Genomic DNA, 44,417 nt, shown 5'->3' with positions numbered 1-44,417 from the left:
TGCCCGCGCATCCCACCTTATCCCCGCGCCTGTCGGCGCGCCCCCTTGAGCAAACCGCTCTGCGGTTTGCCCGCGCATCCCACCTTATCCCCGCGCCTGTCGGCGCGCCCCCTTGAGCAAACCGCTCTGCGGTTTGCCCGCGCATCCCGCCTTATCCCCGCGCCTGTCGGCGCGCCCCCTTGAACAACAAGGGGGCTCCTGGGCTGTTGGATTGCGGGGAAGGCCCCCTTGCAGGTCCGGTAGTGCCGGCCGCTGGCCGGCAACCTCGGCCGTGTCGGGTTCAGGGAATGCCGGCCAGCGGCCGGCACTACCGGGCACTCAGTGCTCGTGCGCTGCCGGGGCGGCCGCGCCGCCTTCAAGCTGGTCGAGGAAGTCGACCGCGCGGCGCAGGTGCGGGATCACGATCGAGCCACCGACCACCAGGCCGACCGAGAAGGTCTCGAAGAACTCCTCGCGGGTCACTCCGGCGTCCTTGCACTGGGCCACGTGGTAGCTGATGCAGTCGTCGCAGCGCAGCACCATCGAGGCCACCAGGCCCAGCAGTTCCTTGGTCTTCACGTCCAGCGCGCCGGCCTGGTAGGTCTGCGTATCCAGCGCGAAGAAGCGCCGCACCACCTGGTTCGGCTCGCCCAGGATGCGCTCGTTCATGCGCTTGCGGAACTCGGTGAACTCGGCGATGCGGTCCTTGCTGCCGTCGTCGGCCGTGCTCATGCCTGGCCCTGCCCGGCCAGCAGCGGCTCAAGCTTGCCTTCACGGTGCAGGGCCATCATGTCGTCGTAGCCGCCAACATGGACGTCGCCGACGAAGATCTGCGGCACACTGGTGCGGCGGGTCAGCGCCATCATCTTCTCGCGCTCGGCCGGGTCCAGGTCGATGCGGACCTCGGTCCACTGCTGGCCCTTGCTCTTGAGGAAGTTCTTGGCGGCCACGCAGTACGGGCAGACGGCGGTGGAATAGATGGTGATGGCGGGGGCACCGCCGGCGGTCTGGGCTGTCACGGGAAACTCCACGATGGATCGACGGTCTACATATGGTACCGGTGCGCTGGAATTTCCACGCCACCGCCGCAACACTGTGGATTAACGAATGGTTGCCCCCTGCCCTGCCACGCTTGGCGCGCCCTGCCCGAGGACCTTCTGCTTGCGAGCCCTGCTGCTGACTACCGCCGTCACCCTGGCCCTGGCCATGCCGCTGGCCCAGGCCCAGGAGAAGCTGCCCGACATCGGCTCCTCGGCCGGCGAGCTGCTGACCCCGGCGCGCCAGGCCGAGTACGGCGCGATGATGCTGCGCGAGCTGCGCAACTACGGCTACCTGCTGGACGACCCGCTGGTGAACGACTGGCTGCAGACCATGGGCACCCGGCTTGGCTCCAACAGCGACCAGCCACGCCAGCCCTACACCTTCTTCGTGATGAAGGACCGCCAGATCAACGCCTTCGCGACCCTTGGCGGCTACATCGGGGTCAATGCCGGCCTGGTGCTGACCGCCGAACGCGAGGATGAGGTGGCCGCGGTGCTGTCCCACGAAATCGCCCATGTCACCCAGCAGCACGTGCTGCGCGGGGTCGAGCGCGCCCAGCGCGACCAGATTCCGATCCTGCTGGGCATGCTGGCTGCAGTGGTGGCTGCCCAGGCCAGCAACAGCACCTCCTCGGGCAACGCGACCATGGCCGCGATCAGCTCGGGCATGGGCCTGATGCAGCAGCGGCAGATCAACTACACCCGCTCCAACGAGTCGGAGGCCGACCGCCTCGGCATCCGTACCCTGTCGCGCAGCGGCTATGACGTGGACGCGATGGCCGGCTTCTTCGAGCGCATGTCGGCGGCGATGCGCGGCAACGAGGGCGGCTACAGCGTGCCCGAGTTCCTGCGCACCCACCCGGTCAACATCACCCGCATCAGCGAGGCCAAGGCCCGCGCCGAGCAGATGAAGAAGGACACGGTGCTGCTGACCACCAGCACCCCCAGCGGCGAACGCAAGGAACGGGTGAATCCGGCCGATCCGGGGCTGGCCGAACCGCTGCTGCGCGGAAACAACCCCTTGCTGCCCAGCAGCGTGCTGCGCATTCCGGTCGGCCAGCTGGCCCGTGGCGCCAGCGGCGACTTCGAGTGGGCACGCGAGCGCCTGCGGGTGCTCAGTGCCGATTCCACCGCCGAGCTGGAGCGCGAATACGCGGATATGGCCAAGCGGCAGAAGGACGGCCTCAACGACGCCCAGCGCTACGGCCAGGCCCTGGCTGTCATGCGCGGCGGCCGCAGCGGTGCCACGCAGGCCCGGCAGACCCTGGCCAGCCTGCTGCAGACCCGCCCGGACAACCTGTGGCTGGCGCTGGGGCTGGGCGAGGCCGAATCGCGTGCCGGGCTGGGCGCGCAGGCCAATACCCGTTTCGAGCAGCTGCTGCGCGAGCACCCCAACAGCCGGCCGGTGGCCCTGACCTATGCCGAGATCCTGAACGAACAAGGCACCCGAGAGGCGGGCCAGCGCGCGCAGGCCATGCTGCGGCCCCTGCTGTCGCAAAGTGGTAACGATCCGGTCTTCCAGCAGCGATACGCCCGCGCCAGCGAGCTGGCCGGTGACAGCGTGCGCGCCAGCGAGGCCTATGCCGAGGCCGCCTTCCTCAGCGGCCGCCCGGAGCAGTCGCTGATGCAGCTGCAGGCGCTCAAGCGCAACCCGGCGCTGGACTACGTGGGCCGGGCACGGGTGGATGCGCGCATCGAGGCAATCACCCCCACCGTGCTGGAGCTGCGCCGCCAGGGCGTGCAGGACCCGGACCTGGACCGCCGCTGAGCGCTGCATGACCGGTCGATGGCAATCCCGACCGGTTCCGGCCAGGTAGTCACAAACATGTCATCAAACCGTAGTCTACTGGCACCACTCCAGTAACCGAGCCCTACGGTGTCCTCGTGCAGAAACGCATCCTGATCGTCGATGACGAGCCCGCGATCCGTGAAATGGTCGCCTTCGCCCTGCGCAAGGGCGATTACGAACCGGTCCACGCCGGCGACGCCCGTGAGGCCCAGACCGCGATCGCCGACCGCGTTCCCGACCTGATCCTGCTGGACTGGATGCTGCCCGGCACCAGCGGCCTGGATCTGGCCCGCCGCTGGCGCAAGGAAACGCTGACCCGCGAAGTGCCGATCATCATGCTGACCGCCCGCGGTGAAGAGAACGACCGCGTCGGTGGCCTGGAAGCCGGTGTCGACGACTACGTGGTCAAGCCGTTCTCGGCGCGCGAACTGCTGGCCCGCATCCGTGCGGTCATGCGCCGCGCCCGCGAGGACGACGAGGATGGCAGCGTGGCGGTCGGCCCGATCCGCATCGACGGCGCCGCCCATCGCGTGTTCGCCAACGACCAGCCGGTGCCGATCGGCCCGACCGAATACCGCCTGCTGCACTTCTTCATGACCCACCCCGAGCGCGTCTACACCCGCGCCCAGCTGCTGGACCATGTGTGGGGCGGCAGCGTGTACGTGGAGGAGCGCACCATCGACGTGCACATCCGCCGCCTGCGCAAGACGCTGGAACCGTTCAACGCCGAGAACATGGTGCAGACCGTTCGCGGCGCCGGCTACCGCTTCTCCACCGCCACCTGAGTCTCGTCGTGSCGGCGCCGCGCCCCCGCGGGTGCCGGCGCCGGCAACTCTGCTATAACCCTCGGTTCACCCCAGTGAACCGCCGCACCTCAACGACGAGATCGCAATGCCCCGCCACATCCGCTCTGCCTGGTTGAAGACCCTGGCCACCGTTGCCGCGGTACTGCTGTTCTCCGGACTGGTGGGGTGGTTCACGGGCCACCTGTGGTTGTGCATCGCACTGGGCGCGCTGGCCACCCTGGCCTGGCATTACTGGCGGCTGCGCAGCGTGCTGCGCCGGCTGACCGCGCGCCAGCGCTGGGACACCGCCGAGGAAGGCACCGGCGTCTGGAACGAGCTGGATCGCCTGCTGTACCGCAACCAGGTGGAAATGCGCGTGCGCAAGCGCCGCCTGCTCGACATGCTGCGCAGCTACCGCGCCGCCGCCGCCGCGTTGCCCGATGCCGTGGTGGTGCTGGACCGCAACAGCCAGCGCGTGCAGTGGTTCAACGAAGCGGCCACCGCCCTGCTCGGCCTGCATCATCCGGGCGACCTCGGAGAAGCCCTGGTCGAACGCCTGCAGCCGATGCCGCTGGCGCACTGGCTGGCCGGCGGCCGCAATGCCGAGCCGATCCTGGACGTGCCCTCGCCGGTCGACCCGGCGATCCGCCTGAACCTTCGCCTGATTCCGTATTCGTCGGACTACTGGCTGCTGATCGCCCGCGACGTCAGCAAGCTGCTGCGCCTGGAACAGGTGCGCCGCGACTTCGTCGCCAACGTTTCACACGAACTGCGCACACCGCTCACCGTGGTCCACGGCTACCTGGACATGATGGACCCGGAGGATTTCCCGGGCACCGGACCGATGCTGGAAGAAATGCGCAAGCAGAGCCAGCGCATGGCCCAGCTGGTGGAAGACCTGCTGACCCTGTCGCGGCTGGAATCGCAGGAGCACAGCGAGGAAGAGACCGTGGCCATGCAGCCGATGCTGGCCACGCTGCGCCGCGAGGCCGAGGCGCACAGCCAGGGCCGCCACCAGATCAGCATCGACGATCTGGCCGGCGTTGACCTGCAGGGTTCCACCAAGGAGCTGCACAGCGCCTTCTCCAACCTGGTGACCAACGCGGTGCGCTATACACCGGCCGGTGGCCGCATCGCGGTGGAATTCCGCCGCGAAGGCGACGGCGCGGTACTGGCGGTGCGCGATTCCGGTTACGGCATCCCCGCCACCCACCTGCCGCGCCTGACCGAACGCTTCTACCGTGTCTCCAGCAGCCGTTCCCGCGAAAGCGGCGGTACCGGCCTGGGCCTGTCCATCGTCAAGCACATCCTCGGCCTGCACCACGCGCGGCTGGAGATTGAAAGCGAGGTCGGCAAGGGCTCGGTGTTTTCCTGCCATTTCGATGCCGACCACGTGCGCCCGCGCGAGTCCGCCCCCCTGACTTCCATCGAAGAATGACGCCATGAGCAGCCTCGGATCCCTCCCCCTCCCCGTGAGCCCGGACAACGATCCGTTGCGCGACCCGGCGCTCTACATCAACCGCGAACTGTCGCAGCTGGATTTCAACTTCCGCGTGCTGGCCCAGGCGATGGATCCGCAGGTGCCGCTGCTGGAGCGCCTGCGCTTCATGTGCATTTCCTGCACCAACCTGGACGAGTTCTTCGAGATCCGCGCCGCGGCCGTCCGCCACGCGCAGGAGTTCGGCCTGCCGCCGGCGCCGGACGGCATGAGCCCGCACGCCATCCTCAACGCCATCCATGACCGCGCTGCGGAGCTGGTGGACCAGCAGTACCGCTGCTGGAACGAGACGCTGCGCCCGGCACTGATGGAGGCCGGCATCGGCGTGCTCGGCCGGCATTCGTGGACCCACCGCCAGAAGCGCTGGCTGCGCGCGTACTTCCGCAACGAGATCATGCCGGTGCTTTCGCCGCTGGGCCTGGACCCGGTGCATCCATTCCCGAAGATCCTCAACAAGTCGCTGAACATCGTGGTGGTGCTGAAGGGCACCGACGCGTTCGGCCGCGCCGGCCACCTGGCCATCGTGCGTGCGCCGCGCTCGCTGCCGCGCATCATCCAGCTGCCGGAGAAGCTAGGCGGATCGCAGAACTTCGTGTTCCTGTCGTCGGTGCTGTCCACCTTCGTCGATGAGCTGTTCCCGGGCATGGAAGTCCAGGGTGCCTACCAGTTCCGCGTCACCCGCAATTCCGAGCTGGTGGTGGACGAGGAGGAAGTGGAGAACCTGGCGCTGGCACTGCGCGACGAACTGGTCGATCGCGGCTACCGGCCGGCGGTACGGCTGGAAATCGCGCAGGACATGCCGCGCGAGATCGTACGCACCCTGCTGCAGAATTTCGGCCTGACCGAGAACGCGGTGTACCGCATCGACGGCCCGGTCAACCTCAACCGCATCATCCAGCTGTACGACCTGATCGCACAGCCGGACCTGAAGTACCCGCCGATGACCCCGCGCACGCTGCGCGACAGCGACGGCATCTTCGAGACGGTCGCGCGCCAGGACCTGCTGCTGCACCACCCGTTCGATGCCTTCACCGCGGTGCTGGACCTGATCCGCCAAGCGGCGATCGACCCCAACGTGCTGGCGATCAAGCAGACCCTGTACCGCACCGGCAAGGATTCGCTGATCGTCGACGCGCTGATCCAGGCCGCGCGCAACGGCAAGGACGTGACCGTGGTGGTCGAACTGCGCGCCCGCTTCGACGAAGAAGCCAACCTCGGCCTGGCCGATCGCCTGCAGGAGGCCGGCGTGCAGGTGGTGTACGGCGTGGTGGGCTACAAGACCCACGCCAAGATGCTGCTGATCGTGCGCCGCGAGGGCCGCAAGCTGCGCCGCTACGTGCACCTGGGCACCGGCAACTACCACAGCGGCACCGCACGTGCGTACACCGACATCAGCCTGATCACCGCCGATGCGGACATCGGCAACGACGTGCACCTGCTGTTCCAGCAGCTGTCCGGGCTGGCGTCGAAGATGAAGCTCAAGCGCCTGCTGCAGTCGCCCTTTACCCTGCACACCGGCATCCTCGGCCGCATCGAGCGCGAGACGCGCATCGCCGCCGCTGGCCGACCGGCGCGGATCATCGCCAAGATGAACGCACTGAACGAACCGCAGGTGGTGCGCGCGCTGTACGCCGCTTCGCAGGCCGGCGTGCAGATCGACCTGATCATCCGCGGCGCCTGCACCCTGCGCCCGGGCGTACCGGGTATCTCGGACAACATCCGCGTGCGCTCGATCGTCGGCCGCTTCCTGGAGCACAGCCGCGTCTACTGGTTCGGCAACGACGGCGCACCGGAGATGTACTGCGCCAGTGCCGACTGGCTGGAACGCAACCTGCTGCGCCGGGTCGAGACCTGCTTCCCGATCCTCGACCCGGAGCTGGCCAAGCGGGTCTACCGCGAAGTGCTGCAGAACTACCTGGACGACAACCTCAACGCCTGGGAACTGGATGCCGACGGCATCTACCACAAGCGTGCACCAGCCCACGACGAAGCCCCGCATTCTGCGCAGATGGCATTGATGCAGGGGCTCTGATCCGGTAGGCGCCGACCAACGGTCGGCACCCACCAACTGCAGCAGGCTCCAGCAGCCGCGGGAAACTGTCGAAGGCGGGGCGGGTCCGATGGCAGGGGTGTGAGCCGCATGGATGCGGCGACCAAGCCCCCACGGATGGGTTCACGGCGTCCCCTGACATCGGACCCGCCCCGCCATCCCACAGATAGCCCGCTTTTGACGTTGACGTTGACGTTGCTCTGGCCTCTGCAGGTGCAGGGCGCAGCCCTGCCGCACTCCCCTCTTCCAAAATGTGAAGGCCACGCGGTGACGAGCACACCGCCCCTTCGGCTAACATTCGCCCATGCCGCATACCACCACGACTCCGCCCGCATTGCAGGATGGCGACCTGCTGGCCGCCATCGACCTTGGCTCCAACAGTTTCCACATGGTCATCGCGCGCTACACGCTCGGCCAGCTGCGGGTGATCGACCGCCTGCGCGAGACCGTGCGCATGGCCGACGGCCTGGATGGCAAGGGTGGGCTCTCATCTGCTGCCCGGCAGCGCGCGCTGGAATGCCTGGCCCGTTTCGGCCAGCGCATCCGCAATGTGCCGCCGCACCGGGTGCGCGCGCTGGCCACCAACACCGTGCGCCAGCTGCGCTCGCCGCAGTCATTCCTGGTCCCGGCCGAAACCGCGCTGGGGCATGCCATTGAAGTGGTCAGCGGCCGCGAAGAAGCGCGCCTGATCTACCTTGGCGTGGCTCACGCGCAACCGCCCAAGCCCGGCCAGCGTCGCCTGGTCATCGACATCGGCGGCGGCTCCACCGAATTCATCATCGGCATGGGCATGCAGACCCTGGAGCGCGAGAGCCTGCAGGCCGGTTGCATCGCCAGCACCCGCCGCTTCTTCCCCGGCGGCAAGCTGAGCAAGAAGCGCTGGAAGGACGCGCTGGCCGAGATCGGCCGCGAGTTCCAGCCCTTCGCCAGCAAGTACCGCGCGCTGGGTTGGCAGGAAGCGCTCGGCTCCTCGGGCACGCACAAGGCAATCAGCGAGATCTGCGCGACGATGAAGCTGAGCAAGGGCGCGATCACCGCCGAGGCCCTGCCCCAGCTGCGCGACGAACTGCTGAAGGCCAAGAAGATCGACGACATCCAGTTGCCGGGCCTGTCCAGCGACCGCCGCCCGATCATCGCCGGCGGCATCCTGGTGCTGGAGGCCGCCTTCCAGGCACTGGGCCTGCAGAAGCTGCTGGTCAGCAAGGCGGCGATGCGCGAAGGCATCCTGTACGACATCGTCGGCCGCGCCGGCGAGAACGACCTGCGTGATGAATCGGTGGCTGCACTCAGCCAGCGCTATGGCATCGACACGGTGCAGGCCGACCGCGTGCAGGACACGGCCCTGTCACTGCTGGAGCAGGTGCAGGAACGCTGGAGGCTCGATGCCGACGACGCACGCATGCTCGGCTGGGCCGCGCGCCTGCACGAACTTGGCCTGATGATCGCCCACAGCGGCTACCACGTGCATGGCAGTTACGTGCTGGAACACTCGGACATCGCCGGTTTCTCGCGGCAGGAGCAGCAGATGCTGGCCGCACTGGTACGCAGCCATCGCCGCAGCGTGACCAAGACCACCTTCGACGCCCTGCCCGAGCGACTGCTGTTGACCGCACGCCGGTTGGCTGCCCTGCTGCGCCTGGCGGTACTGCTCAACCGTGCCCACGAGGACGATCCGCTGCCGGCGTTGGAACTGACCGCCGACGACAACCGCCTGTCGCTGATCGTGCCGCAGGCCTTCATCGATGCCCGCCCGCTGCTGCGCGCCGACCTGATCGGTGAGACCGACGGCCTCGCTGGCCTGGGCATCCAGTTCCGGCCGTTCGTCGCCTGATCCTTACTGCCAAGGCGGCGCGTCAGAACGCGTCGCCATAGGCCTCCTCTGCGCGTTTTTTGCGCAATTCCTGCTGCATCGCAGCAGTTGAAGCCCGACGCTGGCTATGCCGAAATGGCATAAGCATCTACTTTTGTTAATTTTTCGTTAAATCACGTGAAGTGAACTGACACCTTTCGACACGCTCTCTTTACAGAACTTTAACCAACGAGACTACTATCGGTCGTCGGTCTGATTAACGACCGGCTTCATCGACGTCCGGAGTGACGTCTCGCGCACGACCTGAGAGAGAGGTCGTTAATGACTTCACGTATCACCGCGCTGGGCCAGGCCATCCGTTACGCCCTGGCGACCACCGCTACGCTGGTTGCCCTGCCGGCCTTCGCCCAGAGCAGCAGCACTGCACCGACCACCCTGGACCGCATCGAGATCACCGGTTCGCGCATCCGCCAGGTTGACGTTGAAACCGCCCAGCCGGTGCTGGCCCTGTCCCGCCTGGACATCGAACGCCAGGGTTTCAGCTCGGTGTCGGACATCCTGCAGAACGTCACCGCGATGGGCAGCCCGACCATCAGCCGTGCCAACGTGCTGTCGGCCGGTGAAGATGCCGGTGGTACCTACGTCAACATGCGCAACCTCGGCACCCAGCGCACGCTGGTGCTGGTCAACGGCAAGCGCCTGGGCATCAGCACCTCCGGCTTCCAGGACGTGTCGACCCTGCCGGTGTCGGCAGTGGAACGCATCGAAGTGCTGAAGGACGGAGCCTCGGCCATCTACGGCTCCGACGCGATGGCCGGCGTGATCAACATCATCACCCGCACCAACGTCAGCGGCATCACCGCCAACGTCTACCACGGCCAGTACGGCGAAGGCGACGGTGCGCGTGACCGTTTCGACGTGGTTGCCGGCTGGTCCAACGATCGCTTCTCGGCCACCTTCGCTGCCGAACACTCCGAAGAGAAGGCCGTGTGGGCGCGTGACCGCGGCTTCAGCCGCTACAGCAACACCGACCGCCACCCGACCGATGGCTGGACCACCAACAGCCAGTGGGGCCAGTTCTATGGCGTGAAGGGCGGCCCGGGCTGCACCAATGCGAAGGAAGGCTGCAACTACGCACTCAACCGCGGCAGCGACCCGACCAACCCGGCCAACTACCACTTCACCGATCCGACCGCGTTCACCGGTGACGTCAGCAACACCAATGATCAGATGCACCTGAGCTATCCGATCAAGCGTGATTCGCTGTACTTCTCGGGCCAGGCCAACATCACCGACAACGTGCGCTTCAAGGCCGAGCTGGGCTACAACAAGCGCTCCTCGACCCGCGTCACCGCAGGCTATCCGTTCGATGTCGACGTCGCCAAGATCGACCCGATGTCGATCGACAGCTACTTCAACCCGTTCGGCAACCAGCATGGCTATGCGACGCCGACCGCAGTGAAGTGGAACCGCCGCCTGTGGGAGCTGCCGCGCACCAGCACCAGCGAACTGAAGACCTACCGCGCCGTGGCCGCGTTCGACGGCTCGTTCGAGATCGGTGAGCGCTACTTCGACTGGGAAGTGGGCTACCAGTACAACAAGAACGAGCTGCGCCAGCACACCACCGGCAACCTGCACAAGGGCCGCGTGCAGGCCGCCACCGGTCCGTCGTACTACAACGCCACCACCGGCAAGGTCGAGTGCGGCAAGCCCGGCGCGCCGATCACCGGCTGCCTGCCGTGGAATCCGCTGGTTCCCTACGGCGTGGACAGCCCGTATGGCATGACCAACAACCAGGCCCTGCAGGACTGGCTGTTCCCGGCCGAGAACGCGACTGGCCGCACCACCTCCAAGAACGCCTTCGCCACCATCAGCGGCAGCCTGTTCACCCTGCCTGCCGGTGACCTGGGCTTTGCCTTCGGCGTGGAAAACCGCGAGGAAACCGGCAAGTTCGTGCCGGATGCACTGGCCCAGACCGGTGCCACCACCAACCTGGCCGCTGGCCCGACCGGTGGCTCGTACAAGGTGAAGGAAGCCTACCTGGAGTTGAACGTGCCGGTGCTGGCCGACCTGCCGGGTGCCCGTGAGCTGAGCCTCAACGCCGCGACCCGCTTCTCGGACTACAACACCTTCGGCAACACCCTCAACAGCAAGTTCGGCTTCAAGTGGAAGCCGATCGACCAGCTGCTGGTGCGTGGTACCTGGGCGCAGGGCTTCCGTGCCCCGACCATCTCCGACCTGTACGGTGGTGGTTCGGAAACCTTCGCCAACTTCTCTGATCCGTGCGACAGCAAGTACGGTTCGGCCAAGAGCAGCGCCGAAGTCCGCGCACGCTGCGCCAGGGACATCGCCGATGTCGCCAACTTCCGCCAGCTGGACAGCAGCAACAAGCCGACCGAAGGTTCGGTCGCCGCTACGCCGACCCCGTTCATCGGTGGCTCGAACCCGAACCTGAAGCCGGAAACCTCGACCAGCCGCACCCTGGGCGTGGTCTGGAGCCCGACCTTCGTCAGCAACCTCAATGTCTCGCTGGACTGGTGGAAGATCCGCATCGACGACACCATCGTCGATGACAGCCCGAACCAGATCCTGATCGACTGCTACGAGCAGGGCCTGGCCGATCGTTGCGCGCGCTTCACCCGCAACCCGACCACCGGCATCGTCACCGGCCTGAGGTTCGGCGGCCGCAACGCCGGCTTCGCCGAAGTCGAAGGCTACGACATGGACCTGTCGTACCGCCTGGAGACCGACTACGGCAAGCTGAGCACCTCCTGGTCGACCACCTACGTGGCCAAGGACATCTCCCGCTCGTCCAACGACAGCTCGATCGTGCCGACCGTCAGCAACGGCATCGTCACCAACTCGGGCATCGGCTTCCGCGTGCGTTCGAACCTGACCGTCGGTTGGGACCTGGAGAACTTCGGCGTGAGCTGGACCGCGCGCTACTACTCCAGCGTCAAGGAACAGTGCGTCAACCCGACCAAGTACGCCGATGAGTGCTCCGATCCGGGCGTGATCGCACCGTGGTACAAGGGTGCGCGCAACTACAACGAACGTGGCGCAGTGACCTTCCACGATCTGCAGTTCCGCTACAACCTGCCGTGGAATGCCACCGTTTCGGTCGGTGCCAACAACGTGTTCGACAAGCAGGGCCCGGTCATGTACACCAAGCCGCGCTCGGTCTTCTCGTACTACGGCGGTTACGACATCGGTCGTTTCATCTACATGAAGTACACCCAGCGCTTCTGATCCATCCGCGCTGTTGAAGCTCCACGACCACGGCCCTTCGGTGCCGTGGTTTTTCCTGTTTCCGCGCAGGTTGTCGCTGCCTGCAATTGCCATGACGCTTTCGATGCAGAGTCGAGGCGAGGGTGCTTCGTCCACCACTCCCTCGCCGCCCAGATCAATCGATTGATTCACTTCCGGTTTGTGCGGAAACGTCACGGCGCTCCATCGCGATTTCGTCCTTTTCCCCTACCTCTCCTTCATGTCCTTCACTAGGTTCGAACAGCCACCGGCCGCGGTGGCGTTGGCGCAGCCCGTTTGGCCGCGCACCGAAGACTTCGAAGACTGAGAGAGAGAAACCCATGACCATCCGTATTCCCGCACTGGGGCTGGCGATCCGTCGTGCGCTTGCAATCACGGCGACCACAACCCTGGCCGTTCCAGCACTCGCGCAGCAGGCACCGGAAGCCACCACGCTGGACCGCATCGAAATCACCGGCTCACGCATCCGCCAGGTCGACCTGGAAACCGCACAGCCGGTGCTGACCGTCAGCCGCGCCGACATCGAGCGACAGGGCTTCAACTCCGTTGCCGACATCCTGCAGAACCTGACCGCGACCGGCAGTCCGGCATTGAGCCGCGCCAGCCCATTGAGCGCCGGCGAGACCGCCGGCGGCAGCTACGTGAACATGCGCGGCCTCGGTGCGCAGCGCACGCTGGTGCTGGTCAACGGCAAGCGGCTGGGCATGAGCACGTCTGGTTACCAGGACATCTCCAGCATTCCCGCCGCTGCCGTGGAACGCATGGAAGTGCTCAAGGACGGTGCTTCGGCCATCTACGGGTCCGACGCGATGGCCGGCGTGGTCAACATCATCACCCGGCGCAACGTCGAAGGCGTGACCGCCAACGTCTACCACGGGCAGTTCAGCGAAGGCGACGGTGCCCGTACCCAGTACGACGTGGTTGCCGGCTGGTCCAATGACCGTGCTTCCATCAGCATTGCTGCCGAGCATGTCGAAGAAAAGGGCGTGTGGGCGAAGGATCGTGGCTTCAGTGCCTACACCTATACGGATCGCCATGCGGATGCGGGCTGGACCACGGTCGGCCAGTGGGGTCGCATCACCGGCTTCAAGGGCCCCGGTTGCAACAACGGCCGGGGCTGCAGCTACTCGCTCGACCGTGGCAGCCAGCCAGGTGGGCCGGACAGCTTCCACCTCAGCGACAACACACCGTTCACCGGCGATGTCAGCAACAGCAACGAGCAGATGCATCTGCAGACGCCGATCAAGCGCGATTCGATCTTCGTCGACGCACGCACGGATCTGAACGACCAGGTCCGTTTCAACACCCAGCTGGCCTACAACCGACGCACCACCCTGCGCCAGGTCGCCGGCTACCCCTTCCAGTCCGGCCCAGCCGAAATCACCCCGATGTCCGCCGACAGCTGGTTCAATCCGTTCGGCAGCCATCACGGCTACGACACGCCCAGCGATGTGCACTGGAACCGTCGTGCCTGGGAAATTCCGCGCGTCAGCACCAGCGAGCTGACCACCTGGCAGGCCGTTGCGGCATTCGAGGGCAACTTCGAATTCGGCGGTCGCGACTTCGACTGGGAAGCGGGTTACCAGTACAACCGCAGCGAACTGACCCAGCGCACCACAGGCAACCTGCACAAGCAGCGCGTGGCCGATGCCACCGGCCCCTCGTTCTACAACCCGGCAACCGGCAAGGTCGAATGCGGAACGCCGGATGCGCCGATCGCAGGCTGCAAACCCTGGAACCCGCTGGTTCCGTATGGCCAGGACGATCCCTATGGCCTGACCGGCAACCCGGAACTGCAGGACTGGCTGTTCCCGGAAGAACTCACCCGCGGCCGCACCACCACCCGCAACCTGTTCGCCAACCTCAGCGGCAGCGTTGCCAGCCTGCCGGCCGGTGAGCTGGGCTTCGCCGTGGGTGCCGAGAGCCGCCGCGAGAATGGCCGCTTCATCCCTGATGCGCTGGCACAGACCGGCGCCACCACCAACCTGGCGGCCGGTCCCACCGGTGGCGGCTACCGTGTCGACGAGGCCTACCTCGAGCTGAGCGTGCCGGTACTGCGCGACCTCGCCGGTGCCCGCGAGCTGACCCTGAGCGCGGCAACGCGGTACTCGGACTACTCCACCTTCGGCGGAACCCTCAACAGCAAGTTCGGCTTCACCTGGAAGCCGATCGATCAGCTGCTGGTCCGCGGCACCTGGGCCCAGGGCTTCCGTGCGCCGACCATCGCCAATCTGTACGGCGGCGGCTCGGAGACGTTCACCACCGGCTTCCGCGATCCCTGCGATACGGTCCATGGCGCAGCCGCAAGCAGTGCCGAGGTCCGCGCCCGCTGCGCCGCCGACATTGCCAATGCCGACACCTATCGCCAGCTCGGCCAGGGCAACGAACCCATCACCGGCAGCAGTGGGCAGACGCCCGTGCCCTTCACCAATGGCTCCAATCCCGACCTGCAGCCGGAAACTTCGACCAGCCGCACCCTGGGCCTGGTCTGGAGCCCGACGTTCGCCGAAGGACTTCACATCGCACTGGACTGGTGGAAGATCCGCATCGACAACACCATCGTTTCCGACCATCCCAATGACATCCTCCGCGACTGCTACGAGCTGGGTATTGCCGAGCGCTGCAGCAGCTTCACCCGCGACCCGGAGCTGGGCATCGTCAACAAACTCAACTTCGGCAACCGCAACAGCGGCTTCCGCCAGGCACAAGGCTATGACCTGGAGATCGGCCACAAGGTCGACACCCGCTGGGGCAGGTTGAGCGCCGACTGGAAGACCACCTATGTGGTCAACGCCGAAGAGAAGAGCACCAACGAAGCCGGCGTACCGGCCATCCCCAGCAACGGCATCGCCACCAACGGCGGCATCGGCTTCCGCGTGCGCTCCAACGCGTCGCTGGGCTGGGAGCATGGCAATCTCGGCCTGACCTGGGGCCTGCGTTACTTCTCCGCGGTCAAGGAACGCTGCCTGGGCGCGGAGGATTATCCGGACGAGTGTTCCCATCCCGGCCAGCGCGCACCGTGGTTCAGCGGTACGCGCGACTACAACCGTCGTGGATCGGTCACCTTCCATGACGTGCAGGCGCGCTACAGCCTGCCGTGGGACGCCACCGTTTCGATCGGCGCCAACAACGTGTTCGGCCGCCAGGGCCCGGCCATGTACAGCCAGCCGAGTTCCAATTTCTCCTACTACGGTGGCTTCGACATCGGCCGTTTCATCTATATGAAATACCAGCAGCGCTTCTGATCCACGCACCACACGCGGTGCCCACTACGGCCCTTCGGGGCCGTGGTGGCGTGGGCCCCCTGCCGCGTCATCTGCCGGTCGCAAAGCGGTCACATCGGCTACATCGCCAGGCCCGAGCATGCCGGAAACCCGGAGGCCCGCCATGCGCTATGCCATCGTCACCGAGACCTATCCGCCGGAAGTGAACGGCGTTGCCCTCACCGTACAGGGGCTGGAGCAGGGACTGCGCAACTCCGGCCATGAGATCGACCTGATCCGGCCCCGCCAGGCCAACGAAGCGTTGGACTCCGCCCCCGGCACCCTGCTGGTTCCCGGCGCTGCCCTGCCGCGTTACCCCGGCCTGCGCTTCGGCATGCCGGCACCGATCCGGCTCGGCCGTCATTGGCAGCAGCAGCGCCCGGATGCCGTCTATGTCGCCACCGAMGGCCCGCTGGGCTGGTCGGCGGTGCGCACCGCACGGCGCCTTGGCATCCCGGTGGCCAGTGGCTTCCACACCCGCTTCGACGAGTACCTGCCGGACTATGGCGTGGCCTGGCTGCAGGCCGCCGCGATGCGCTGGATGCGCCGCTTCCACAACCAGGCCGACGCAACCCTGGTACCCACCCGCGAGCTGCAGCAGTTTCTCGGCGAGCAGGGCTTCGAACGCGTGCGCCTGCTGGCACGCGCGGTCGACAGCCAGCAGTTCGATCCGAACCGTCGTGACCCCGCCCTGCGCGAAGAGTGGGGGGTGGACGGCAGCGGCCTGGTGGCGATCTACGTCGGCCGCATCGCCGCGGAAAAGAACCTCGGGCTGGCGGTGAAGGCCTTCCGCCGGCTGCAGCAGATCCGTCCCAAGGCGCGCTTTGTGTGGGTGGGCGATGGCCCGGCCCGCGAAAAGCTGGCGCATGAGAATCCCGATTTCATCTTCTGCGGCATCCAGCGCGGCGACGCCCTTGCACGTCATTTCGCCAGCGGCGATCTGTTCCTGTTCCCCAGCCGCAGCGAGACCTTCGGCAACGTGACCCTCGAAAGCATGGCCAGCGGCGTGGCAACGGTGGCGTTCGACTATGGTGCTGCGCGCGAGTACCTGCGCAATGGCGAGAATGGCGCCGCAGTGGACAATGATGAGCAGTTCATCGAAGCGGCCGTGCAGTTGGCCGCCGATGACGCGCGGCGCCACGTGCTGGGAAGCAACGCTGCGCGCGCCATGAAGCGCCTGCATCCGCAGCAGGTGGTGGCGGAATTCGATGCCCTGCTGGCCGAACTGGCCCAGTCGCGGAGGACCGGCCATGCGCACAACGCGGCTTGAACTGCTGGCCGACCGCGAAGCACGCCTGTGCCGGCGGGCCAACCACTACTGCCGGCGCCGCCGCGTGCGCCGCCTGTTCGCGGTCATCAGCCGGCTCGGCGATGGCGTGTTCTGGTATGTGCTGATGGGCGCCCTGGTGCTGCTTGATGGCTTCGACGGCCTGCGTGCATCCGTGCACATGGCCGCCACCGGCTTGGCCGCGCTGTTGCTGTACAAGGGTCTCAAGCGCTGGACCCGGCGCCCGCGCCCGTATGCCGCCGACCTGCGCATCCGCGCCTGGGTGGCGCCGCTGGACGAGTTCAGCTTCCCCTCCGGGCATACCCTGCACGCGGTGTCGTTCACCATCGTGGCGCTGGCCTACTACCCGTGGCTGGCGCCCCTGCTGGTGCCCTTCACGGCGGGCGTGGCGCTGTCGCGGGTGGTCCTCGGCCTGCACTACCCGTCCGACGTGCTTGCCGCCACCGGCATCGCCATCGGGCTGGCCACGGCCAGCCTGGCCTGGCTGCCGTTGCCGGTGTAGCGCCCGGAATCAGATCCCTTTTCCTCCGGAGAGGGATCTGACCCCCACGATGCCGGCGGCACTACCGTCATCGTTGATGCCCTAGAATGCCCGCATGACCACGTTGTTCATTTCCGACCTGCACCTGGACCCCAGCCGTCCGGAGATCACCGACCTGTTCCTGCGCTTCCTGCACGAGCAGGCGCCCGGCGCCGATGCGCTGTACATCCTCGGCGACCTGTTCGAAGCCTGGATCGGCGACGACACCCCCTCGCCCGCTGCCGACGCGGTGGCCGATGCACTGAAGGTGCTGTCCAACAGTGGTGTGCCGGTGTACTTCATCCGCGGCAATCGTGACTTCCTGCTGGGCGAGGACTACGCGCGCCGCGCCGGCCTGCGCATCCTGCCCGACCCGTGCATGATCGAACTCTACGGTCGCCCGGTGCTGCTGCAGCACGGTGACCTGCTGTGCACCGATGACATTCCCTACCAGCAGTTCCGCGCGCAGACCCGTGACCCGGTGTTCCAGGCACAGTTCCTGTCACAGCCACTGGCCGCGCGTATCGCGTTCGCGCAGAAGGCGCGTGAAGCCAGCCAGGCAAAGCAGTCGGAAATGAAACTGGCCGACCGGGCAACCTTCGAAACGGTGACCGACGTCGCCCCGGCTGAAGTCGAAGCCACCTTCGTGCGCCACGGCGTGGATACGATGATCCACGGCCACACCCATCGCCCGGCGATCCACTCGCTGCAGGCCGGTGGCCGCGCCTGCACCCGCATCGTGCTGGGTGACTGGTACGAGCAGGGTTCGGTGCTGCGCGTGGATGCCAACGGCTGGTCGCTGGACACCCTCGCCCGCAAGTGATGGATCGCGAGGTGCCAACCAAGGTTGGCATCTACCCGAGCAGCTGCACACGCCCGGGTAGACGCCGCCCCTGGTTGGCGCCTGGCCTCAGCGGAAGGCGGCGACTGCAGCCTTGGTGTTGACCAGCACGCGCTGGTTGTCGGCGGTACTGGCATTACCCATCGGGATGCCGTTGTAGCTGATGTTCGGGTTGGACCAGTAGTTCAGGCGCGGGCAGCTGCGGGTGCAGTTGTAAGCCATGATCGTGCGCCAGCCGGTGCCCGTGGCCGGTTCATAGCGGTAACCGTGGCCATAGGCATAGGGCGACGTGCTCGAGTCGGTGGCGATGTCATGCCGCGCGCTCTGCAGGTGCCCGATCTCGTGCGCGAAGGAGTAGTAGCCGGTCGCGCAATCCCAGTACACCGCTGCGAACGCGGTCGATGCGGTAGAGCCGATGCCCGAAGCGAGGCCACAATAGGCGCTGTTGTTGATCAGCAGTACGCCCACGTCGGCCGCCGTGTTGTTGCGGCTGGTGTGGATGCTGTCCATGTAGCCGTCGCTGGTGTTGCGGAAGCGGGTCAGGTCAGTGGTGAAGTTGCCGGACTCGGTGTAGCTGGTGGTCTCGTAACCGGCCAGCTGCATGGTGATGCCGACATTGCTGTTGACGTAGCCCTGGTTGGACTCGGCCACCGCCAGCTGCACCAGCGACTGCATGTTGCCGCCATAGGCAGTGACCGCCGCATTGGTCGCCACCACCAGCACGCGGATGGTCGCCGGCGTTCCCGACGAGGCCTGCGCGATGCCGATGTGGTCGTTGTCGGCCATCGGGATCTTCGGCAGCTGGTTGTAGTCAGCCGGATGATCGGCCGGCATCCGCGATTCGTCGACCTCGACCAGCACGTGGCGGTTACCCAGTGGACGCAGGCGATAGAGCTTGCCGTCCTTGCGGATCGAACCGGTGATGGTGTCGCCCGAACGCACCAGAATCAGCGAATTGCCCGGATCGTCCTGGCCGTTGGATGTGGCGGCGGTCAAACGGTCGGACGGCGAGCGGAACTGGCCGTACCAGATGCTGCCACCGTCGGGCAGCGCCTCGACCTTGCTGCGCACGGCCTGCACCCGCTTGCCGAGCAGCTCGAATTCCAGCTGCGGCTGCGCCGTAGCCGCCGCGTCGACACGTACTTCCTGCACCGTCGCCGTGGACGGGGTGGCCAGCAGCTTGCCGAGTGCAGGCTCACTGTTGGCCGATGCACGGCTGATGACCGTCACCGGTTCGAACAACGGTGCCGCATGCGCGGCTGCCGCCACCGACAAACCCAACACGAGGCCACCTGCCGCTTTGCCAATCGATCTGGACAACATTGCGTCGCTCCTTGAATGATGTGAACAGCGTTGATGCAGCACGCCCGGGTTTGCCGGGTTTGGCCATATGGCCTGCGCGGGTCGTGTGAATTCAATAGAAGATGGGAATGAAAATCAGGAACTGTGATCGACCGCATCTGCGTTCAGTGAGGTCAAAAGCGTCACTACACTTCGCTAATACACCGTTTTCGCGCTACCGTGACGCAGCCACGACGGGGAATGCACATGGCACCACCGCAGGACACGGACGAAGATGTCGGCTTGCTGCGGATCGGCCTGTTCTTCGACGGCACCCGCAACAACGCACACAACCTGGCGCGTGGTCGCCCGCAGGTCCCGCAGCCGCGGCCGGCGCAGCTGCGGGCCGATGATGATTCGACCTACCAGAGCCGGCTGACCAGCAGCTACGACAATGGCCTGACCAACATCGCGCGCCTGCAGCAGCTGTATCCGGACAGCCGCCGTGATGCGATGGCCACCGCCTCGCTGTCGATCTATGTCGAAGGCGTGGGTACCCGCGATGATGCCGACGACGATCTGATCGGGCTGGCCTTCGGAATCGGTGCCAGCGGCGTGCGAGCGAAAGTGCAGCGCGCGCTGCAGGTGCTGCTGCCGGCCGCACTGGCGGAACTGTCCGCACGCTGGCAGCGACCGCTGCAGGGTGTGCAGCTGGACCTGTTCGGTTATTCACGCGGTGCCGCTGCCGCACGTGACATCGCCAACCAACTGCAGGGCTGGGACAGCGCGCGCTGGCGCCAGCTGCTGCAGACCGCCGGCCTGTCCTGCACTGCGGACTTCGCCCCCGCCACACCGGCACTGCGCTTCATCGGACTGTTCGACACCGTGGTCGCAGTCAATGGCGGCCGCGCCGATGAGCAGCCGCAACTGCCCCTGCACAGCGGCATCGCCGGTCGCGTCGTGCAGCTCACTGCGCGCGATGAGCATCGCCAGCACTATCCGCTCACCAGCGTGGCGCCGCCGTTCACCGAGATCGCCCTGCCCGGCGTACACGCCAACATCGGTGGTGGCTACAACCAGCTGGAGGAAGGCCCCAAGCTGCTCAGTCGTCCACGCCGGCAACAGCTGCGTCGGTCAGCAGTGGCTGACTACCAGACGCCACCGCTGGCCCTGCTGCAGGCGACCACGGCCTACGCCGAAACGCAGGCCGATGCCGAGCGCTGGCGGCAGCAGCTGGGCGTTGGGGAAAAAGAGATCTGGGTGGATGTCTGGCACCAGTGGCAGCAGCAGCGCCGTGCAGGCAGCCGCAGCGTGCTGTTGTCACCGGTGCTGTATGTGACCGCTGCAGTAGTGCTGCGCCGAAGGATCGACTGGCGTTACCAGCTGATCGCACTGCAGGTGATGCAGCAGCAGGCCATCAATGCCGGCGTGCAATGGACCGACAACGCCGCCGAAGTTCCCGGCTGGGAGCTGCCGTCGGCCCTGCTGCCGATCGCACTGCGGCTGGTGGACGGACAGGCACTGACCCAGACCCAGGAAATGCTGTTGCGGCGGCGCTACCTGATGCAGTCGGCACACTGGAATTTCGATGCGCTGGGCGACACCGCACTGACCTACGCCGCCGATGCCGGTGTCAGCGAACTGCCGTACCGGCCGGGTCCCGGCCTGTTCTACATCAACCGGCCCACAGTGGATGGCAAGCGCGTGGTGTTGCCGAACGCATGAAAAAGGGGACGGAGGGAATCAAGTCGATTGTGGCATTGACGACTTGATTCCCTCCGTCCCCTTTTTTATCAACCCGCCTGCTCGACCAGGTTGGCCAGCTCATCCGCATCGAAGCCGGCCAGCAGGCGCGCTTCCATGTTGAACGGCCCGTGCAGGTAGCCGCCGGCGTACTCCACCAGCAGTTCCTTGAAACGTGCGCGCGGTTCGACTCCGGCGCGATCGCAGTACCAGCGGTACCAGCGCGAACCGGCGGCAACGTGCGCCACTTCCTCGCGCAGGATCACTTCCAGCACATCGGCGGTTTCGCCATCGCCGACATTGCGCAGCTTCTCGATCATGCCCGGCGTCACATCCAGGCCGCGCGCCTCCAGCACGCGCGGCACCAGTGCCATGCGTGCCAGGCCATCGTGCGCGGTCTTTTCGCACATTTCCCACAGGCCGTTGTGCGCGGGGAAATCGGCATAGTCGTGGCCATGCACCTGCAGGCGCTCGCGCAGCAGCATGAAGTGCCGCGATTCGTCGTCGGCACAGCTGACCCAGTCGGCATGGAACGCCGGCGGCAGGCCGCGGAAGCGGTACACCGCATCCCAGGCCAGGTCGATCGCGTTGAGTTCAATATGCGCGATGGCGTGGATGAAAGCGGCCCGCCCTTCCACACCGCCCAGTCCGCGCCGCGGCACTTCGCGCGGGTGCACCAGCACCAGCTGCGCCGGCCGGCCCGGCATGCGGATCGGTTCTGGCGGTGGCGCGTCGGCAGCCACTTTCAGGCGGCCGGCACGGAACGCAGCGGCATGGGCCTGGGTCAGCGCAACCTTGCGCAGCGGGTCGGCTTCGGCCAGGCACTGCTGCGCCGCGCGCAGCAGGTCGCCACCGACGTCGGGCACGTCAACCACGCCTGGACCTCAGGCGCGGCGCTTGTGCTTGGCGTCGTCCGAACGCAGCTGCTGGATGCGCTCGAAGTAGCCCGGTTCAATGCCGGTCGGATAATGGCCGTTGAAGCAGGACGAGTCAAAGTTGCGCAGCGCCGGGTTGCCCTCGCTCACTGCCGCTTCCATGTCTTCCAGATCCTGGTAGATCAGCCAGTCGCAGCCCAGGTGGGCTTCGATCTCTTCCACGCTGCGGTTGTGCGCGACCAGTTCTTCGGCGGCCGGCATGTCGATGCCGTAGATGTTCGGGTAGCGCACCGGCGGCGCGGCGCTGGCCAGGTAGACCTTGCGTGCGCCCGCATCACGGGCCATCTGCACGATCTGCTGGCTGGTGGTGCCACGCACGATCGAATCGTCCACCAGCAGCACCACGCGGTTGCGGAACTCCAGGTGGATCGGGTTGAGCTTGCGACGCACCGACTTCACGCGTTCGCCCTGCCCCGGCATGATGAAGGTGCGGCCGATGTAGCGGTTCTTGATGAAGCCTTCGCGGTACTTCACCCCCAGCACGTTGGAAATTTCCAGCGCGGCATCGCGCGAGGTGTCCGGGATCGGGATGATGGTGTCGATGTCGTGGTCCGGGCGCAGGCGCAGGATCTTCTCGCCCAGCTTGATGCCCATGCGCATGCGCGCCTTGTGCACCGAGACGTTGTCGATCATCGAATCCGGGCGCGCGAAGTACACGTACTCGAAGATGCACGGGGTGTGCTCGGCCGGCTCGGCGCAGATCTCCGAGAACAGCTCGCCGCGCGCGGTGATCACCAGTGCCTCGCCCGGCTGCACGTCGCGCACGCGCTGGAAGCCCAGCACGTCCAGTGCGGCCGATTCGGAGGCGACGATGTACTCGTCCCCTTCGGCATGGCTGCGCTTGCCCAGCACCAGCGGACGGATGCCATGCGGGTCGCGGAAGGCGACCAGGCCCAGGCCCAGCACCACGCTGACCACCGCGTAGCCACCCTTGCAGCGGCGGTGCACGCCGGCCACGGCACGGATGGCCGCTTCCGGGCTGAGCTGGCGCTGCTGTTCCAGTTCGTAGGCGAACACGTTCAGCAGCACTTCGCTGTCCGAATCGGTGTTGACGTTGCGGCGGTCCTGTTCGAACACCTGCTGGCGCAGCGCCTCGGTATTGATCAGGTTGCCATTGTGGGCCAGCGCGATGCCGTACGGCGAATTGACGTAGAACGGCTGCGCCTCGTCCATGCCTTCCGAACCGGCGGTCGGGTAACGCACATGGGCGATGCCGACGCTGCCTTCCAGGGTGGACATGGTGCGGGCATCGAACACATCGCGGACCAGGCCGGTGGCCTTCTGCACGCGCAGGCGGCTGCCGTTGGCGGTGGCGATGCCCGCCGCGTCCTGTCCACGGTGCTGGAGGACGGTCAAGCCGTCATACAACTGCCCGGCGACGTTCTGGTTGCCGACGATTCCGACGATGCCACACATGGTGCGAGGTCTCCGCTGGGCTGTGCCCAGTTACAAGGAAGGTGGCCGTACCTGGCCGCGGTGGTCGCCGCGCCTGCGGTCGACGTTGGCCGGATCGCCCGGCTCGATACTGTCCGGCAGTGCTGGGGCGTCCGGACGCACTTCGGCCGGATCGTAGGAATCGCCCTGTTCCGCTTTCGCAGGCCGCAGCCATCCGCTGCCTGCCACTACCTGGTTGAGGATGCCATTATCGCCTGCCGCGCCCGGCTTTCCCAACCCGGCGCCTGCGTTCCTGCCCAACTCCATCAATGCAGATGGGGACAGCGCGTCGGTCGGCAAGGCCTTGGGCAGCAGATCGGCCCCGGGCACCTCCCAGTGCGGCAGCTTGCTGTTCATCCAGGCAACAGTGGGGTTCAGCAGTGGGCGCACTGCCGAACGCTGCCAGGAAGGCTCGGCGGTCAGCGGGGTGAAACTGCCCAGCAGCAGCAGGATCGCGGCGATCAGGCCGCCACGGACCACGCCCAGCACGCCACCCAGCAGGCGGTCCAGGCTGGTCAGCATGCTGCGGTGGACCAGGGCCTTGATGACCATGCCGACCACGGCCACCACGATCATCACGCCGATGCCCACGCCCAGGTAGCCACCGACGAAGTGCTCGCCGCCCGGTGCGGCCGGCGCGGCCCACCAGTGGGCTGCGTCATTGCCGAAGGCGAAGGCCGCCCACGCGGCCAGCAGCCATGACAGCGTGCCGATGACGATGCCGACGAAGCCGCGCAGCATCCCCAGCAGGGCCGAGGCGGCGATCACGATCAGCAGCACCACGTCGATCATGGCGCCCCGCTCCTTCGGCGGCGCTGGCAACGGGGCTGCGCGTGGGTCATGGGTGCGGTCGCACCATGCCGGCCACGCCGACCTTGGCGGCGACCTGCGCCTTCAGCTGCTCGGCATCGGCGCGGTTGGCCACCGGCCCGACGCGGACGCGATGCAGGGTGCCCTTTTCGGTGCGCACCTGCTCGACAAAGGCGCTGAAGCCAGCGGCCCGGACCTTGTCGCGCAGGGCGTTGGCATCGTTGGCCTGGCCGAACGCGCCCAGCTGCACGGCAAAGCCGACGCCGCTGGCCGCCGGTGCGGCTGGCGTGGCCGGGGCCGTTGCCGGCTTGCTGGCGGTGGCATCCGGCTTCGGCGCTTCAGGCTTCGGCGCCGGCTTCGGCGGCTCGGGCTTGGCGGCCGGGGGGGTGGTTGCGGTCGGCGTACTCGGCGGCAGGCTTTCGCTGCGCACCGGGTTGCTGCTGGCCGAGGGCGCAGTGGCTGCCGACGGGGTGCTGGCGCCTGGCGTGGCCGGTGCCGGGGTGGCTGCCACCGGGGCGCTGCTGGCCGCTGCGGCATCCAGGGTGATCACTTCGGCCTTCACATCGGCACGGATCTTCACCGCCTGCAGGCGGGCGTCTTCGGCCTGGGCGCGGTCGGCGTACGGCCCTACGCGCACACGCCATGCCTGGCGGCCGTTGATGGTGGCCGTTTCGGCGAAGCCCGGCAGCTGCGAGCGCTTCAGGTAGGCGATCACCGCGTCGGCATCGGCCTTGCTGCCGTAAGCGCCGAAGGTGACCGCATAGTTGCCGGCGGCGACCGCCGGCGAGGTGTCCACGGTCGGCGGCGTGGCCGGCGCGGCGGCCTCCTGCAGCGGCCTGGCCTGGCCGCTCTGCAGCCCCGTGGCACCGCCTGCCGGCGCGACCAGCGGCAGCTCACGGGTTTCGAACTGGCCATCGGCCGGTGCATCCGGCGCGGCGATCGGCACATTGGCGACGCCGCTGTCCGGTGCCGGTCCCTTGACCAGCATCGGCAGGAAAATCACGGCCAGTGCCACCAGCACGATGGCACCAATCAGACGCTGTTTCAGAGGCGTATCCACGTGAGGCAGGCAACTGTCCGGAGATTGCCGTCGATTATACGGGTGCCGGACCGGACGGCGTCGGCGTTGGCTGAACGCGTATCAGGCATCGCCCTGCAGCCAGTGCAGGGCGGCGCCGGCGGTATGGAAGGAGCCGAACACCAGTACCCGGTCCCCACGTCCGGCCTGGGCCAGTACCTGCTCCAGCGCCTGCTCGACGCTGTCAGCCAGCGGCGCCGTGGCGGCGGCAGTGCCGGCCAGGCGTGCCTGCAGCTGGGCGGCGCTCTGCCCACGCGGGCCTTCCAGCCCGGCCAGGGTCCACTCGCCCACCACACCCTCCAGCGCCTGCACCACGCCCGCTGCGTCCTTGTCCTGCAGCGCGGCGTACACCGCCAGGGTGCGTCCGCTGGACACTTCGGCCTTCAACGCACGCGCGAGCTGGCCGGCGGCCTGCGGATTGTGGCCGACATCGACGCGGACCTGCACGCCATCGCGCTCGAATGCCTGCAGCCGGCCGGAAATGCGTGCCGCTGCGACACCGGCGGCCCACGCCGCGCGCGGCACCGGCTTGTCCAGCGCGCGCAGCGCGGCGATGGCGGCACCGGCATTGGCAAGCTGGATCGGGCCGGCCAGCGCCGGGGCCGGCAGCTCCATGCGCAGGCCAACATCGCGCCAGCGCCAGCGCTGGGCATCGATCGGCTCGTAGAAATAGTCGCTGCCACCACGGATCGCATTGGCGCCGACCAGGTAGGCACGGCGCAGCACGCTCGACGGCGGATCGGTCTCGCCCAGGATCACCGGCTTCCAGCCACGGATGATGCCGGCCTTCTCGGTGCCGATCGCCTCGCGATCCTCGCCCAGCCATTCGGCGTGGTCGATGTCCACGGTGGTGATCACCGCCACATCGGCGTCGATGATGTTGACCGCATCCAAGCGGCCACCCAGGCCCACTTCCAGCACCGCCAGATCCAGCCCGGCGTCGGCGAACAACTGCAGCGCGGCCAGCGTGCCGTACTCGAAATAGGTCAGCGTAGTCTCGCCACGCGCCGCCTCGATGGCATTGAACGCAGCGACCAGCGCAGCATCGTCCACGTCCTGGCCATCGATGCGCACGCGCTCGTTGTAGCGCAGCAGATGCGGCGAGGTGTAAGCGCCGACCTTCCAACCGGCAGCACGGCCGATGGCCTCGATGAAGGCCACGGTGGAGCCTTTGCCGTTGGTGCCACCGACCACGATGGTGCGCTTGGCCGGCGCGCCCAGGCCCATCGCCGTGGCCACGGCGCGCACGCGCTCCAGGCCCATGTCGATGGTCGCCGGGTGCTGGCGTTCAATGTAGTCCAGCCAATCGGCCAGGGTGGTCGGGGTGTTCGTCACGGCAGTGCTTCCAACAGGTGCAGGTGGTTCGGTGTGGCGGGTCAGAGCGCGCGGTGCTTGGCTTCGCCGAAGAAGGGCGTGTGGTGGGCGCAGTCGTTCAGGCGCACCACTTCCAGGCTGTCCAGGTCGGCGCCTTCGAGCAGGTTGAGCGTGGTCGGTGCCTGGCGGAAGGTCCACAGGCGGGAGATCGGCAGGCCCAGCACCCTGCACAGGATCACGCGGTTGACCGCGTCATGGGCGACCACCAGCAGCGTGTCGTGCTCGCCGAGGCCTTCGGTGGCGCGCGCCAGCCCGCGCCAGCTGCGTTCCAGCACCAGGCGCAGCGATTCGCCGCCGGGCATCAGCACGGTATCCGGCTCCTCGCGCCAGGCCTGCAGGCGCGACGGATCCTTTTCGTTGATTTCGCTGGCCAGCAGGCCCTCCCACTCGCCGTGGGCGATTTCCTGCAGCTCCGGCTCGGTCAGCAGCATGTCGGCACGGGCGGCACCGAGTGCCAGCTGCGCGGTGCGCTGCGCGCGCGACAGCGGCGAGGCGACGGCACGGGTGATGTCGACCGAGGCCAGGCGGGCACCGAGGGCCTGGGCCTGGGCTTCACCGATCGGCGAAAGCGGGATGTCGATCTGGCCCTGGTAGCGGCCTTCGGCGTTCCACGGCGTTTCACCGTGGCGGGCAAGCAGGATGCGCATGCGTGCAAGGGGTCCTGGGGGGAGGAGGTTTCCGCGTTTCGTTCACATCCTGTGAAGTACGCGGAACAGGGATGATACCTGTTCGGCGCACCGGGCCGGGGCAGGCATGAAAAAACCCCGCGACGTGGGTCGCGGGGTTTCAGGTCCGGCAGTAGATCCACGCCGTGCGTGGATGCACCGCCCTGCAGCAGGCGTTGCCGGCCGGCGGCCGGCACTACCTTACTTGGCCAGGTTCAGTTCCTTCAGCAGCTCCGGTGCCGGCGCCACTTCCTGCATGATCCACTGCATGTAGCGGCTGTCGACCGAGATCATGCGGGTCATCACCGGGTCGAACACCCAGTTGGAACTGACCGATTCCCAGTTGCCGTCGAAGGCCAGGCCGACCAGCTTGCCGTTGGCGTCCAGCACCGGCGAACCGGAGTTGCCACCGGTGATGTCCAGGTTGGACAGGAAGTTCACCGGCACCGAGCCGACGCGCTTGTCTTCCAGGCCGCCGTAGCGCTTGGCCTTGACCGCATCGAGCAGCGCCTTGGGCGCATCGAACGGATCGACGCCGGTGTCCTTGGCGACGATGCCTTCCAGCGTGGTGAACGGGGTATAGGCCACGCCGTCCTTGGGCTCATAGCCCATCACGTTGCCGAAGGTGATGCGCAGCGACAGGTTGGCATCCGGGTACACGAACTCGCCCTGGCTCTTCTTGTAGTCGGCCAGTGCCTGCAGGTACAGCGGACGCGCGGTCAGCGATTCGCCTTCGCGGATCTTCTTCTGCTCTTCCTGCTTCAGCAGCGACGGCATGATCGCCACCGCGTACTGGATGGCCGGATCGCTGCTGGCTTCGAACGCGGCGCGGTCGGCCTTGAACCACTTCAGGCGCGCGTCCAGGCTGCCCAGCTCGGTGCCCGACAGCTTGCCCACCAGCGCCTTGACCGCGTTGGCATCGCTGCCGCCCAGCCAGGTGTTGAGCACCTCGTTGTTGCGCTGTGCGGCCGGCAGTGCGACGTACTGGTCCAGCCAGTAGGTCTGCAGCTGCTGGTCCATCTTCGCCACGTAGCGGCGGTCCATCTGCTTCAGGCCGCCTTCCAGGGTCGGCAGGTCGCGCTGCTGGTAGCCGACTTCACGCTCGGCGTCCGGCTTGGCGCGCTCGATCGACAGGCGGTACAGGCCGATGGCGGCGCTGACCGCCTGGGTGTTGTTGAACTGGCCGACGAACAGGTCACGCTCGCGGGTCGCCTTGCTGGCATCCAGGTGCTTGACCAGCTGCGCGTGTGCGGCCAGGGCCGGCTTGCCGGCGGCGCCCTGCTTCTTCAGCCAGGCCAGCACGGCGGCTTCTTCGGCCTGCTTCTGGCCGGCCGCGTCGATGCGCTTGAAGCCTTCCAGCTGGCCGGAGTAGTTCTTGGCCACGTTGTTCATGCTGGCGGCGGTGGCGGCGTACTTCACCTTGACGTCGGCGTCGGCCTTGCCGGCCTCGTCGATCATCTTCAGCACGGCGTTGTAGTGGCGGGCGATGGTCGGGTAGGTCCAGTTGGCGGTCTCATTGAACTCGCCGGCCAGCGCATAGCGGTTGGTGCGGCCCGGATAGCCGGCCACCATCACGAAGTCACCGGCGCCCAGCGGCTGGTCGGTGAACTTCAGGAAGTGCTTGGGCTGGTACGGCACGTTGTCGGCCGAAAATGCCGCCGGCTTGCCGTCCTTGCCTACGTAGGCGCGGTAGAACGAGAAGTCACCGGTGTGGCGCGGCCACATCCAGTTGTCGACGTCGCCGCCGTACTTGCCGACGCTGCCGGGAGGCGCGTAGACCAGGCGCACGTCCTTGATTTCCATGTTGCGGAACAGGCGGTAGGTGTTGCCGCCGGAGAAGGTGTACAGGCGGCAGCGGAAGCCTTCCTCGGCTTCACAGGCGGCAACCTGGGCCTTGTCGAAGGCGTCCAGCGCGCGGCTGCGGGCCAGCGGGTCGTTGCCCGCCGCGGCAATCGCGGCCTTGGCCTGCGCGGTGACGTCGGTGATCTGGTCGAGCACGTAGACGCGCGCGTTCGGGCCGGCGCTCAGTTCATCACTGTGCTTCGGGGCGTTGAAGCCGTCCTTGATCAGGTTCTTCTGCGCGGTCGAATTCAGCTGGATGGCGCCATAGGCGCAGTGGTGGTTGGTGACCACCAGGCCCTGCGGCGAAACGAAGCTGGCGGTGCAGCCGCCGAGGGCGACGACGGCGCCCATCGGGTCACCGGTGAGGTTGGACAGCTGCTCCGGGGACAGCTTCAGGCCGGCCTTCTGCAGCGGGCCGGCGATTTCCGGCAGCTGCTGCGGCACCCACATGCCTTCAGCGGCATGGGCGACCTGGGCCAGCCCGAGGCTGGCGACGATGGAGAATGCAAGCAGGTTCGAGCGCATGGAGCGGCCCCTGGTAGTGGAACCCTCGATTGTAGCCCGCCGCCCCGCCCCGGCCCGAACCCCGGAAGTCATGCAATCAGGTGCTTCCACCGTTCAGCGTCTCCATTGCGATCGGTCAGAGGCGAGAGGCCAGGCCGATGCAGGACACGCCGTAAACCCATCCATGGGGGCTCGGTCGCGCCATCCATGGCGCTCACGGTCCTGCATCGGCCTGGCCTCTCGCCTCCCCACAGTCCCCTGGCCTCGGACGGTAGCGCCGAGCCATGCCCGGCGAGCGAAGCGACGCCGCTGTTCGCAGCACGTTCGAAACGCCCGGCGGCGCACGCCTTTCGTTCCGCCACTGCACCCGCAGCGCAACATGGGAAATCCGCGCGGCACCCTATAATCCGCGCTTTCCCCCTGATGAGTTCCACCCCGATGGCGCAGCAAACGATGAAGGCCCTGGTCAAGCGCGAAGCGGCCAAGGGCATCTGGCTGGAAGAAGTTCCGGTGCCGACCCCGGGCCCGAACGAGGTCCTGATCAAGCTGGAGAAGACCGCGATCTGCGGCACCGACCTGCACATCTACCTGTGGGACGAGTGGAGCCAGCGCACCATCAAGCCGGGCCTGACCATCGGCCACGAGTTCGTCGGTCGCGTCGCCGCACTCGGCTCGGCAGTGACCGGCTACGAGATCGGCCAGCGCGTCTCGGCCGAAGGCCATATCGTCTGCGGCCACTGCCGCAACTGCCGTGGCGGCCGCCCGCACCTGTGCCCGAACACCGTCGGCATCGGCGTCAACGTCAACGGCGCCTTCGCCGAATACATGGTGATGCCGGCCAGCAACCTGTGGCCGATCCCCGACCAGATCCCGTCGGAGCTGGCTGCGTTCTTCGACCCGTACGGCAACGCCGCGCACTGCGCGCTGGAGTTCAACGTGATCGGCGAGGACGTGCTGATCACCGGTGCCGGCCCGATCGGCATCATCGCCGCCGGCATCTGCAAGCACATCGGCGCGCGCAACGTCGTGGTCACCGACGTCAACGACTTCCGCCTGAAGCTGGCCGCCGACATGGGCGCCACCCGCGTGGTCAACGTGGCCAACCAGTCGCTGAAGGACGTGATGAAGGAACTGCACATGGAGGGCTTCGACGTGGGCCTGGAAATGAGCGGCAACCCGCGCGCGTTCAACGACATGCTCGACTGCATGTACCACGGCGGCAAGATCGCCATGCTCGGCATCATGCCCAAGGGCGCCGGCTGCGACTGGGACAAGATCATCTTCAAGGGCCTGACCGTGCAGGGCATCTACGGCCGCAAGATGTACGAGACCTGGTACAAGATGACCCAGCTGGTGCTGTCCGGCTTCCCGCTCGGCAAGGTGATGACCCACCAGCTGCCCATCGACGACTTCCAGAAGGGCTTCGACCTGATGGAAGAAGGCAAGGCCGGCAAGGTTGTGCTCAGCTGGAACTGACCCTTCGGGTCAATTCCCCCGCAGGTTTCCTTATCCCCGCGCCGTCGGCGCGCCCCCTTGAACAACAAGGGGGCTCTCCCCCAGCCGGGGTAAGGCATGCTGCTGGAATTGAAAAAGGCGCCCATTGGGCGCCTTTTTCTGTGGTGTTGCCGGCCAGCGGCCGGCACTACCGGTAACGCCTGCGGCGTTACTTGCCGACGGCCACGGTCAGCAGCACGCGGCTGTGGGCCAGCTTGCCGGAGTTGTCGCGGCCATTGCCGTCGGTGCCGTAGTAGCCCAGGCCGACGTTGAACAGGCCGAACTGGCGGCTGACGCCGACATTCCAGTCGGTGTAGTCCTTGGCCAGGCCCTTCTCGAAGCTGCTGCGGCCGACGTTGGCATTGAGCGTGAACTCCTTCGGCAGGCCCCACTGGCCACCGACACCGTAGTACCAGCCGTCGGTGCCACTGTTCCACTGGTCGTTGGTGTAGGCCACGGTCAGCTTGTAGGTCTCGTCCAGCGTGGTGGTGGTGACCAGCTCGTTGTAGTTCTGGTGGCTGGCACCGATGTAGGTGTAGCGGTTCAGCAGCACATCGAAGTTGACGCGCGGGGTGACGTCCACGCCATAGCCGATCTGGTAGTCGACCTCGGTGTTCGGATCACCCGGACCAAAGTCGACGCCCGAACCCCAGACACCGGCGTACAGGCCCACCGGCGAGGTGTAGGTGAAGCCCGCCTGCAGCGTCGGCTTCTCATCAGTCTGCGACACACCACGGAACAGGTAGTCCGACACGGCGGTGACGTTCCAGCTGTACGGCGATTCGTTGTCCTGGGCGCTGGCGGCAAACGGCGCGAGGGTCAGGGCGGCGGCAATGGCGAGGCAGGCACGGGCGTGCTTCATGGGCGTCTCCGAGGGTGGCGGGGGCGGGAAGGGGGAGCGGGCAACCGGGGCCAGACAGGCGCGGTTCACGAATTTTTAACCCGTTTGCTATTGCGATGCAACATGTGCCGCCCGTGGCGGTGCCCGGCCCGGCCCGGTCGATGGCCACCGTTGCCCGGTAGAATCAGCGGTTTCCCCGTGCTGAGCCGTGCCCACGCCATGACCGACGCCTCCTCCGCCCTGACCCGCCACTACGCCGAGGAACTGGACGCCATCCGCGCCCAGGGCCTGTTCAAGTCCGAGCGGATCATCACCAGCCCGCAGTCGGCCGAGATCACCCTCGACGACGGCCGCAAGGTGCTGAACTTCTGTGCCAACAACTACCTGGGCCTGGCCGACCACCCGGACCTGATCCAGGCCGCCAAGGATGCGCTGGATACCCACGGCTTCGGCATGGCCTCGGTGCGCTTCATCTGCGGCACCCAGGACCTGCACAAGCAGCTGGAAAAGCAGATCGCCGACTTCTTCGGCAAGCAGGACACCATCCTGTACGCGGCCTGCTTCGACGCCAACGGCGGCCTGTTCGAGCCGCTGCTCGGCGAGAATGACGCGATCATTTCCGATGCCCTGAACCACGCCTCGATCATCGACGGCGTGCGCCTGTGCAAGGCCAAGCGCTTCCGCTACGCCAACTGCGACATGGCCGACCTGGAAGCCCAGCTGCAGGCCGCCGATGCCGCTGGCTGCAAGACCAAGCTGATCACCACCGACGGCGTGTTCTCGATGGACGGCTTCATCGCCCCGCTGGACGAAATCACTGCGCTGGCGAAGAAGTACAACGCGCTGGTGCACATCGATGAGTGCCACGCCACCGGCTTCCTCGGCGCCACCGGCCGTGGCTCGGCCGAAGTGAAGGGCGTGCTTGAGAAGATCGACATCATCACCGGCACCCTGGGCAAGGCCATGGGGGGTGCGCTGGGTGGGTTCACCTGCGCCAGCGCCGAGGTGATCGAACTGCTGCGCCAGCGTTCGCGCCCCTACCTGTTCTCCAACTCGCTGCCGCCGCACGTGGTCGCCGCCGGCATCAAGGCGTTCGAGATGCTGGCCGCCGCCGATGACCTGCGCGACACCCTGGTGGAGAACACCCGCCACTTCCGCGAGAAGATGGTCGCAGCCGGTTTCGACGTGAAGCCGGGCGTGCATCCGATCAGCCCGGTGATGCTGTACGACGCACCGCTGGCACAGAAGTTCGCCGAGCGCCTGCTGGAAGAAGGCATCTACGCGATCGGCTTCTTCTTCCCGGTGGTGCCCAAGGGCCAGGCCCGCATCCGTACCCAGATCAGTGCCGCGCACACCCGCGAACAGCTGGACCGCGCGATCGATGCGTTCACCCGCATCGGTGTCGAGCTGGGCGTGATCAAGGGCTGATCATGGCCGGGGTCGGATCCCTTTCCTGCGGAAAGGGCTCTGACCCCACCGGTCAAGGCGTGTCGACCAAGGTCGACACCCACAGGCATCACTTCTTTTTCTTCTTGCCCTTCGGCTCGTCCTTGCTGGCCACCACCACCGGCTTGGCGGCAGCGTCCTGGCCGTTGCCCTTGGCAACGCGGATGCCGTTGGCCTTCATCCAGGCATCAAATTCATCGGCGGTCATCTTCTTGTCGCCGTTGCTCATCAGGAAGCGGTAGCTGCCGCGACCATCCAGTTCCGGCGTCTTCACTTCCACCACCGGGGTTTCGGCCGGCGTTTCCGCCTTGGCCACCTTCTTGTGGCCACCACAGGCGGTCAGCAGCACCATCGGCAGCAGCAGGCCTGCGCAGCGCAGGGTTTGGTTGAGGGTCGGGTGGTACATGGGCAGGCTCCGTTCGGGAAATTCAACAACCAGGCGCCCCCTACGCCTGGAACGGTGGCCGGCAGCTGCCGGCCGCGGGCGATGATCAGCCCGGTGCAGCGGCCCCCAGCCGCTGCTGGTCATTGACCTCCAGCACCCGCCACTGCCCCTTGCCGAGATCGCCGAGCTGCAGCCCACCGATCGCGACCCGGACCAGGCGCAGCACCTGCAGGTCGAAGGCCGCCAACAGGCGGCGGATGTGGCGGTTGCGGCCCTCGTCGAGAACCACCTCCAGCCACGCGGTCTTGTCGCCGCTGCGCAGCACGCGCACGGCCTGGGCGACGAGGAACTCGCCCTCGTCCTCGACACCGGCGCGCAGCGCAGCCAGGGTGTCCTCGTCGGGCAGGCGGTCCACCTGCACGTGGTAGGTCTTCTGCGGGCCGGTTTCCGGATCGGTCAGGCGCGCGGCCCACTGCGGATCGTTGCTGAACAGCAACAGCCCCTCGCTGGCCTTGTCCAACCGCCCGACCGGGGCGATCCACGGCAGGCCTGCGCCGTCGAAGCAGCGATAGACGGTGTCGCGGCCACGCTCGTCCTGCGCGGTGGTCACCACCCCGCGCGGCTTGTTGAGCATCAGGTACAGCCGCTGCGGCGCGCCCATCGGCTGGCCGTCCACCTCGATCGGCGGCGCCGGCTGGCCGATCGGGAATTCCGGATCACGGACGATGCGCCCGGACACGCGTACGCGACCGTCGGCGATCCAGCGCGCGGCCTCGCTGCGCGAGCACACGCCGGCCTTGGACAGCACGCGCGCCAGGCCATGGCGCACGCCACTGGAGACGTTCGGAACCGCACGCCCACGCGGTGCGTGGGAGCGGGCGGCGGGGGCGGCAGGTGGGCGGCGCGTGCGCAAGCCTCTGCTCCCCGCAGCGCTTACTTCTTGTCGACCGGCTTGGTCTCAGCCGGTGCTTCGGCCGGAGCCGGGGTGGCGGCCGGAGCCGGACGCGCCTTGACCACACGCACGCCGCGCGCCTTCATCCAGGCGTCGAACTCTTCGGCGGTCATGCGCTTGCCGTTCTGGCTCATGTCGAAACGCCAGGGCGTGTTGTCGAATTCGGTCTGCGGCTTGTAGGCCGCCGGATCGTTCGGCTTCACCGCCGGTGCGCTCGGAATGGCCTTGGCGATGTTCTGGCAGCCATCGATGCGCAGGCGCTGCAGCACCTGGTCCAGCGACTGCGACGGATCGTAGTTGCTGCTCAGCACACCGGCCGGCATGCCCAGCTGGTTGCCACGGATGTACAGCTCGTCGGCCACCGGCGCGATGGTCGTGGCGGGCAACGGCAGCGGCGAGGCGCTGGCGTTGACCGAGCAATCGACCGCAGCGTGGGCGGCGGGAACCAGGGCCAGCGCCAGGAAGGCGGCCGATGCAGAGCGCAGCATGAGGGGCATCCACGAAAGGAAGTGACGCGGCGAGTTTAGCAATGCCGCGGCAGCTTTCAAGCGCCACTTTCAATGAATACGGCAACTCATTGGTTTTACGGGCAAAAACCCGACGAACGGTTGCCGCCGGACCAACAGATACCTGGATTCCGGGCTGCAGAAACAACAAGACCCGGCCGAAGCCGGGTCCTGCTGTGTCTTGCGGGCAGAGCGTCAGAACTTAGTTCTGGACGTTCAGCTCGGTACGACGGTTCTTGGCGCGACCTTCCGGGTTGTCCGAACCATCCGGGTTGGTGTTCGGAGCAATCGGACGGCTCTCGCCGTAGCCGATCGGGCCGACCAGACGACCGGCGTCAACGCCGTTCTTGGTCAGGTAGTTGTACACGGCGGTAGCACGACGCTCCGACAGCTTCTGGTTGTAAGCGTCGGTACCCTTCGAGTCGGTGTGACCGGCGACTTCAACGCGCAGATCCGGGTAACGCTTCAGGATCTCGGTGGCTTCGCTCAGGATCGCCACGGCGTCCGGACGCAGGTTCGACTTGTCGAAGTCGAAGTTGACGCCCTTCAGGTCGATGGAGACCGGCACCGGGCAACCGTCCGGACCGATGGTCTGACCCGGCTGCGAGTTCGGGCACTTGTCGTCGCAGTTGTTGACGCCGTCACCGTCGTCATCCAGGTCGGCGCAGCTCGGGGCAACCGGAGCCGGGGCCGGAGCAGCCGCGACCGGAGCCGGGCCCAGCGGGATCACGACGCCGACCGAAGCCAGCACGTCGCCGAACCAGCTTTCATCGTTGCCGGCACGCTTCGGGTTCACGCTCTGGTCGTCGAAATCAGCGCGGTAGGCGACTTCGGCACGCACAGCGACGCGCTTCTCGAAGGTGGTCTGCAGACCGACGCCGACCTTGGCGGCAAAGTTGCCGTCCTTGCGGTCAGCCAGGCCACCGCTGATCGGGTTGTACTCTTCTTCCGACTTCTGGTAGCCCAGGCCGGCCAGCAGGTACGGGTTCCAGCCGCGGCCTTCCTTGATGAAGTGGCGACGCAGGTCCAGCGAGACGCCGTACTGCGACCAGTTCATGTCCTTGTTGGCGTCGAAGTTCGGGTTCTGGTAGTTCAGCTCACCGTCCAGCGACCAGTTCGGGCTGATGAACTTGCCCAGGCCCAGGGTGACGAACGGAGCGTCATTGGTCAGGCGGTCGCTGTCCTGGAAGTTGAAGCCGGCCGAACCGGTCAGGTACCAGCGGTCATCGAACTCCTGCGCGGACGCAGCCTGGGCGAAAGCCAGACCACCCAGCAGCGCGGCAGTAAGGATCTTCTTGTTCATTGAGTACAGCTCCTATTTCGGGGGTATGAAACCGGTAGAGGCATGGGCCAGCACTAGTGCGTCGATGTTCGACAGCCGATTCAGCACGCCACCGCCGCGAACATTATGCTCAGGCGGGTGAAGGTCATGTTAACAGTCCCGTAACATGTGAAGTGTTGTGCCCGACCCTCCACCGGTCCGACGTTGAAACCCTATACAGGATGATGAAAATCCGCAAGACCCTCACGCTGCAAGGGTTTGACGGGGTTTAGGTGCGGAATACGACATATTGCGCAACAGGTTGCTCCACGCGATTCAGCGTATCTGCTGAAACGTGAGGAACTCTATGATGGAGCCACGAACCCAGCCGGAGCCGAGATGAAAGCCGTCGCCCTGAGTCGTGAATCCGCCCCCGCCCTCTGCGATATCCACCTGCCTCCGCCGCTGCCTCCGGGTGGCCGCGACCTGCTGATCCGGGTCGAGGCGGTCTCGGTAAACCCGGTCGACGGCAAGCAGCGGGCGGCCACCGATCCGGCCACGCTCGAAGCACCCCGCGTACTTGGCTGGGACGCCGCCGGCGTGGTCGAAGCGATCGGCGAGGACGCCAGCCTGTTCGCGTCCGGCGACGAGGTCTACTACGCCGGTGACGTCACCCGCCCGGGCTGCAATGCGCAGTTCCACCTTGTGGACGAACGCCTGGTGGCGCGCAAGCCGACCACGCTCGACTTCGCCGAAGCGGCCGCCCTGCCACTGACCACGCTGACCGCATGGGAACTGCTGTTCCAGCGCATGCCATTGCAGCTGGATGACCGCCGCCATGCCGGCCAGCACCTGCTGGTGATCGGCGGAGCAGGCGGCGTTGGATCGATGGCGATCCAGCTGGCCAGGCATGCCGGATTCGAGGTGATCGCCACCGCCTCGCGTGAGTCGTCGATCGACTGGTGCCGGCAGATGGGTGCCCAGCATGTGATCGACCACCGGCAGCCACTGCTGCCCCAGCTTCAGGCATTGGGCATCGACGCAGTACAGGTCGCCCTCAACCTGGCCGACACCGACCATTACTGGGATGCCTTGGGCCAGCTGCTGGCGCCGCAGGGCCATGTCGGCCTCATCGTCGAACCACGCGGCGCACTGCGCATCGGTGATCCCTACAAGGCCAAGTGCATCGGCATCCACTGGGAGTTCATGTTCGCGCGTTCGCGCTTCGCCACTGCGGACCGCATCGAACAGCACCGCATTCTCAGCCGCGCGGCCAGCATGATCGATGCTGGCCAGCTGCGCGGCACCCTCAGCGAGACACTGGGCACGATCAATGCGGCGAATCTGGACATCGCGCATCAGCGCCTGGCCAGCGGGCGCACGGTGGGCAAGCTGGCGCTGGCGGGCTGGAGCGATTGAGCCAGGCTGGAACACCGAGGTAGAGCCGAACCCATGCTCGGCTGACGGTGCCAGGCAAAGCAGCCGAGCATGGGCTCGGCCCTGCAGATTCTGCCTGTGGCAGCGGATTGGCCGGCATCTGTATCTATGGCGGCGAATGAATCGGGATTACGGTGGAAACAGATCCTCCCCTCCCCGAGCGCTGCCATGCCCACCGCCCTGCCCCTGCGTCTGATGCAACTGATCATCGGCCTGTTCCTGTACGGCTTCGGCGCCTCGCTGATGATCCGTGCAGCGATCGGCGTGGCCCCCTGGGACGTGTTGTCGCAGGGCATCGCCGCACAGACACCGCTGTCGTTCGGCCTGGCCACCAATGTGATCGGCGCGCTGGTGCTGCTGCTCTGGTGGCCATTGCGACAGAAGCCGGGCATCGGCACCGTGCTCAACGTGATGTTGATCGGCCCGTCCGCGCAGTTCGGTCTGTGGCTGCTCCCCCCGGCGGTCGGCCTTGGCTGGCAGTTGGCGATGTTCTGCGCTGGCATGCTGCTGGTCGCACTGGCCACCGGCCTTTATATCGGCGCCAGGCTGGGCCCCGGCCCGCGCGACGGCCTGATGACCGGCCTGCACGCCCGCACCGGCTGGCCGATCTGGAAGGTACGCAGCCTGATCGAGGGCAGCGTGCTGCTGCTGGGCTGGTGGCTGGGCGGCAATGTGGGCCTCGGCACCCTCGCCTTCGCCCTGCTGATCGGTCCGCTGTGCGGGGTCACGCTGGGCTGGTTCGGGATCGGCCGCACCCCGGTAGTACCGGCCGCTGGCCGGCAACCGCAGTCCCCCTGAGCTGGCCCAGATGCCGGCCAGCGGCCGGCACTACCGCCCCCGGAGTTCGGGGGCAGCGCCGCAGGCGCGATCCAGCAGCCCCTTGCCCCGGCCGACGTTTCGCGGCACGCTTCGCGCTTCCGTACGCAAGCGTATCGACCATGTCGCCAGCCAACGAAAGCGCCTATCCCCACCTGTTCGCCCCGCTGGACCTGGGCTTCACCCAGCTGCGCAATCGCGTGCTGATGGGTTCGATGCACACCGGCCTGGAAGATCGCGCCCGCGACTTCCCGCGCCTGGCCGCCTACTTCGCCGAGCGTGCCGAAGGCGGCGTCGGCCTGATCGTGACCGGCGGCTTCGCGCCGAACGTGGTGGGCTGGCTGAAGCCATTCGGCGGCAAGCTGTCCTGGCCCTGGGAAGTGCGCCCGCACCGGCAGCTCACCGCCGCCGCGCACCAACATGGCGCGAAGATCTGCCTCCAGCTGCTGCATGCCGGCCGCTATGCCTACCACCCCCTGTCGGTGGCACCGTCGAAGCTGAAGGCGCCGATCAATCCGTTCACCCCGCGCGCGCTGTCGGCCAGCGGCGTCGAGCGGCATATCGCCGACTACGCGCGCAGCGCAAAGCTGGCCCGCGAAGCCGGCTACGACGGCGTGGAAGTGATGGGCTCGGAGGGCTACCTCATCAACGAGTTCATCGCCCCGCGCACCAACAAGCGCTCAGACCGCTGGGGTGGCGACGCCAACCAGCGCATGCGCTTTGCGGTCGAGATCGTGCGCCGCATCCGCGAGGCCTGCGGGCCGGACTTCATCATCATCTACCGCCTGTCGCTGGTGGACCTGGTGGAAGACGGCAGCAACTGGGAAGAGATCGTGCAGCAGGCGCAGGCCATCGAGGCTGCCGGCGCGACGATCATCAATTCCGGCATCGGCTGGCACGAGGCGCGCATCCCGACCATCGCCACCTCGGTGCCGCGCGCGGCCTTTGCCGGTGTCACCGCCAAGCTCAAGCCGCATGTGAAGGTGCCGCTGGTGGCGACCAACCGCATCAACATGCCCGAGGTCGCCGAGCGCATCCTGGCCGATGGCGGCGCCGACATGGTGTCGCTGGCGCGCCCGCTGCTGGCCGACCCGCAATGGCCGAACAAGGCCCGCGCCGGGCGTCCGGAGGCGATCAACACCTGCATCGCCTGCAACCAGGCCTGCCTGGACCACGTGTTCGAGAACAAGCTGGCCAGCTGCCTGGTCAATCCGCGTGCCGCACACGAGACCGAGCTGGTCTACCACCCTGCTGCCACGCCGAAAAAGGTCGCGGTGGTGGGGGCCGGCCCGGCCGGCCTGGCCTGCGCCACGGTGGCCGCCGAGCGCGGCCACCAGGTCACCCTGTTCGATGCCAATGACGAGATCGGAGGCCAGTTCAACGTGGCCAAGCGCATCCCCGGCAAGGAAGAGTTCCACGAGACCCTGCGCTATTTCCGCCACAAGCTGGCTGAAACCGGCGTGCAGCTGCACCTTGGCACGCGAGCGGATGCGGCCAGCCTGGCCGGCTTCGACGAGGTGGTGCTGGCCACCGGCATCACCCCGCGCAAGGTCGACTTCCCCGGCGCCGACCACGCCAAGGTGGTCAGCTACCTGGACGTGCTGCTGGGCCGGGTCACGGTGGGCGCCAATGCGGCGATCATCGGCGCCGGCGGCATTGGCTTCGACGTCGGCGAGTTCCTCAGCCACGCCGGTGAGTCTCCCTCGCTGGACCCACAGCGCTGGATGGCCGAATGGGGCGTGGACGGCAGCTTCGAGGCCCGCGGCTCCCTGGCCCGGGCGCAGGCCGAGGCCTCCCCGCGCCGGCTGTGGCTGCTGCAGCGCAGCCCGGGCAAGCCCGGTGCGCGGCTGGGCAAGACCACCGGCTGGATCCATCGCGCCACGCTGAAGGCCAAGGGCGTGCGCATGCTCGGCGGCGTCGAGTACCTGGGCGTGGATGACGAGGGCCTGCGCATCCGCGTTGAGGGCAGCGAACAGCTGCTGCCGGTCGATCAGGTGGTGATCTGCGCCGGGCAGGAACCGAATCGTACGCTGCAGGCGGAGCTGCAGGCCGCTGGCATCAGCGCCACCTTGATCGGCGGCGCCGATGTGGCCGCAGAACTGGATGCAAAACGGGCCATCGACCAGGGCAGTCGAGTCGCCGCCGCGCTCTGATGAATGCCTGAATGGGGGACGGAATGTGATTTCCGTCACCTCTCCCGAACCTGAATGTCAAGCCGGGCGGTTCACGATGCGTTCGGCTATCCCCCCCTACCTTGCGCCATCTTCCGCTCACCAGCCAGTTTCCGGTGAGCCGGTGCGGCCCCCTCGATCGGTACTGATCGTTTCTTTTGGGGCCGCCCACGGGGCGGCCCCGATGGCCGCCTCCCCATGACGCCAAGTCGTACCCCGCGTCCTGTCGCCCCCGCGACCGGCAGTGGTGAGTGCGGCCCATACGGAGCAAGGAGTTATATGAAACTGGCCTGGATTCTCTGGCTGTCGCAGTTGTTGCCGCAGCCGGCCGCTGATTCATTGTGTTTGAGCACCACCGTTTACCTGGAAGCCCGCGACCAGACCCTGCGCGGCCAGCAGGCCGTTGCCGAGGTCGCCCTGCGCCGTCTCGACAGTGGCCTGTGGGGCGACTCGATGTGCCAGGTGGTCACCGCGCGCAAGCAGTTCGCACCCACGATCGTCTCCCCCGGCACCCAGCTGGGCAACGACGCGGCCTGGAGCGAGGCGATGAACGTGGCCTTCGACGCCGAGCGCAACTGGGCGCTGCCGGCCGGCGAGCGCCGCGAGATCGTGCCCGGTGCCAGCCACTTCGCCGCGTTGTCCATCGCCAGCCCGAACTGGCGCAATGCCTACCAGGTGGCCACCATCGGCGATCACACCTTCTATAAGGTGCAGAACCTCAAGCCGCGGCAGTCGTAACGATCCGTGCTGGCGGCAGCGTTGCCGCCCGCCGGCAGGCTCTGGGATAGTGGGCGTTTCCCGCCCGCATCACCTGGAGTTCCCATGAAGCTGTACAGCAAGCCCGGTGCCTGTTCCACCGCCGACCACATCGCCCTGCAGTGGACCGGCCAGCCGTTCGAGGTCGAACTGCTGAACAAGGACACCCTGAAGGGTCCGGAATTCCTCAAGATCAATCCGGCCGGCGCGGTGCCCGCGCTGGTCGATGGCGACTTCGTGCTGCTGCAGAACGCCGCGATCATGGGCTACATCGCCGACAGCTTCCCGCAGGCCGGCCTCGGCGGCGACGGCAGCCCGCGCCAGCGCGCCGAAGCCACCCGCTGGCTGGCCTTCGTCAATTCGGACGTGCATCCGGCCTTCTCGCCGCTGTTCGCACCGGGCAAGTTCATCGCCGACGAAAGCCAGTTCGATGCGATCCGCGCCGCCGCACACAAGCGCCTGCGTGGCCTGTTCGAGACCGCTGACAAGCAGCTGGCCGACAAGCCGTGGCTGGCCGGCTTCCGCAGTTTCGCCGACCCCTACTTCTACATCACCCTGCGCTGGGCCGCCGGCACCAAGGTCGATCTGTCCGGCCTGGACAACCTGGCCGCCTACAAGGCACGCATGGACGCCGATGCCGGCGTGCAGGCCGCGCTGAAGGCGGAAGGTCTGGCCTGACCTGCCCCCGGGTCTGAGCCGGGGTCGGATCCGTCTGCGCAGCAGGCGGCTCTGACCCCATCGGTCCCATCGATCCGCTCAGCCGATCTGGCGGATCACTTCGCCTTTGGCGTCGCGCAGGTAGGTCGGCACCACTTCGATGCGCAGCGTTCCCGCCACCGGGTAGATGCCACGTTCGGCACGCACACCTGCCAGGGCCTGCAGCCCCGTCTCGTCCAGGGCCCAGCGCGCGCTGTCGGCCGACACTTCGCCCACGTCACCACGCCCGGCTGGAATGAACTCCCACTGCCGCTCGCGGCTGGCCAGTTCCAGCGACTTTCCGTGGCGCAGGCGCAGCGGCAGCAGTTCGCAGACGCTGGCGACCTGGCCCGCGCCGAGCACCAGTGTGGTGACGCCAGCCTCCTGCCTCCAGTCCAACGTTTCGATGAACAGCATGCCGGTGCTGGAGCCCTCGCGCTCGCTGCCGGCCTGCACCTGGGCAGCCAGTGCCGGATCGTCCAACAGGTTGCGGCGGTGCAGATCACTGATCCACAGCGGCATCGCCGGCTGCAGCGCCTGCAGCACGCCGCGCGTCGACCAGCGCTTGACCGCCTCCATCTCTTCGTCGGTCAGCCCGACCAGCTGCAGGAACTGCAGGTGGCCATTGGCGGTGTCGCGCGCCGGCAACTGTGGATCGGCAATGAAGGCCAGGTGGCACAGGCGCGTGTCGGTCTCCAGCGCGATCGGGCCGTTGGCATTCAGATGGTGACCATCCTCGAACACGTTGCCGCTGCCAAACACGTAGCGCGCCAGGTTCTGCAGCAGGTTCATCGGCCATACCGGCGGCGTGCTGCCGGCGTGCTCACCGGCTTCGGCAGCGAGGCGGAAGGTCAGCTCGAAGCCATAGCCGCTGGCGGCGGCATCGCTGCTCTCCTTGGTGTACAGCTCGGAGAAGCCGTAGGTGATGTAGTGCCAATGCGGTACCGGTGCATCCACCCAGTACACGCTGATGCCATCCAGCGGATCCTGGCCGCCGAGCGTGTACGGCAGTGCGGTGCCGAAATGACGCGGCTCCTGCCCGGCATACAGGGGCGCCAGCGCCGCATTGATCGCATCCCAGCCGGGGGTATCGGTGTCGTCGTGGTCGTCCTGCACGCGGGACTCCTTGTGGGGAAGTGAACCGATCACTTTACGCGGTGATTCAGGCCTGCACGACCTCATTGCCAGCGTTCACCACGGCCGCCTGGGTTTCCTGCCACCAGCGCTGCGCCAGCGCCGGGCTGCGCGCCTTTCCCACCGCGGCCAGCAGCTCCGGGCACAGGCGCTCCAACGCCAGTGCATCGGTGCAGCGTTCAATCTTCAACTGCATGAAATAGCCCTTCAGGCCGAGGTGGCGCCGCACCGCCTCGCTCATCGCGTCGTACAACTGCTGGTACAACGCCGGATCCTGTTCGCGGCCGGTGCTGATGCCACGTACCGGTGCCACTTCGGCACTGCCACCGACCACTTCGATCAGGCCCTGCGCTTCCAGCTGCTCCAGTGCATCGGCCGGTGCGCGCAGGCCTTCGAACAGGCCGCGCAGTTCGGTGTCATCGCGATGGCCGTCCACCATCAGCAGGATCGAACGCAGTGCCGCCGGCAGGCGCCGGCCACGGTCTTCGATTTCCTGACGGCCAGCCGCCGTCTTGGCGTGCAGCAATGCCATTGCATCCCCCCAATCCTTGATGCGCTTCACCTGCGCGCCCTGGCGGGCGCGCTCCCTTTGTCGCCATCGTCAGCGCCGGCGCAGCTTCCCCGAAGCGCAGGCGATGTTGCAGATCGATGACAGGGCGAGCTTAGCGCATGTGCTGCGGGTAGTGCCGGCCGCTGGCCGGCAACCTCAGGATTGAGAGGGGGTGC

General features: G+C 67.0%; 35 protein-coding genes. 18 read left to right on the top strand and 17 right to left on the bottom strand.

Translation table 11 applies throughout. The annotated features are described in order from the left end of the window. Positions 1-318 precede the first annotated feature (318 nt). Both D7T59_RS03690 and grxC read right to left on the bottom strand, forming a co-directional pair. Positions 319-711, bottom strand: a complete 393-nt coding sequence (locus D7T59_RS03690; RefSeq protein ID WP_053462275.1) for a carboxymuconolactone decarboxylase family protein — start codon at positions 709-711, stop codon at positions 319-321. Beyond that, entirely contained in the window at positions 708-998 is a 291-nt protein-coding gene (gene grxC, locus D7T59_RS03685) for a glutaredoxin 3 (RefSeq protein ID WP_004154541.1), read from the bottom strand. The genes D7T59_RS03690 and grxC overlap by 4 nt, the downstream gene beginning before the upstream one ends. A 142-nt stretch (positions 999-1,140) precedes the next feature. Between grxC and D7T59_RS03680 the strand changes: the two genes are divergently transcribed. From D7T59_RS03680 to lpxH, 10 genes are all read left to right on the top strand, one after another. Next, positions 1,141-2,787: a M48 family metalloprotease gene (locus D7T59_RS03680; protein ID WP_049431132.1), complete on the top strand. Its 1,647-nt coding sequence runs from the start codon at positions 1,141-1,143 to the stop codon at positions 2,785-2,787. A gap of 116 nt (positions 2,788-2,903) precedes the next feature. Continuing rightward, positions 2,904-3,593, top strand: coding sequence for a phosphate regulon transcriptional regulator PhoB (gene phoB, locus D7T59_RS03675; protein ID WP_005408258.1), 690 nt, complete (start codon positions 2,904-2,906; stop codon positions 3,591-3,593). A 106-nt stretch (positions 3,594-3,699) separates the two neighbouring features. Continuing rightward, positions 3,700-5,031 (top strand): phosphate regulon sensor histidine kinase PhoR, encoded by a 1,332-nt coding sequence (gene phoR / locus D7T59_RS03670; protein ID WP_087921666.1) that lies wholly within the window; start codon positions 3,700-3,702, stop codon positions 5,029-5,031. Positions 5,032-5,035: 4 nt separating this feature from the next. Then, positions 5,036-7,123: a polyphosphate kinase 1 gene (ppk1, locus tag D7T59_RS03665; RefSeq protein WP_180851829.1), complete on the top strand. Its 2,088-nt coding sequence runs from the start codon at positions 5,036-5,038 to the stop codon at positions 7,121-7,123. 322 nt (positions 7,124-7,445) lie between these two features. Beyond that, positions 7,446-8,972: an exopolyphosphatase gene (gene ppx, locus D7T59_RS03660; protein WP_180851827.1), complete on the top strand. Its 1,527-nt coding sequence runs from the start codon at positions 7,446-7,448 to the stop codon at positions 8,970-8,972. Between the two features lie 300 nt (positions 8,973-9,272). Beyond that, complete coding sequence (locus tag D7T59_RS03655) at positions 9,273-12,200, top strand: TonB-dependent receptor domain-containing protein (RefSeq protein ID WP_180851825.1); 2,928 nt, start codon at positions 9,273-9,275, stop codon at positions 12,198-12,200. A 338-nt stretch (positions 12,201-12,538) separates the two neighbouring features. Further along, positions 12,539-15,463 (top strand): TonB-dependent receptor plug domain-containing protein, encoded by a 2,925-nt coding sequence (locus tag D7T59_RS03650; RefSeq protein ID WP_180851823.1) that lies wholly within the window; start codon positions 12,539-12,541, stop codon positions 15,461-15,463. Positions 15,464-15,605: 142 nt separating this feature from the next. Continuing rightward, positions 15,606-16,751 (top strand): glycosyltransferase family 4 protein, encoded by a 1,146-nt coding sequence (locus D7T59_RS03645; RefSeq protein ID WP_180851821.1) that lies wholly within the window; start codon positions 15,606-15,608, stop codon positions 16,749-16,751. Continuing rightward, the gene (locus tag D7T59_RS03640; protein ID WP_164137483.1) at positions 16,732-17,271 is read left to right on the top strand and encodes a phosphatase PAP2 family protein; all 540 of its coding nucleotides are present in this window, start codon (positions 16,732-16,734) and stop codon (positions 17,269-17,271) included. Before D7T59_RS03645 ends, D7T59_RS03640 begins: the two co-directional genes overlap by 20 nt. A 94-nt stretch (positions 17,272-17,365) precedes the next feature. After that, positions 17,366-18,112 carry a UDP-2,3-diacylglucosamine diphosphatase gene (lpxH, locus tag D7T59_RS03635; protein WP_164137484.1) on the top strand — a complete coding sequence of 249 codons (747 nt, stop codon included), beginning with the start codon at positions 17,366-17,368 and terminating at the stop codon, positions 18,110-18,112. A gap of 87 nt (positions 18,113-18,199) precedes the next feature. On the opposite strand, the gene D7T59_RS03630 is transcribed toward lpxH, so the two are convergent. Further along, positions 18,200-19,453 carry a zinc-dependent metalloprotease gene (locus tag D7T59_RS03630; RefSeq protein WP_180851819.1) on the bottom strand — a complete coding sequence of 418 codons (1,254 nt, stop codon included), beginning with the start codon at positions 19,451-19,453 and terminating at the stop codon, positions 18,200-18,202. Between the two features lie 225 nt (positions 19,454-19,678). On the opposite strand from D7T59_RS03630, the gene D7T59_RS03625 reads away from it, so the two are divergent. Beyond that, complete coding sequence (locus D7T59_RS03625) at positions 19,679-21,136, top strand: DUF2235 domain-containing protein (protein WP_180851817.1); 1,458 nt, start codon at positions 19,679-19,681, stop codon at positions 21,134-21,136. A 68-nt stretch (positions 21,137-21,204) separates the two neighbouring features. On the opposite strand, the gene D7T59_RS03620 is transcribed toward D7T59_RS03625, so the two are convergent. The 7 genes from D7T59_RS03620 to D7T59_RS03590 all read right to left on the bottom strand — a co-directional run bounded on the left by D7T59_RS03620 (position 21,205) and on the right by D7T59_RS03590 (position 29,817). Next, entirely contained in the window at positions 21,205-22,029 is an 825-nt protein-coding gene (locus tag D7T59_RS03620) for a ferritin-like domain-containing protein (protein WP_164137487.1), read from the bottom strand. Between the two features lie 9 nt (positions 22,030-22,038). After that, positions 22,039-23,505, bottom strand: a complete 1,467-nt coding sequence (gene purF / locus D7T59_RS03615; protein ID WP_049430313.1) for an amidophosphoribosyltransferase — start codon at positions 23,503-23,505, stop codon at positions 22,039-22,041. Positions 23,506-23,535: 30 nt separating this feature from the next. After that, entirely contained in the window at positions 23,536-24,315 is a 780-nt protein-coding gene (locus D7T59_RS03610) for a CvpA family protein (protein ID WP_180851815.1), read from the bottom strand. A gap of 46 nt (positions 24,316-24,361) precedes the next feature. After that, positions 24,362-25,393 (bottom strand): SPOR domain-containing protein, encoded by a 1,032-nt coding sequence (locus D7T59_RS03605; protein ID WP_180851813.1) that lies wholly within the window; start codon positions 25,391-25,393, stop codon positions 24,362-24,364. Positions 25,394-25,474: 81 nt separating this feature from the next. Then, positions 25,475-26,746 carry a bifunctional tetrahydrofolate synthase/dihydrofolate synthase gene (gene folC, locus D7T59_RS03600; RefSeq protein WP_180851811.1) on the bottom strand — a complete coding sequence of 424 codons (1,272 nt, stop codon included), beginning with the start codon at positions 26,744-26,746 and terminating at the stop codon, positions 25,475-25,477. A gap of 41 nt (positions 26,747-26,787) precedes the next feature. After that, positions 26,788-27,432, bottom strand: coding sequence for a histidine phosphatase family protein (locus D7T59_RS03595; RefSeq protein ID WP_164137491.1), 645 nt, complete (start codon positions 27,430-27,432; stop codon positions 26,788-26,790). A gap of 219 nt (positions 27,433-27,651) precedes the next feature. Next, positions 27,652-29,817 (bottom strand): S46 family peptidase, encoded by a 2,166-nt coding sequence (locus D7T59_RS03590; RefSeq protein WP_180851810.1) that lies wholly within the window; start codon positions 29,815-29,817, stop codon positions 27,652-27,654. A gap of 432 nt (positions 29,818-30,249) precedes the next feature. Between D7T59_RS03590 and tdh the strand changes: the two genes are divergently transcribed. Then, positions 30,250-31,272, top strand: a complete 1,023-nt coding sequence (gene tdh, locus D7T59_RS03585) for an L-threonine 3-dehydrogenase (protein ID WP_010483949.1) — start codon at positions 30,250-30,252, stop codon at positions 31,270-31,272. A 187-nt stretch (positions 31,273-31,459) separates the two neighbouring features. Here tdh and D7T59_RS03580 read toward each other — a convergent pair whose 3' ends face one another. Then, positions 31,460-32,152 (bottom strand): TorF family putative porin, encoded by a 693-nt coding sequence (locus D7T59_RS03580; protein ID WP_180851808.1) that lies wholly within the window; start codon positions 32,150-32,152, stop codon positions 31,460-31,462. Between the two features lie 198 nt (positions 32,153-32,350). Between D7T59_RS03580 and kbl the strand changes: the two genes are divergently transcribed. After that, the gene (kbl, locus tag D7T59_RS03575) at positions 32,351-33,559 is read left to right on the top strand and encodes a glycine C-acetyltransferase (protein WP_106551237.1); all 1,209 of its coding nucleotides are present in this window, start codon (positions 32,351-32,353) and stop codon (positions 33,557-33,559) included. Between the two features lie 88 nt (positions 33,560-33,647). On the opposite strand, the gene D7T59_RS03570 is transcribed toward kbl, so the two are convergent. The 4 genes from D7T59_RS03570 to D7T59_RS03555 all read right to left on the bottom strand — a co-directional run bounded on the left by D7T59_RS03570 (position 33,648) and on the right by D7T59_RS03555 (position 36,723). Next, positions 33,648-33,983, bottom strand: a complete 336-nt coding sequence (locus tag D7T59_RS03570) for a hypothetical protein (RefSeq protein WP_005412356.1) — start codon at positions 33,981-33,983, stop codon at positions 33,648-33,650. 85 nt (positions 33,984-34,068) lie between these two features. Next, entirely contained in the window at positions 34,069-34,875 is an 807-nt protein-coding gene (locus D7T59_RS03565) for a pseudouridine synthase (protein WP_219629844.1), read from the bottom strand. Positions 34,876-34,895: 20 nt separating this feature from the next. Then, complete coding sequence (locus D7T59_RS03560; protein WP_164139320.1) at positions 34,896-35,402, bottom strand: hypothetical protein; 507 nt, start codon at positions 35,400-35,402, stop codon at positions 34,896-34,898. A 220-nt stretch (positions 35,403-35,622) separates the two neighbouring features. Then, positions 35,623-36,723 carry an OmpA family protein gene (locus tag D7T59_RS03555; RefSeq protein ID WP_005408234.1) on the bottom strand — a complete coding sequence of 367 codons (1,101 nt, stop codon included), beginning with the start codon at positions 36,721-36,723 and terminating at the stop codon, positions 35,623-35,625. Positions 36,724-37,080: 357 nt separating this feature from the next. On the opposite strand from D7T59_RS03555, the gene D7T59_RS03550 reads away from it, so the two are divergent. From D7T59_RS03550 to D7T59_RS03530, 5 genes are all read left to right on the top strand, one after another. Next, a complete protein-coding gene (locus D7T59_RS03550) occupies positions 37,081-38,100 on the top strand; it encodes a zinc-binding alcohol dehydrogenase family protein (RefSeq protein WP_180851806.1) in 1,020 nt (339 codons plus the stop codon). Positions 38,101-38,286: 186 nt separating this feature from the next. Beyond that, complete coding sequence (gene yczE / locus D7T59_RS03545) at positions 38,287-38,916, top strand: membrane protein YczE (protein WP_180851804.1); 630 nt, start codon at positions 38,287-38,289, stop codon at positions 38,914-38,916. Positions 38,917-39,056: 140 nt separating this feature from the next. Beyond that, entirely contained in the window at positions 39,057-41,087 is a 2,031-nt protein-coding gene (locus D7T59_RS03540) for an NADPH-dependent 2,4-dienoyl-CoA reductase (RefSeq protein WP_180851803.1), read from the top strand. 297 nt (positions 41,088-41,384) lie between these two features. Continuing rightward, on the top strand, positions 41,385-41,843 hold the full coding sequence (locus tag D7T59_RS03535) for a cell wall hydrolase (protein WP_004154513.1): 459 nt from the start codon (positions 41,385-41,387) through the stop codon (positions 41,841-41,843). 84 nt (positions 41,844-41,927) lie between these two features. Further along, positions 41,928-42,539 (top strand): glutathione S-transferase N-terminal domain-containing protein, encoded by a 612-nt coding sequence (locus tag D7T59_RS03530; RefSeq protein WP_049434020.1) that lies wholly within the window; start codon positions 41,928-41,930, stop codon positions 42,537-42,539. 78 nt (positions 42,540-42,617) lie between these two features. Here the strand turns inward: D7T59_RS03530 and D7T59_RS03525 are convergent, their stop codons facing one another. Continuing rightward, positions 42,618-43,673: a suppressor of fused domain protein gene (locus D7T59_RS03525; RefSeq protein WP_164139328.1), complete on the bottom strand. Its 1,056-nt coding sequence runs from the start codon at positions 43,671-43,673 to the stop codon at positions 42,618-42,620. Between the two features lie 46 nt (positions 43,674-43,719). After that, positions 43,720-44,223: a hypothetical protein gene (locus D7T59_RS03520; RefSeq protein WP_180851802.1), complete on the bottom strand. Its 504-nt coding sequence runs from the start codon at positions 44,221-44,223 to the stop codon at positions 43,720-43,722. Between the last annotated feature and the right edge of the window lie 194 nt (positions 44,224-44,417).

This window comes from Stenotrophomonas maltophilia, from assembly GCF_013464915.1.
GTDB lineage: Bacteria > Pseudomonadota > Gammaproteobacteria > Xanthomonadales > Xanthomonadaceae > Stenotrophomonas > Stenotrophomonas maltophilia_AT.
This window is presented reverse-complemented; position numbering and strand designations above follow the sequence as displayed.

Coding starts and splice junctions, on each gene's coding strand:
- D7T59_RS03555 (WP_005408234.1), bottom strand. CDS start 36,723: ATGAACAAGAAGATCCTTACTGCCGCGCTGCTGGGTGGTCTGGCTTTC.
- D7T59_RS03570 (WP_005412356.1), bottom strand. CDS start 33,983: ATGTACCACCCGACCCTCAACCAAACCCTGCGCTGCGCAGGCCTGCTG.
- D7T59_RS03520 (WP_180851802.1), bottom strand. CDS start 44,223: ATGGCATTGCTGCACGCCAAGACGGCGGCTGGCCGTCAGGAAATCGAA.
- D7T59_RS03640 (WP_164137483.1), top strand. CDS start 16,732: ATGCGCACAACGCGGCTTGAACTGCTGGCCGACCGCGAAGCACGCCTG.
- D7T59_RS03625 (WP_180851817.1), top strand. CDS start 19,679: ATGGCACCACCGCAGGACACGGACGAAGATGTCGGCTTGCTGCGGATC.
- D7T59_RS03655 (WP_180851825.1), top strand. CDS start 9,273: ATGACTTCACGTATCACCGCGCTGGGCCAGGCCATCCGTTACGCCCTG.
- D7T59_RS03550 (WP_180851806.1), top strand. CDS start 37,081: ATGAAAGCCGTCGCCCTGAGTCGTGAATCCGCCCCCGCCCTCTGCGAT.
- yczE (WP_180851804.1), top strand. CDS start 38,287: ATGCCCACCGCCCTGCCCCTGCGTCTGATGCAACTGATCATCGGCCTG.
- D7T59_RS03530 (WP_049434020.1), top strand. CDS start 41,928: ATGAAGCTGTACAGCAAGCCCGGTGCCTGTTCCACCGCCGACCACATC.
- D7T59_RS03560 (WP_164139320.1), bottom strand. CDS start 35,402: ATGCTGCGCTCTGCATCGGCCGCCTTCCTGGCGCTGGCCCTGGTTCCC.
- D7T59_RS03690 (WP_053462275.1), bottom strand. CDS start 711: ATGAGCACGGCCGACGACGGCAGCAAGGACCGCATCGCCGAGTTCACC.
- D7T59_RS03535 (WP_004154513.1), top strand. CDS start 41,385: ATGAAACTGGCCTGGATTCTCTGGCTGTCGCAGTTGTTGCCGCAGCCG.
- lpxH (WP_164137484.1), top strand. CDS start 17,366: ATGACCACGTTGTTCATTTCCGACCTGCACCTGGACCCCAGCCGTCCG.
- D7T59_RS03540 (WP_180851803.1), top strand. CDS start 39,057: ATGTCGCCAGCCAACGAAAGCGCCTATCCCCACCTGTTCGCCCCGCTG.
- D7T59_RS03610 (WP_180851815.1), bottom strand. CDS start 24,315: ATGATCGACGTGGTGCTGCTGATCGTGATCGCCGCCTCGGCCCTGCTG.
- D7T59_RS03595 (WP_164137491.1), bottom strand. CDS start 27,432: ATGCGCATCCTGCTTGCCCGCCACGGTGAAACGCCGTGGAACGCCGAA.
- D7T59_RS03630 (WP_180851819.1), bottom strand. CDS start 19,453: ATGTTGTCCAGATCGATTGGCAAAGCGGCAGGTGGCCTCGTGTTGGGT.
- D7T59_RS03580 (WP_180851808.1), bottom strand. CDS start 32,152: ATGAAGCACGCCCGTGCCTGCCTCGCCATTGCCGCCGCCCTGACCCTC.
- D7T59_RS03590 (WP_180851810.1), bottom strand. CDS start 29,817: ATGCGCTCGAACCTGCTTGCATTCTCCATCGTCGCCAGCCTCGGGCTG.
- ppx (WP_180851827.1), top strand. CDS start 7,446: ATGCCGCATACCACCACGACTCCGCCCGCATTGCAGGATGGCGACCTG.
- phoR (WP_087921666.1), top strand. CDS start 3,700: ATGCCCCGCCACATCCGCTCTGCCTGGTTGAAGACCCTGGCCACCGTT.
- D7T59_RS03650 (WP_180851823.1), top strand. CDS start 12,539: ATGACCATCCGTATTCCCGCACTGGGGCTGGCGATCCGTCGTGCGCTT.
- tdh (WP_010483949.1), top strand. CDS start 30,250: ATGAAGGCCCTGGTCAAGCGCGAAGCGGCCAAGGGCATCTGGCTGGAA.
- kbl (WP_106551237.1), top strand. CDS start 32,351: ATGACCGACGCCTCCTCCGCCCTGACCCGCCACTACGCCGAGGAACTG.
- purF (WP_049430313.1), bottom strand. CDS start 23,505: ATGTGTGGCATCGTCGGAATCGTCGGCAACCAGAACGTCGCCGGGCAG.
- ppk1 (WP_180851829.1), top strand. CDS start 5,036: ATGAGCAGCCTCGGATCCCTCCCCCTCCCCGTGAGCCCGGACAACGAT.